Here is a 48,312-nt window from a genome sequence, read left to right on the forward strand (position 1 = left end):
TTCCGCTTCGCCGAGAACCGACCGCGCTCCGCCGTCCTGTCCTGCTTCTGTTGCTTCTTCACATCCACCTCGCGAGGGGGAGGTTATTCCCCCAGATAGGTGTCTCAAGAAATCCTGGGGCGGAGGACATCGCAGCTGGCGCCCGAGGACTTCGGCACGTAGGAACAGGTGCCGTTGGAGCAAGTGCCGGCGGACTGGTAGCACTGATTGGGCGGGCTGTTGCAGCTCAGCGCCGAGCCACCGCAGGTGCCGGAGCCATTGCACACATCACCGGTCGTGCACGCGTTGCCGTCATTACAGCTGGCACCCGAAGCCTTCGGCACGTAGCTGCAGGTGCCGTTGGAGCAGGTTCCCGCCGCCTCGTAGCACTGGCTGGGAGGGCTGTTGCAGCTCAGCGCCGAGCCACCGCAAGTGCCGGAGCCGTTGCACACGTCACCGGTCGTGCACGCGTTGCCGTCATTGCAGCTGGCCCCCGAGGCTTTCGGCACGTAGCTGCAGGTGCCGTTGGAGCAGGTGCCCGCGGCCTCGTAGCACTGGCTGGGCGGGCTGTTACAGCTCAGGGCCGAGCCGCCGCAGGTGCCGGCACCGTTGCAGACGTCTCCCGTCGTGCACGCGTTGCCGTCATCGCAGCTCGCACCCGAGGACTTCGGTGCATAGCTGCAGGCACCGTTGGAGCAGGTGCCGGCGGCCTGGTGGCACTGGCTGGGAGGGCTGTTGCAGCTCAGGGCCGCACCACCGCACGTGCCCGCACCGTTGCAGACATCGCCCGTCGTGCAGGCGTTGCCATCATCGCAGAGGGTGCCCGCGGCCTTCGGCGGGTAGGTGCACGCTCCGTTGGAGTAGGTGCCCGGTGAGGCGTGGCAGGCATCCGGCGGCGTCGTGCAGGCCGGGACGCCCGCGCAGACGCCCGCTCCGCTGCACACATCGTTGATGGTGCCGCCATTGCCGTCATCACAGGCCGTGCCCGCCGCCTTCGGCGCATAGGAGCACGCGCCCTCACTGCACGTCCCCGCCGCCTCGAAGCACTGGCTCGGAGGGCTGCTGCAAGTCACCGGCGTGCCCGCGCACCCGCCCGCTCCGTTGCACTTCTCATCCACCGTGCACGCATCCCCGTCATCACACGCGTCACCGGCTGCCTTGTACGAATAGGAGCACGTCCCGTCGCTGCATGCCCCCGCCGCCGCATAGCACTGCCCCGGAGGACTGTCGCACTGGGTGGCGCTTCCCGCGCACACGCCCGCGCCGTTGCATACGTCCGTCCCGGTGCACGCATCCCCGTCGTCGCAGGTGGCCCCAGCTGCCTTCAGCGCGTAGCTGCACACGCCATTGCTGCACGTCCCCGCCGCCTCGTAGCAGGCCCCCGGGGCGCTGTTGCACGTCACCCCAGCACAGGCGTCGTACCCGTACACCTCCGCCGTCTTCAGGCTCGCGCCGGTGGCGCCAATACCGCCCACCACCAACACCTTGGCCTGCGTCGCCAGCGACACCGCCACATACGAATACCGCGCACCGGTCATCGGCGTCGCCGCGCTCCACTGCCGGGTGACGGGGTCGTACACCTCCGAGCTCGCCAGTGCGGCTGTTGCTGCGCTGCCATACATGCCGCCCGTTACCAGCACCTTGCCGGTGCTCAGCAGGGTGGCCGAGTGCAGCTCCCTCGCCGAGCCCAGCGCGCCCGTCGCGCTCCACTGCCCGGTGCCCGGGTCGTATTCCTCCGCTGTCGCCAGCAGCCCGGTGCTGTTGCGGCCACCCACCACCAGCACCTTGCGCGAAGGCAGCAGCGTCGCCGTGTGGTTGTAGCGCGCCGTCGCCAGGCTTCCCGTCGCAGCCCACGTATTGCTTGACGGGTTGTACAACTCCGCCGTCGCCAGGCTCGCGCCCCCGACGCCGCCTGCCACCAGCACCTGCCCGGTCGTCAGCAGCGTCGCCGTATGGTCGCGCCGCGCCGCTCCCAGATTCGGACCGACACTCCAGGTTCCCGCCACCGGCTCATACACATCCACAGTGAACTTGGGGCCGCCGGAGTTGCCACCGCCCGCCACCAGCACCTTGCCCGAAGGCAACAGCGTCGCCGTCAGGGAAGCCCGTGCCACGCCCGAGGCAAAGCTCCCAGCGGAGGCCCAGGTATTGGTGTCCGGGGAATACACCACCGCGGAAGCCAGGCGGCCCGTCGCGTTCTCTCCGCCAACCACGAGCACCTTGCCCGAAGGCAGCGGCGTCATGGCGTGGATCTGCCGCGCCTCCGGCATGGAGGCGGCCGCTGTCCACGCGCCAGTAGCGGGGTCGAAGAGGGTGGAGGAGGACAGATACCCGCTGGCGTTGTAGCCGCCCGTCACCAGCACCTTGCCGGAAGGCAGCACCACGCCCGCGTGGTACTTGCGAGCCTCCGCCATGGGCGCGGCCTCGGTCCACCCCTCCACCACCAACGGCGAAGCGCTGTGGGCCAGCGTCTTCTCTTCCGGTGGCTTGCTGCTACAGCCTGCTGCGACGAAGACCAATCCCAGCAGCAGGACCCTGCTGGCTCTCATCACGTCCATGACAACTCCAGGGAATGGAGGCGCTCAGAGGGGGCCTCCATGAACTTTGGTGTAGCCAGCCAGCATGGCCGTCCCGCTCTGAAACACAAACATTTTGGCGACTGGTAAACACTTCATTTGGGTTCATACGTCGGCCCCTTTCATGGTCGATGCCTCCACCCGAGGTGGCCGGGTGCCAGGGGACTCATTCGCGCCGAGTTCGGGCGTGTCCAAAGGGACACCACGCAGGCCGATGCTCCAGCGGAAGGCCCGATTCCTCTCCAGGAGGAGGTAGAGGCCCAGGGGCCCCATCAGCCCTCCGAACACGCCCAGCGCCAGGTGCAGCGCGAGCGGCGCTCCTGGCAGCACCTTCCCCAAAGCCAGCCTCACCCCGGACACGAAATAGATGTGGAAGAGGTAGAGCGGCATGCTGATCGAGCCCAGGTAGACAATCCAGCTCGCCAACCCCTTCCACGTCGCGCCCAGGCTCCGGGCAACACCCAGGAGGAAGAAGGCCAGGGTGAATTGCAGGCAGAAGCCCAGCGGCCCCGTGAGCAGGCGCGGATCCAGATGCCCCTCCGCGAGCCCCGAGACATGGAAAGAGACCAGCAGCCCCAGGAACCCCGAGGGCACCAGTCCCTGGAGCGCCAGAGGCAACTGGGACAGCCGGGTGCGCGCCAGCGCCAGCCAGGGGGGCAGGCTCATTCCCAGACCGAAGAGGCAGTTCCAGAAGAGGATGAAGCGGAGGTATCTCATCTCAATGTCAGACATCGGAGATTCCAGGAACTCGACAGCGGCATACGACACCCAGGACAGTGCCAGGTAGCTCAGTCCGTTCCAATTGTACCGGGCGGGCACGATGCGCTGATACACCCACGCCAGACAGGTACAGCCCACCAGGGCGTGAATGAACCAGAAGATGGCGTACGGAGGGAACCAGGCGGCGGGGAACCGGCCCAGCAGCGCCAGCCATCCGCCAGGTGTTCGCGGGCGCGCCTGGGTGAGCTCATGGGCAAAGAGGAAGACGGGCGCCCACACCAACATCGGGACGACGAGCTTGCGCAGCTTCTTGTGCGCGAACTCCCGGAAGGACCTGTCCGGCGCGCCGAAGAGTGACACCGCCACGCCCGAACCGATGATCATCACCGCCATGTTGAAGCTGTGGATGAACTCCGAGGCGAACCGGAGCTCCGCTCGCTCCGGGGAGAAGAGCTTGCGCACCCCCTGGAAGGGCTCCACGCCGATCACATGGACCAGCACCACGAGCATCAGGCTCATGCCGCGGACGAAGAACAGTTCCTCGGAGAGTGTCTTGCGAATCACCGGCTTGCGCATTCACATGTGTCCCACGTGCTTCCTGCTGCCTGTGCCTCCATGCAGGTATCGTGCTCCATGCTTCACGGCCTCACCGCCGGCTGATTGTCCCTGCTGTCTCATGCTGGGACGTCAGGCTGTCTCGGATTGAGAGTCCATCGAGGATGGCTCGCTCCCTCGAGAGGACCGCCCGTCTCGGCTGTCCAGGGTCGAAATGAGGGGCCGTCCCCGAAACGGACGAGCAGGACTCGAAGGCCCGGATTGAGCTGCCGCTGGCTGGAACGGCAATTGCTCGGTCAGGCTCGTGCCTTCTTTCATGAGTCCCTTCAAGGATGGAGCGATGGAGCCCGTGAAGATGCGGGTCCTCTTCGCCGCCTGGTTTCCGCGCGAGGAGCGACGGTGGCTGGGCGAGTTCCTCTCATCGGAGCGCTTCGCGTGCGCCTACGTGAGCCTGGAGGAGCCGGTTGACGCGACCCGGAAGCGCACGCCCGCTCAGAAGACGCACCAGGACGAGTCGAAGGAGCCGCTGCTGCGGACGCTGAGGCTGCTCGGCAGGATTCTGAAGGCTCAACTCAGTCCGACCGCGAGGGTAGGGGGGGGCAAGGACTGGCTCCACGCTCGTGCCCACCTGCCCCGGGCCTGGCGGAAATGAGACTTCTCTGGCCAGGCTCGTGGTTTCCCCCCGTCCAGCCGCTTGGGCCGCGGCGTGATGACGACAATCGCCTGCGCTTCGTCGTCCGTGTGGTGGTCATTGCCTCCCTTGCCCTGGCCTTCGCGCGCGGCGTCGTCTTCAAGCGTATTGAAACAGGTGACGAGGGCGTCAATGGCACGATGGCCCTCAACATGTGCCGTTCGCTGGCGCTCGTGGTGCGGCCCTCGTACATCCCTGGCGGCTCGGAGGATTGGGTCGGCTTCGATCTGCCAGGCATCGGCAACACTCCAGTTCACTCGGTGCTCCTCGCACTCGGAGGCTGTCCCCTGGGCGGCCGGCCCGAAGCCATGGGGCTCGTCTCATTCGCGGCGCTGGCCGCCACCCTCTGCTTCACCTACCGGCTCGTCGCCCTGTGGGAGCGTCGTGCGGCGCTCCTGACGACGCTCCTGCTCGCGCTCTCTCCTGCCGTCCTGTGGCAATTCCGGCTGATGGAGGCCGAGCCTGTCCTCGTGGCGTGGGGCATGGCGGGCACGTACTGGATTGCGCGAGGAGAGCTCACCGGGAGGAATTGGCACTCCCTGCTGGGTGGCGCATGCCTCGGCCTTGGCTTCTTGACGAAGCTGTGGCTCGTCACCCCCTTCGTGCTGGCTTCGCTAGGGCTCCTTGCCAGCGTGCGTCTCCAGCGGCGTCAATGGGCGCTGGTTCCTGTCGCCTGCATCGCCGCCGGCTTTCTCGCCACGGCGTCCCTTCACATCGCCTTCGTCGCTCTGCGGTCACCCACGGATGTCGCCCTCTGGCTCACCCAGGTCTACTTCGCACCCTTCCTGGGGCAGAGCATCGGAGGGTCGAAGCTGGCTGGGGCGGGCGTGCCCACGGAATGGAGTCATCCCTTCTGGTACTACCCGGCGATCCTCTACCGGGAGCACTTCTTCCTCTGCCCCCTCCTTCTGGCTGCGCTCCCCGCCTTGAAGCGGCGTGCGCCGACCGCGGCCGGGCTCTTCGGCGCCATCGGCTTCGGGCTCGCAAGCCTGGTTCCCCTCTCGCACCCCGCCATCAAGGAGTCGCTCTACATCCTGGGCGTCTTGCCATTCCTCTATGGGCTGGCCGGGCTTGGTGCTTCGGCGCTCCTTGCCGGGGAGGGCACCCTCGAACCACGGGGGGCATCGGGCCGTCGAGCCCTCAGGGTCGCGGGCGTCTTCTCGGCCGCGGCGGTGCTCCTCATCGGGGCGGCTCATGCTCGGGGGCTGAAGCGCGATGACATCACGCCTGTCTATGTTGGCGCGCACACGCTCGGGGTGGGGGGCGCCTGGCTCCTGGCGTATGCGGCGGCTCGCCTCGAGCGCGCGCGAGCGACGGCGCTCATCGGTGGCCTCTCCGCGCTGTCACTGGCTGGTTTCGGGGCGTACGAGCTCACTGCGCCTCAACCACCGTACAAGGAGATCTCGGAGATCCTTCGCCCCTATCTGGAACCACTGCCGCCCGGGCATGAGAGCTTCATCTCGCCCCGGTACAAGGTTCTTCAGCTCTACCTGTTTCGCAATGGTCGCTACTGGCAGTCCTTCTACACGGAACTCCGGCCGGAGACGCTCGTGGCGAGCATCGCGTCCGGCGAGTACTGCGCCTTCGTCTTCGGCCCGGAGGAGCGTGAAGACCCCCGGCTCGTGCAAATGGAGCGGGACATCGCGCTGCAGGCCTTGGACTTGAGCGCGGAGTTGCCGGAGGGCGCACGCGGGGGATTCCGCGTCTTCGTGAACCGAGCATGCATGCAGGAGGGCGCGAAGGGTTCACGCCACGCGGAGGGATGACGCCAGCATTCAACGCCGGCTGTCTTCAACGCGCCTTTCCCACCCACACCACATGACCAGCGATCGCTATAGCTGCTCCATGACTGCTCCTGTTGAGTCATGACATGACGTCGAAGCACCACGGCCCGTTCTGGAAAGTCCAGAGCGGGCCGCGGTAGGTCAAGGGCTGGAAGGTGGCGGCGTGGTCGGCGCTCTGTCCAGCGTCGTCAACGTTCCGGCCGGACCTTCAGTCCGCGCGGGCCTCCGCGCTGCTCAGGCCCCGGTGCCTCACCCTGCTACAGGTGTTCGCCTTGCTCCGGAATTGGTGTTCGGCTTGTCCCGGAGCCGGTGTTCGGCTTGCTCCGGAATCGGTGATCGGGATCGTCCGGAGCACGCATCCACCCTGAAGGGATGACGTTGAACCCAGAGGTGTCGCGGGCGCGTGACAGGTGGGCAGCGCCAGGGCGCTTCCTGGGGCAGGGAGAATTTCATGCGAGGGTGGCCCGGATGCGCGTTAGCCTGGAGTTCGCTTTACCAGCCACATCCCGCGCAACCATCGTTGAGATCCCTGCGCCTGCTCGGCGCGGAGAGGGAGAACCATGCAGCGCTTTGTCCTCTTGGGTCTTGCACTGCTCACGGCCTGTGCAACGCCTGTCCATCAGGCCGCATCGCCGGTCCAGCCCAGCCCGGTCTACGTGTTCGAAGGCGTGGAGGTGTTCGGCTCACGCAAGGTGCCCAAGGGCAAGCTGCTGGAGGTCATTGGGATGCCTGCGCCCGGCGCGCGCTTCAACCTCGAGAAGGGGGAGTTCACGCCGTACCTCATGGAGAGCAAGCCGCGGCTCCTGGCGGCCTACAAGTTCGCGTTCTGCAGGTACTCGATGGTGGCCTACCCGCCGACGCGGACGTTCCGGGTGACGGTGGATCTGGTCGATGCCGGAGATGAGTGGCGTATGCCCTTTTCACCCGCGCCGCAGGGCGATATCCCGGAGCCGGAGGGCCTCCTCACGGCCTGGGATGAATACCAGACGGCCTACTGGAAGCTGAGCAGGGAAGGGGCTGTCCCCGAGTACGGCAAGAGCAAGTGCCATGCCCTCAACTGCCATGGAGGATTCGACCACCCCGAGCTCGCGCCGCTGGAGCAGCGCTTCATGGATGGTGTTCCCCGCAATCTCGACACGCTGGTGCGGGTGCTGCGTGAGGATCGCAACGACTCCAAGCGAATGGCCACGGTCATGCTCCTGCCCTACATCAACTCACGCGAGCAACTGGTGAAGCTCGTTCTCCCGTCGGTGCGCGACCCCTACGAGGGTGTGCGCAACGAGGCGCTGCGCCTGCTGGGAACGATGCAGGAGGGACAGCCGCGGGTCATCATCCCGCTGGAGCCCGTGCTCGAAGCGCTCTGGTACCCGCTCGAGACCGACCGCAACAAGGCAGCCTGGGCGCTCGTGCACATCGTGGAAACCGAAGGCGCCGCCCATCAGCGGCAGATTCTCGACAAGGCGGGCGCGGTGCTGGTGGAGATGGCTGGAATGCAGCAGAAGACCGATGCCGAGCCTGCTCGCAAGGTGCTCGCCATCCTGGCGGGGCGGGACCTGGGTGACGAGCCGGCGGCCTGGCACCGTTGGGTCGAGCAGACGCTCGGCTCGAACAGTGCCCATCGGTGACGAAGATGCTGCGAAGGCGGCAGTACGGGGGGCGTAACCCCTGGAACGCATTGGCGGTAGGGCACGGGAATCGAACTCGCCAGGGACTGCTCTCGTAGCCCCTCACCGGTTTTGAAGCCCCGCCACACCGATCCGCGAGGTGCCCGGGAGGATTGAGGGGTGGCCCGTTTCCCTCTGGCGCGGGGTGGACCGCGAGTCCGTAAAGGTCCACCCGCGTCCGTTCATCTTGGGTACAGCTTGGGTACGCGGGTGGGGACGGCAGGGGTTAGGGGGCATTGGCTGCACCGGGGCCGGTCACGTCCGTGAACTTCGTGCCGGTGATGACCGCGCGCTCCAGGGCCTCCTTGATCTCCTCGGACACGATCAAGGCCACGGTCCAGCCCCAGGTGCGGAGCACCTTGGCGCCTTCCACCTTCGCCGGGTCGATGCGCATCCCGGACACGGAGGAGTACGTACCCACCTTTTCGGGCATCCCGTCCTCCGGGGTCCAGTAACGCACCTCCTCGCACGCTGCATCGTCGATGCACTTCACCAGCCGGGTGGCGTTGAGGATGAAGTGCTGAGCGGGCTGGGAGTCGATCTCCACCGGGATGAGCTTCATGTCGTCGGGTGCCAGCTCGGTGAAGAAGGAGGCCGCCCGGGCGTGGACGACGGGGATGCTGAATGCCGCGTGGGAATAGTCGAGCGGTTTGCCGGAGATCTTGATGGGGATCCTGATGCGCTCGTCCGAGTGAGCCCGCTGCCCGATCCTGAACTGCCACGGGTCATAGAGCTTGCGCCCTTCCTGATCGAGAGGATGCCCCAGCTCCCACCGGCCGGAGAGGTACACATCATCGGTCAACTTGAAGAACCGCGTCGGCATGAGGTCGTCCATCCGAGGCGGGCTACTCTGGATCGAGCGCCCAGGTTCCTTCTTCCCAGCGCTTCAATGCCTGCCCGGCTTCAAAGGGAACGAGCCCCTTGCCCTTGGCGGCTTCCTCCAGAACCGCCTTCGCTTCGGCCGTCCGGTAGCGGAGCAGATGGGCGGCGGCCATGACACGCACATCCATGCGCTCATGCTTGAGCAGGACGAGGAGGGCATCACGTCCTGCGTTTCCATGGGCCAGGAGCTTATCGACGGCTGCACCGTACTTCCTGGCGTGCTTGTTTCCCGTCTTGGCATCTCCCCGGAAGATGGCCTCGGTCTGTGCCGCCACGTTCAGGGCGAACTGCTCGACCAATCTCTCCAACGTCATCACCAGACCCCCTTCGCCACGTTCTCCATGGCCAGCAGCCCGAAGTCACGCTGGGCCTCGTAGGACTGCGTGCTCAACCATTGCCTCACGGTCAATGGCGAGCCGGTGATACTACGCCGGATCGACGAGTAGAGCGCGCTGACGTCGGTGTGCAGGATCTTGTCCAGTGGGATGAGGTTCTCGGTGTTGTGGAGGGCCTGGGGGCCGAAGCGCTTCACGTTGCCCGGAGTTTGCTCGACGATGTGGTGCCACTCCTTGTTCTTGCCCGCCGGGCCCATGGCCTTCTTGAAACCACTGAACGAGCTCCAGGCCCTGTAGCCCAAGGGACGCGCCTTGGCGGAGGCGCTGCCGCCCGTGGCTTTGGCCCCCATGGCCACCGCGCCGGGCGCGAGGGCGATGGTGACGGTCTCGGCGCTCACGGCCACCGTTCCCACGTCCGCGACCGCCGCGAGCCTGATGCCCATTTGCGCTTCAGCCTGGACCGCCGCCTGCGCGGCGCCTGGGAGCATTGGCACCTTCGACCCCAGCCCCGCCGCCGTGTTCCCAAGGGCGGCCGTTGCCAACATGGCGAACGCGCGCGCCGCGTTGCGGCCCATGACCTTGCCGTAGCGCTCACCCGCCTCGCGGAGTTCGTCAAACGTGGTGGCCCGCTCCGCCTCCTCCACCAGCTGCTTGAAGCCCAAGATGAGGCTCCAGAACGTATCGACCCCCACGTAGGCAATGAGGGAGGCGGTCATCACGGCGGCCACGCCCTTCGAGAAAGGCTCGGGCACCGCGAGCAAGATGCAGTACGTGGTCCACGTCCAAAGAACCGCAGCCATCATGGCCTGGGGATCAGCCATCTCCTTGAAGGCGTCCATCATCTCGTCCCGCACGACGCCTTGGGCCAAGGCCATGGCCAGGGCGTAACGGCCATCTCCGGTGACAGTAGGGCTCTCCACCAGGAGGCGCAGGCAATCGCCGGGTTTGCTCGTTCGCTCGCACCAGCGCAGGTATGCGCGCGTCAGATCCACCTCTGTCGAGGGGAGATCACCGTCCAGGTGTTCGCCCGGTCCCAGCGGGATGACACGGTGGCTGCGCGGCTCGTACAGGTACGAACCGCTGCGCGGATCCATCTCGAAAAACCGCCGGGCCGTTTCCTGGGGATGAGTGGACGGCCGCACGTTCCGGGCGAGCACTGCTACGACTTCAACGAAGTCGTCTTCGTCCAACTCCACCGGCGCGGCATCGCCGCTGCGTGGGGTGAGGACGATGGGGTCGCCGTGGCCCGTGTGTAGGCGCACGGACTTCGTGGTGCCGCTGCATCCGGCCAGCATCACGATCAGTAGGGGAATCGACCATCGTGGCAGCATGCGGAGCCCTCCTGGCGCTGGCGCTCTTTGCTCGGGAGCGCATCGGTGGCGCAAGGTCGGGTAATACCAGGTAGAACTGACAAGCGCTCCGGGTGGTCACCGGCTGTCGTCGAGCGTGCGGGCCGACGGCGTGCCGGAAGTGTTCAGGTGCAGTGCGCCCAATGACTAGATTGCTTCCATGGGAGCATCCGGTCTGTCCAAACGCGCCTGCCAGCAGAGGTCCCACGATAGCCCACAGGACCAGCCGCCGTGCTGTTTTCCCGAGAGCCAAGCGACTCTCCATTGCCATGGGTTCACAGTGACTGGGGGCGATGCTGATCGTCAGGCCCAAGTCAGTCGTTCAAATCTAGTTCGGCATACTAGGGGAGCCGGACTGTCCCGATGTGAACTCCAAGTGAGAGGAACGCGTCTCGTCGTACGAGCCCATACTTTCCAGCGGATGAGCCGCGACCGGCCGACTCGCGGGTATGTTTGGAATAAATGCTGGACGGTAGTGACCAAATGTCAAAGCTGCCGTCGCTCTGTTGGAAAGCACCGAATACGCGGGACACGCGTGCAAGCATCTTGAAGGTGACACCGACGGTGTCGGTGTCAGGTTTGGCGCACTTGATCACAATCAATTCGTCGTCGAGTAGCGCCTCATTCGAGATGTTGCTGAGTGGCTTGGCTCCTAGCTTTTCGGCGAGCTGTCGAGCTGTATCACGGCCCCATTGAGCGGCAGTTGCGCCACTTTCCTTATCCTGTGGCATTTGTGCGTCGACCTCTTGGTAGCTGCTGGCTGGTGACGATGAATCGCTAACCGGATTGCAGAGGTGTGGCGGTAGGGCACGGGAATCGAACTCGCCAGGGACTGCTCTCGCAGCCCCTCACCGGTTTTGAAGGCGAGTTCTAGCCCAGCGGCCGTCAGAGGGAAAACGCCCCCATCTAGCCCTTGGAACGCACCGGTAACGCACCGGTAACGCACCGAGGGACAAATGGGAGCGAAGTGGGTCGGGAAGTGGCAGGGAGGCCGGGTTCGAGAGGTTGCAGGTCGCATGGTGTGGGTCATTGAGCGCCAATGGGCGGGCCGCCGATTCGGGGTGGCCCTGGACGCTAGGAGCGAACGGGAGGCGCTGGCGGAACTCGCGCTCTGGGAGCGGAACCCGGACGGCTACCGAACGCGGCGACAGGCGGCGGCCGACGATGCGCCAGTCCGGATCGACGAGGAGGTCCTGGCCGGCTTGATGGCTCACCTCACCGAAAAGGGACGAAGCCGAGACTACCGGCGCGACGTTCGGAACTACCTGGCAGCCTGGGCCGATGTTCTTGGCGGGCGGGACCTGCGCAAGGTTCAGCTCCGCGAGCTGCGCCGGCACCTCACCGAATGGGAGACGGCGCGGAAGAGTCGCATCATCGCACTGAAGACGCTCACCGCGTGGCTCCGCGAGGAAGACAGGCTCAAACCGGCCGAGGACCCAACGTTGGAACTCAGGGTTCCGCCTTCCGTAGCCGAGAAGGGACGGCGAACGAAGGGCTACCCCATGAAGTTGGTGGAGCGCTTCTATGCCGCCATCAAGAGCCAAGCCGTCCGGGACGTCCTTTGTCTTCGAGCGAAGACCGGGATGCACGACTCCGAGATTGGGCGGATTGCTTCTGGAGGTGGAGTGCTGCTGGAGGTGAAAGACCCTTGTGGCATTTGGGGGACCGTCAGCTTTCGCCACAAGAATGGCCGCGTGCACGTTGTCAGCTTGGACGCGCAGGGATTCGCAGCTGCACAGCGGCTCCAGGCTCGGAAGAGTTCTCCTCGCAGAAATACCGTCCGCGAAAGCATCGGCTATGCGGCGGCTCGGCTCCGGAAGGAGATGCCGGACGACGACGTGACGCCCATCAGTCCTGGCGAGCTACGTCACTGCTTCGCGACATGGTCCGCTGAGTGCGGGCAGGTCGTGAAGCCAACCTCGGGCGGCGTGCCGGTAGAGATGGTGGCCGCCGTCATGGGACACCTGAGCACTCGGACGACCAAGCTCTTCTACGAGGGCGTGCAGGTGCCTCCGATGATCGTCTTCCCGTTACGGCTGGAGCATCCTGACGACCCCGCCAACGTCAACGTGGAGTCCCGTCAGGTCGCTTGATGCCGCCGTCCAAGGGGACGGTGCGAAGGGCCGCCGCGCGACGCCTGGAGCGCGTCGCGCGGCGCTGGACGGGCTCGGCGGGCGCGGTGCCAACCCTCAGGACTGCCAGAACGGATGCGGTGACGAGCGTTGTCTCCCGCCCAAATCGCGGTGCACGAACGAGGTGCCCATCCTTCAACAGCGCGAAGACGCGAGCACGACTGCAATGCAGCAGCTCCGCCGCGCGCTCCACGGTCACGGCGGGGCCATCGAGCCCCGGGCCGGTCGTTGGCGTGGCCATGGTCACCTCGGGAAGACACGGCGAGGCGCGAGACGGCCGAGGGCGTGGAGCCCGATGCCGATGGCGTCCCAGACGTTGTGGTGGAGGTCCTGCGCGGCTGGCAGCTCGACGCGAAGGTGCTCGGCGGAGTCCAGGCGCTGTTTGATGCGCTCGATGAACGCGTCCGCGTCGAGGGTGCCCTTCCACTCCCGTGGGAAGACGCTCCGGCGCTCCGTGACGGGCGCCAGTGCTCCGCCGAGCGTGCCAACGAGGCCGGCAAGCTGGATGAGGTCGTTCTGGTCGCCTCGCTGGTGCGCGGCGGCGTAGACGCGGGGCAGCTCAATGACGAGTTGGAAGGGCTCCTCCTGGAGCCGTGGGCAAAGCCAGGCCTGCACCGCACCGGCCATGGCCGCCCAGGATGTCAGGGACAGCGCACCATGGGCGGGGTCGGGATTCTTCGGTAGCCCAGCGCAAAGAAGGGATGCGGAGGGAGCGTCGAAGAGGGCGACACCGCAATGCCGAAGCCCAGGGTCGATGGAGACGAGCTTCATGGCGTCGCCTCGTCGCAGCCCTGCTGCATGGCGTGCTCAAGGCGTGCCTTCGCGAGCGCCAGGTATTCAGGCTCCCGCTCGATGCCGACGAACTCGAAGCCCTCGGCGAGGGCCGCGATGCCCGTCGTACCGCTACCTGCGAAGAGGTCGAGCACCACGCCGCCCGGAGGAGTCACCAGTCGGCACAGCCACCGCATGAGCGCGATGGACTTCACGGTGGGATGGGTGTTGAGCCCGGCGCCCGCGTGTCGTTCCGAGCGCGAGGGCTTGGCCACGTAGAAGAACCGCGACACCTCGTCAGGCAGGCGCGTCGCGGCCTCCTCGTCGAATGTGACGTGGGCCGGCCAGCGCTCCTTCCCGTCACCGGAGACGCGGCACGCCTCGATGTTGAGGGCGCCGGTGCCGTGGCTCAGGACGTTCGCCGCCACGGTGCCGGTGAGGGGCTTGCGCACGAGAATCCAGTGCTCCGCAGCGGGCTTGAGGGCGGTGCCCCATCCCTGCCACTGGCGCGCGGCCTCCGTGGCCGGCTCGTCGCGGCGCTCCTTGGGCGCTAGGTTGGCGTTGAGGCCGTTCCTGGAGCGCCAGCGCTGGCCTGCGGACGCTTCCTGGTGCTGCCCGGTTACGGCGCGCTGGAACCAGTTGGGGCCTGGCTTCCCCTTCTCCGCGATGATGCGTTCGGCAATCGAGCGGATCGGCTCTGGCGGCTCGGCGACACCGAAGAGCTCGAGGAGCGCCAGCCAGTGCTTCCGGTGCGGCACGTAGGGCTGGGCGCCTTGGCTCGTCCAGTGGCCAGCCATCCCGCGAAGGCCGAGCGCCGCGTTGAGCTGGGCGTTCGTCAGGCCGGCCTTGTCCCGCATTTCGGCAATCCATCGGGTGACGACGAGCACCTCGTCCCGGTTGCCCTTCTGCTTGTCGATGGCCTGGGCGACGTCGAGCGACTTGGGAAACCCCGTGCCGAAGAGGTGCATGAGGATGTCGCGCACCTCGAAGCCCGCGTCCTCGAGCGCGGTGGCCGTCCAGTGCGACGTGCGCGGCAGTGCCCAGACGAGGGCGTGTCCCCCGGGCTTGAGCACGTGGAAGGCTTCGCGCATGACACCCGCGAGCCACGACACCCACTGGTCGCGGCCTCCCTTGTCACTGTCCCAATCCTTCTCCAGGAGCCCGATTCCAGCAGGCGGGTCGGTGACGATGGCGTCGATGCTGTTGGGAGAGAGCACCTGGGCGACGTGAGCTGCATCGCCCTGAAACAGTGCGATTCGTTCCGTGAGGAGTTCTGTCTTCACCCAACTGCAATGGGGGCAGGCCGCGTGAGCAATTTACGCAGCGGCCCTCACGTCTGGCTCCCACACCAGAAGACGCCCTGCAGTGTCGCGCATGGTAGCGGCGTCCTTCGACAGCACGCGCGACAGGGCGGGCTCGGCCTCGATGGCATCGGCGAGGTCCGGGGTCGTCTCGCGCATGGCCTGCCGCATGAGGTGCGCCATGCGTTCGGCGGCGTCGTGCAGCCGGTTGGGGCAGTCCGCCCGCAGCTCCGCCACCAACTCGTCGTGCACCATGAGGACGAGCCGCGAGCCCCAGAGTGGGGAGCGACGGGCCGTGTACATTTCCCGCGCGACGCGCCAGGTGGCCAGCTTCGCCCCCACGGCGCCGAGGGCCTGAAAGGGGGTGTTGAGCCACTGCGTGTAGCCGCACCCGCCCCGGAGGATGTTGGCCCCGGGAACGAGCACGTCCACGAGCTGCCCGCCGTATGTGAGGCGGCTGGCGCGGGAGAACAGCTCCCGCTGCTCGGGCCACGCGTCGAGCCACCTGTCGCCATAGCGCTGGGAGACTTCCACGCACGCGGCGCAGACCATCTTCACCTTGCCCTGGACGCGTACCGGCACGCGCTCGACGCCGCATGTCTTCGCCACCTTGGCCAGCAGGCAGAAGCGGACGTCGTCCTTCGCCCGCGCGTGGTAGGCCATGGCGCCCGCGCCCATGCCCCCGCCCTTGCCGAAGTTGAAGACCTTGGCGAGCGCACGGAAGGACGTGGCCGTGGCTTCCTTCGCCTTCACGCGCGGCAGGAGGGCTGCGTAGCTCTCCCCCAGGAAGGTCGCAGCGGCGGACGTGTGGACGTCTTCCTTCGCCAGCAGCGCCTCGGCCATCCGCGACCAGCCCACGTCCCAGATAGCCCGCTGGGCCATCGTGCGCAGTTCCAGGCCTGCATAGTCCACGGAGCAGTAGACGAAGCCGGGGCGGGCCTCGTGGCACTCGCGGACGCCGCCTTTCTGGGGGAGCTGCTGGTAGTCGCTGGAGACGCGCGTCGTGGAGACCAGGACGTTGAAGCGCGGGTTGAGCGGCACCGCGACGCCGGCTTCCAGCTTGCCCAGGTAGGTGGAGCGGTACTTGTCCACCTTGCCGGCCCTGCCCAGCTCCTCCAGTAGCGGGTCGCCCGAATCGAGGAGCGTGTCCCGGTCGGTGGCCACTTGGCCGTCCGGAAAGCGCTCCGAGGGCGAAGTGACGGGCGGCGTGCCGTTGTAGGCGGTGGAGACGAGCACGGAGAGCCGCTTCGCATCCTTGGAACCGTCGGGCCGGAAGATGCCCGCCGCGAGGAAGCGTGCGCGGTTGGCGCTCCACTCCGCCTCCACGCGCTGCCGCAGCTCCGCGACGCGCTTGCCGTGGGTACGTAGCCCCCAGATGGACGCGAAGTGCAGGGCCAGCGCGGCGCGGACCTGGTCGCCTTCCGCGTGGAGGTTGCCGCCGTTAGGGACGCTGGCCGCGACACGCTCCTGGGCGAGGTGGACGTCCAGGGTGAAGCGGGCGTCGCGCTTCGGGTAGGCCACGGCGGCGGCGGGCCACTGCTCCAACTGCACGCCATCGAGTTCCGCGTAGCGCAGGCGCCATGCATCCGGGGCCTTCTTCTCCGCGCTGATGTCCTGACCCAGGTGGCGCTTCACCAGGAGGGAGAGGGGATAGCGGGCTCCCTCCTCGTCCCCCAACTGGCGGCCCGTTTCAGGGTCCACGCCGTGCAGCCCCCTGGCGATGTCGATGAGCGCCTCGCGGATGGCGACGTCGTGCAGTCGCCCGGCCTCCGCTGCGTCGAAGACAGCATCCACGAACCGCGCGTCGTCCGCGCACATGACGCCCAGGTCGTAGGCGAGGTTGGCACCCGTCAGGTGGACGCCGGGCGAGGAGAGGGCGTCCCGGAACCAGTCGCGCGCCTGCGCTGCGGAGAGGAGTCGCTCACTGCCCTGTGCCGCGTGCGCGATGGATGCGCAGACGAGCGGCGGGGCGAGAAGGCCGGGTTGAATCAGGTGCGTCTCGGTATCGAAGCTGAAGAGGGAGGTGGGCACAACACGAAGAGGCCCGTGTCGTGGGCCAGCCGTGGCGGTAAGGGAGTCGCGCCAGGTACTCAGCAGCTTTGGGGGAGGGGGCTGCTCAGGCCAGGGCGTCGGCGAGGGCCGGCAGCTTCGCCTCGGCACGCTTCGCCTCGATGGCCGCCAGCTCGTCGTCCGTGGGGCTGACGGTGCTCCAGCGGTAGCCCTCGATGACCTTCCCAGGCTTGCCGTCCTGCTCGGGCAGCGTCTTGGGGAAGACCTCGCAGTCGATGAGGAGGAAGGCCCCGGCCTGCTTGTCGCCCGTGAACTTGGCGAGTTGCTCCAGGGACAGCTCCTGCTCCTCGGCGCCGGTCAGGGCCATGACGAAGGCCTTGAAGCGGCCGCCGCCGTTCTTCTTCGCCTCGGAGAGCTTCTCGACGTAGGAGGCCACCATGCCGATGCGGCTGGGCTCGCTGGCGGGCTGCGTCCGCTCGGCGGACACCACCTTCAGCTCAGCGATGGCGGACAGGCCCTTGAAGCCGTCCTTGGTGCGGATGGACTGCACCTCCAGCCGGTAGCGGCCAAACTTGAGATACTGCGCGCCGAGCGCCGCCTGGGCGCTGACGATTCGCGAAAGTGCTGCGTTGCTCATGTCCTGCAGCTCCCATTGAGGGGACGTCGAAGGACGTCCTCATCAGTTCAGATGGGGGCAGTTTCGAAGTGGCGTTTCGCAAGCTTACGTTGAGCTACAAGCGAATCCGTGCATATTCTGGGTGTTCTATGACCCATCTCTCCTCTCTCGTGCGGAGTCTGCACAATGGTCAGGAGGCACTCTTCCTAACTCCTGATCGATGTAAGATTCTCTGGCGTACGTAGAGGGGAGCGCTTGGTGCGTTGCATTATATCCAAGGGAGGACAGCTTGTTTTTTAAGAATAACAAAGAGCCTCATGAAGTGTTTACGCCAAGGCAATCCAAGGTTAATCCAAATATGTACGTGGCTCGACCGGATCTTGAGGCGCGTTTGCGCCAATCCTTGACTGGAACACAGCACGTCATCGTTCATGGTGAGAGTGGTACTGGAAAGTCCTGGCTCTATAAGAAGGTACTTGCCGACATGCAGGCTGTAGTCCTTCCAATCAATCTTGCTAATGCAAGTCGCTTTGGTGGGATTGCCGCTGAAATGAAAAATGCCCTTGAGCGACTTGGGACTGCAACTCAGACCGGCTATTCGGAAACCAAGTCGTCCGAAATGACAGCGGTATTGGCCACGGGCGGGCTGGAGCACGAGAAAACCTTTGCATTGGGCACGAAGGAGCCATTTGAGGCGTGCTGCGCGCACTTGCGGAAAGAAGCGGGCAAACACCCGGCGTGTATCGTTTTTGATAACCTGGAGACGATATTCGAGAGTGATGAAATGATGAACGAGTTGGCCAACCTTATTGTCCTGCTCGATGATGAAAGATATTCCGAGTATAGAATAAAAATGCTGATCGTTGGCGTGCCAACTGGCGTGCGTGATTACTTTAACCGCACGCGCAATCGCGCGACTGTTGCCAACAGGCTTCAGGAGATTCCGGAGGTTTCGAGACTGAGTCAGTCACAGACTGCCGAGCTTGTTAAAAAGGGTTTCGTCCAAGAGCTTGCGTACGATGTGCAGTCTGATGTTCTGTCGAGGGTTACAGAGCACGTTGCGTGGGTTTCCGATCGAATTCCACAGCGAATTCATGAATATTGTCTTGAGATTGCGCAATTGGCTCAGGAGCGCGACAAGTTGGTAGGCGTCGACTTGCTGGAGGTGGCCGATGCGCACTGGCTGAGTCGATCGCTCTCAAATACATATTCAGTTATTGAAAACCTCATGAACGAGAGGGACACTAAGATTGGAAGGAGAAATCAAGTTCTTTTTTGCCTTGGGCGGGTTGAGGGGGATGAGATTCGATTGAGTGAGATTGAGGCGCTTGTTCGTACTGAGTTTTCTAGGACTACGGAAAACAAGACGCTCGATATTAGCACTCTTCTGTCGAGACTGGCGCAAGGGGACGACGGAGTTGCTCCTGTGCTTCGGCGCTCGCCAAAGGGAGATACTTATCAATTTGCGGATCCAATGTTTCGCATGTGTATCCGTGCGATGTTGATTAAGGATTCAGAGCGGCAGGTGGTTTCGAAGAGGTCGATATCGACGATTGCGGCGGGCGGGGCTGTCTGATTTCCCTTGGCAGTGTGATGGATGTATTAAATGTCTCGCGGGGTCGTCTGTTGGCATAGTATTTTCTGAGGTTGTCCATCGGTTTGCTGGATAAACCGTGCGCGCTCTTGGGCGGTTGCAAAGGCTGTAACGTAGTCTTGCGTGTGCAAACACATCTCCACCTCAACGCACTTCGCTTGCTGCCCAGGGCGGTGCGTCCGAGCGAGTAGCTGCTCCCATAGAGCGCCGTTCGAGGGTGGCGTTACCACGAGGTTGCGGCAGAACTGCTGGAGGTTCTTCCCCGTCGCGTGCGCCTTGATGCTCGCGACGATGGAGCGCCGCCCGCTCTCCTGGAGGATTGCCTCGGACGCGGCACGTCCTCCGCCGTAGAAGGGCACGCCAGCGGCACGGGCAATGCGCTCGCCCAGCTCCGGGAACTCGACCCACACGATTCCTGCCTGGGTCCGCGCCCACTCCGCTGCGTCCTTCACAAGGAAATCTGACACCCATACGGCTTGAGGCTCAGGCTGCACCGCGTCGTGGATGCCCGCCCAGTCCGTCCACGTCTCCGCCTGCCACACCGGCTTGTTGCCCGTGTAGGGCGGAAACATGTGCGCGCGGATGGCGGCTTTGGTGAGCAGCCCCGGCGAGTCCATGTGCTCTTGTCGCTCGCCCTTTAGCTCCTCCCAGACCTCCTTGTTCCAGGCTTTCCGCTTCGCGAACCACTCATCGATCAGCTCCGATGGCTCGCCCCGGGGGTAGCGCCAGCGGTGATAGAAGCCGGCCGACAGCTGTCGCGCGCAGGCCATGGCCTGGAGCTGCTCCTGGAACTGCTCCCCGTCCGGCCGCTCTCCACCGTGCGCCAACTCGATGAGCGCCAGCAGCTCAGCAGGCACTGGCCCCGGGTAGCGAGGGCGGATGATGAGCGGCTTGTCCAAGGCGCTCTCGTCCGTGGCGACTACGCCGCGCGTGTCATTGCGGCGGCGACGGAAGCCCTCGCGGACGTGCTCCTCGGGCTCGCACAGCCGCTCCAGCGCGCCAGGTGGGGCAATCACCTTGCCTGGGTCCAGCGCCGTGCCCCATTCCTCCACGACGTGGTGGGCCAGCGGCAGGGGCGAACCCTCGCGCAGCGCCAGCCGCGACAGGTGCGCGTAGTCCTTGATGCTCTTGGACGCGAACGTGCCGGACAGGGCCACGAGCCGCGTCTCCGGACGCTTCTCGAAGTAGCGGAGGAAGCGCCCCGTGCGCGAGGCCTTCGGGTCCTTGAGATTGTGCGCCTCGTTGAGGATGACGAGGTCAGGGCGGATGCGCTCCAGCAGGTCCGTCGCTTCCTGGCTGGAGAGCTTGTTGTAGGTGATGACGTGCAGCACCGGCAGGCCTGGCCGAAACCAGCGTCCGCCCGCGAGGTTGGGCAAGCGCCAGTGCGCGCCGTAGTAGTCCCACTCCACCGTGAACTGGGGCAGCAGATTGGCCGGGATGAAGAGGCATGCCACGCGGCAAGCCGGCATCACCATGGGCATGAGGAAGGTGGTCAGCTCCTTGCCGTGCCCGGTGCCGATGGGCCCCAGCAACCCGCCCACGCGGGATGTCTCCAACAGCGCCATCGCCTGGACGCGCCGCAGCCGCGTGGGACACGGGCGGGCAGGGGACATGGCCGCGCAGCCACATGGACCTGCAGGGGCGCGCAACTGGGCCTCCAGCGCCTCGACATCCGCCGCCGTGTAGGACGCGGCCAGGTCGCGGCGGGGCAGAGCGAGGATGCGGGTCAGGTCCGAGGACCAGCCCACGGGTGAGCGGCCCGTGCGCGAGTAGTTCTCGGCAACCTGGGGCACGTCGCCCGGTGGAGGGGACGGCGGCAGGGGCACGCCAAGGCGCTGGAGGAGCTTCACGGGCGGCCCTCGCTACCGGACGCCCCGGACGAAGTGCCCCGAGCCGCAGAGCGGCTCCAGGGCCTCCACGGCCACCTGCATCAGCTCGCTGCCGGCCACGCCCAGGGCGGCGTAGGTGCCAGGCTCGGGCGGCTCGGCGCGGATGGTGGCGGCCAGGACGCCCTTCCACTTCCCATAGGCCAGAGGCGAGTCGTTGGGGGCGACGCGGATGTCCACGACGCCGCACTCCTGCTCAATCTTCGCCACCATGCGGCCGACGTAGCCGGCCAGCGGCTCAGCGGGGCAGTTGGGCACGCAGTCCACGAACAGGGACAGGCTGGCCTCGGCGGGCCGCGTGGACTCGGCGGCACGGGCGGCCTCCATCTCCGCCTTCGTCCGCCGCTTGCGGCGCGGGGCCTCGTCACTGGCCGCTAAGGCGGGCTGCTCGGGTGCGGGGGCGGATGCCAGCGCCGGGTTGCTCTTCGGCGCGTCCGGAGGCAGCACCGCCGCCAGCTCCAGCTCTGGAGCGGCCTGGGCGGGTACGCGCGTCGTGGGGGCCGGTGCAGGGGCGGGCTCGGCGGGCTGCGCGGGCAGAATCTGGGGCTTCAGGATGCGATCCATCAGGGCCATGGGCTTGCTTCCTTGCGACTGCGAGTTGAGGCACTGCGCCTGGAAGGAGCACCCGCCGTACTTCTGGCAGGCGCTCCAGGTGGGTTTGACCTGGCTGGGGGAAGTGGCCCTCGCGACGTCGCGCATGCGGCGCGCCATCGGCTCGACGTGCGTGTGCCACTCGTCGCGGACGTGCTCGATGCTGACGGTGGCGACGACAGAGCGGGCGAGCTTCGCTCCGTGGGTCTGGAAGTAGAGGTGCTCCAGCTCCAGCAGCTTCAGTCCTGGGAAGCGCCCAGCAGCGAGGACGGCCCAGTAGCCGTAGCCCACCATCTGGATGCCAGCGTCATGGGTGGCGGAGGCGAGTTGCTCTGGCGTGGCGGCGTAGCTGGCGATGGACTTCGTAGTCTTGTGGTCTGTGACGCGCAGCGCACCCTCGGCGAGGCGTCGCGGGTTGACGAGGTCGATGTAGCCGGTGAGCGGGATGCCGTCCGCGAAGAGCGGGGAGGGCTGACCGAAGTGCTCCTCTACAAGGAGGTCAGGACCTGGAGCGGGAAGCAGGTGCTTGCCGGCCGCCGCGAGGGGGCCCAACACGTCCTCGCCCGTGCGCAGGTAGTGCTCAAGCTGGGCGTGAACTGCGGTGCCAAGTTCCCGGGCCTTGAGGGGCCGCTCAGGCAGCCGGAGGACCTTGGCGAAGAACCACGCGCGCTCGCAGAGGGCGAACTTCCGCAGCTGCGAGACGGACAGGCTGCGGAGGATGCCACCCTCCATTGTGTGTTGCCGTACCGAGGCAGATTGTCTCACCCCTAATCAATGGGGATGACTTTTTGCCGGATTAAAGGCTTTGGCTGGCAGCGTCATGAGTCAGTCGATGCGGCTGTCAGTCGTCAAGTGGACTCGGAATCTCTTCTTCCAATTCCTTTCGGTCGACACTGGCAAGTACAAAAAATTGGCGAGTATCAACAACCTTGAGGCGCCGCGCATTGCCATCAAAATACAACAGAGGTGGCTGCATGTTCTCCTGAAGTGCCGGAAGGTGATTGAGTAGGTTGGTCACATCGCCATTTCGAATTGTCGATTTGTCCTCTCGGTGATGAGCAGTTCGGAGCAGTTCCAAAAGAGTTTTCTTGTCAATCCCATCACGGAGCTGCTGAAGATCGACCTGAAGAATCACTTTGACCAAGTAGTAGGGCAGAATCAGGGAATCGGTGTCGGTCCGGGTCCGACTCCTAGCAGCAATTCCTGTTAGGCTTTGTAGGAAAGTATTTCGCTGATCCCGCAACTTCTCGTCGAATGTGCTTCTGACGGCCGTCATGGCAGAAAGAGTCTGTTTGACATCCAAGGCCTCTTTGACGCCAGAGTGGAGGCAGAAAATCTTCAGGAACTCTTGAAACAAGCCCACATTTCCATAGGCGCTCTCGATTAACTTTTCGACGATTACTGGCGTTATCTCGATAGTGAGCTTCTGGCATCCCCGCTCGACAACGGTCTTGAGATCATCCGGAAGCCAAGGTTCAACTGGGATTTCTATAATCCTGTCTTGTAGATCGTTGTTGAACTGAAGGAGGAGATTTGCTTCGCGCCAGATGCCGAGGATGATAAAGCGGATGCCGATTTCGTGAAATGTCTTAAGATCGAATGCGAGTTGCTTCTGGGTTTCGACGGACAGGTAATGGAAGTTCTCTATTACAACATATTTCTTGAAGCCCACTCTTTGTAGTAGTTCGCCAATCGATTGGGCTTCGCCGAAATCATATCCAATGAACTCGTAGCGAAACTCCATTTGCTTTGAGCGCTTCGCCTCTCCCTCAACTGAGACATCTCCGCCACCAATAAAGGGAAGCAGTGCTTTGAATCCAGTTTTGGCCCTCCCTGTTGCCCCAGTCTCCGTTCGGGAGGTCTCGACTGTCTCGATCTTGATGTTGGCGCTGCGAATGATTGAGGAGTAAATGTTCTCGATTGTTGTCCTCGGCGACGGACGCACGATTGCGCAGTCTTTGCGGTCGTCGAGGTGCTTCTGGCGTAGGGCGGTCTTGCCCTGCTTGGACGAGCCGTAGACAACAATGTGGTGATCCGTTTTCAGTGCCTGCTCGAAAGCGCCGTCGACGTTGGATCGCTCTACGTAGCTAAGAACCGGTTCTGTTCGAATCCCAAAAACCTGCTCGGTCTTCACTTTGGAAGCCACGCGTATCGCCTTTCCTTGCACGCAGATGCAACTCGGTAGTACATTATGTCGACCTTACGCAATTTCCCAGGTGTGATGTCCAAGTAGATGGCCCACTGGGACAGGTCATCTGTGCGGAGGCATCGGCTTCAAGTCGAGTTTCGCAGGGTTTCAAGAGCCCCTCAAGGCCACGGTTTCGACCATCCCACTGAACCCCTCAGATAACCCACCTCAGTAGGACGGTAGTTAGCCTTGATGGTGATGGGCGGGAAATGACCCCCTCTGTGCGGTATTCTGCCTCTGGTCCTGGGCTGTGGAAAGCAAGTCATCCGGAGTCTGGTACATTCGAGGCCTGCGCCCATCTACGCGGCGCTGGTGCTTCTCGAATCCGAGCGTGACGAGGCAGGTGCCAATCTCCGTTGAGATGCGGTGGTCCACGTGCGCGGTGGGCATGCCAAGCGCCTCCGTTGCCACCTGAAGGATGGACACTTCAGCGGGACGCTTCCCCTTCGGCATCGCAAGGATCCACTGGACAATGGCTTCCTCTCGTCCATCGCCCGCCCCCTCGGCACGGAGCGCCGCCTGGGCCTCCGCCCGCCGAGCCTCCTCATCAGACAGCCACCAGGGCTCACTCTGCCTGAAGCGCAGCGTGGCCTCCGCCCACAGTTGGTCTCGGTCCCGGCGCAGCCCCTCGATGTCGATGTGCGTGCATCGCACCGGCCAGAAGCGACGATGTCCCGTCGGATCGCGCAGATAGGCGTCGTCGTTCGTTGTCCCAACGAAGACGCATCGCCGCGCCGTCTTCACGTTGGCGCGGCCGTAGGGCGGCCGGTACGTGTCCTCGGTGCGGCTGATGAAGCCCTTGAGGGCCTGGTTCTCCGCGCGCCGTAGCGTGGAGAGTTCCGCCAGCTCGATGAACCAGAACTGGGACGCCAGCATGGCCGAGTCCTTGTTGTGAACGTCGATGGGCGCGTCGCTGAACCACGGCGCGGCCAGTTCGCGAAACGCCGTGGACTTCCTCAAGCCCTGGGGCCCTTCGAGGATGAGGACGGTGTCCACCTTGCAGCCCGGCTTGAGCGCCCGCGCTACGGCGCCGATGGCGAACTTGGCGCCGATGGTGTGCAGGTGCGCTTCGTCACCTTGGGCGCCGAAGTAGCGCTGCAGCATGCCGTTGAGGCGCGGTGTCCCGTCCCACTCCAAGGCGTTCAGGTAGTCGGCGACCGGGTCGTAGCGGTTGCGCTTCGCCACCGCGAGGAGCTGCGGAGCGACGACGGACGCTTTCGGCTGGAGCCCGAGTCGCCCGTACTCGCTTTGCTGGAGCCAGTTGGTGATTTCGACGTCCAGCGTCTCCGGGTCGATGCCGGGCGGCAGCGGGCCTCCCTCAAACTCCAGGCGCTTGTTGACCTCGTTGAAGCGCAGCACGCCGCGCCATTCAGGCGACGACAGCAGCACCGTGAAGATGTTGGCCTCGCAGTTGCGGAGGCGGCTCTCGCCCTTGCTGCTGACGTCCACGACGAGGTTGCGCCCCCAGGCCTCCGGGTCCTCCTCTCCTTCCTCCAGTGGCAGGGCCGGGCCTTTTGGTGCGGGTGGACGCGTGCCGAGCGCACGCCAGATGGCCTCGTTCTCCGCGATGCGCTTCGCGTTCACGTCCACGCGGCGCGCCCGGTGCCGACGCAGCTTGATACGGGCCTGTTCCACCAGGTGCTCCGTGCCCTCGCCCCAGTCGGTGGCCGCGAAGCTGCCCCGGAACAGCTCCAGGACGGCCTCCTCCGGCGTCTCCTGGGGTAGGACAAAGGCGCAGCAGCTCATCAGCGAATTGAGCGTGGTGTCTTGCATGCCGCGAGCGGCCAGCGGCTCGCCTGCTAGCGTACGGCGGATGAGTTCGCGGTGCTCCGGCTTGCGGACGCGGCGGAGGAGGGCGCGCAGGTCGAAAAGGTCCGCAGCGTTCTCCAGGGCCGGCGCCACGGGCTGCATCGGCACGGCTGGCCTGGTCCTGGCGCGCGCCGTCGCGAGCAGCGCGTCCACGTCCACGGGCTTGCCCTCCGTGGCTTCGGCGCCCGCTTCGAATTCGCCCGAGTGGTTGGGCAGCAGGTAGAGGCGCGACAGGTTGCGGGTGGTGGGGTCCGCCGGCATGGCCAGCAGCCGCTCCGCTTCCTCGCGTACCGTCGGCCACTCCGCGCTGAGGATGGGGCGGCTCACCGGCAGGACGATGCGCAAGCTGGTGTGGCCCGGCCGGTGCCCGTGCGTGGTGTGGGCGATGGTTGCGTAGCCCTCCAGACGCTTTGCCGCTTCCTCCAGCTGCGCCTCCTGGACCGCGTCCACGTCGAAGACGAGGGCTGTGACGGCGCGCACCTCGCTGTCCAGGCGCCGGGCGCCAATGTCCACGGGCGACCAGCAGCGCTGCTTTCGCTTCGCTTGGCACCCATGGCCCACGCACGGTGTGCAGGGCGACACGGTGTGCGTGGTGAGAAGCTGCTTCAGTTCCTCCCAGGTGACGTCCTGGTGCTTGGGCTTCGTGTCGGTGACGTCATCGAAGTAGGCGATCAGCATGTCCAGGCCTCGCGGTGGAACCTGGGTGTGACGGGTGTGGCTGTGACAGCAGCGGACGCGCTCATGCTGATTGAATGGGGGTGGTTTTATGTGGTGGCTCAGATTTCTCGCGCTGGCACATCGCACGCGAGGGGTGTGCCACCTGTGACGTGTGACGTGCGAGGCACTTCCGCAGCACGTGGCGCCACCACCACCACCCCTTTTCCTAAACCCTTTAGAAAGATGAGGTAGGAATAGGGAGGAAAGATACACACGCGCGCGTAGGGAAGTCCTACATGATCGCGCGTAAGGGTTTAGGACGTCGTTCCAGGGCTGTGCACCACGCGCCAGCCTGCCGCGCAGCGTGATTGATCCGCCACGGCCTGCGTCCGCCCCCATCTACAGGGGAGAGGCTGGTGACCTGCCGGGTGATGGCGGCGCGGGACGCCGTGTCAGACGGCGATGCTACTCCCCAGGTCCTGGACGTTGGAGGCAACCATGCGGGTCCATCCGGACACAGCAAGTCGGCACGCCCTGTATCCCGCCATGTCACAAGTGCGTGGGTGTTTCACGCAAAGCGGAAGCTCGTCCTCCGTGCGTGACATGGCAGGTGTCTTGCTGGGCGCTGCGCACATTGTCGCATGGGGAACGGCGTGTTTCTCAACGCACGAGAGGGGCAAGGCGTGAAGAAGGGCAGTGCAGCGAAGCGGGAGTCTCATGTTTCACGTAGCGGAGCGTCGCGGCCGAGCCCGGATGAGCTGGTGAGCGAGATTCACAGGCGCCATGCGGCGGGCGAGTCCGGGCGGGCTCGGCAGCTGGTGGACGCGCTGCTGCGCCTGCTGGAGCCCCAGCTGCGACGGCAGGCCCGTGGCTACGAGAAGCTCAGTGGCTCGCTGCTGGAGGACGACCTCGTCCAGGTGGCGCTCCTCGAAGCGCTCAAGGCCGTGGAGACGTACAAGCCAGAGAAGCGCGGCCGGCAGACGTTCTCCACCTGGGTAGAGTGGCGGGCGCGCCGGGCCATCATGGAGCAGATCCGCCTGCACTACGCGGACGTCCGTCCCTCGGACGCAGCCCAGCGCGGACGCAAGGGGCAGCCGAAGACGCGGCCCATGCCGCTGGTGAGCCGTGATGACGCGACCGAGTCGCTGCCCGGGTCGCTGACGCAGATGCACGACGCGGCCTTGGCGCTGGAGGTGGCCACCGTCGAGGAGCTGTACGCGCTGCGCGAGGAGTGCGCTCGTCTCCGGCGTGAGGTGCTGCGGCTGGACCCCAAGCTGAGGGAGCTGGTGACTCGCGTCCATGGCCTGGGGCGGGAAGCGTGCGGCATTCGCGACGTTGCGGAGGACTGGAACGAGCCACGCAGCCGGCTGGACGTGCTGCTGGCCCGTGCCCATGAGCAGCTCCGCGAGCGCCTAGCGGACAGGGCCGACTGATGCCCGTCCTCGTCGCCCAGCGTGGCGGCCCCTGTGCCGCATGCGGCGCGCTCGTGCTGAAGGGCGAGCGCATCGATTACACGCTGGGGGCGGGGCCGCGTCACCTCGCGTGCGCCGACAAGGCTCCGGAGCTGCGTCGCAACCAGCACGCCGCGTCGTGCGTCCTGTGTGGCGTCCAGGTGCCGAAGGGCGCCGGAGCCCTGTCCGTCACGGAAACGTGCGAGGGCGGGGCGTATACGCGGCGCTGGGCGGTGTCCTGCGTGGACTTCCTGGCCTGCCACGAGCGCATCGTGGCGGGGCTGCCCGCATTGCAGTCACGTTGAACATGGCTTGAGGCCCCCCCGGGTCCAAATTTGGGACGGTCGTCCCGTTCCTGCCTTGCTCGGCGCTCACCCACGCTCGAAAAACTTCAACAAAAAATGGGCAGGGCCGCGATGTGTATGGCCCACCGCGAAGAAACTACGCGCATCCCGCCCCCATTGAGGGAGGGATGGCACCTCCCACGAAGCTAACCCCTGAACTTCAGGCCGAGATTTGTGGCCACCTGGAGCGCGGCCTCTTCCGGCGCGCCGTGGCTGGCCTCGTTGGCATCAACGAGCAGACCCTTTCGCGCTGGTTTCATCGCGGCGCGGGAGAGGAACGAGGGCGCTTCCATGAGTTTTTCCTCGCGGTGAGCGCTGCGGAAGCGCGCTTCATGCAGTCCGCCACGGACATGCTGATGGCGGCTGCCGCGCACAACCCGAAGCATGTGCAATGGCTTCTGTCGCGCCGTTTTCCGGAACTCTACGGCAGGAGGGACAACGTCTCGGAGGTGGCGCCCGAGGACAAGGCCGCCGACGAGCGCGCCCTGCGCGAGCTGCTGATGGACCGGCTGGGCCGCCTGCTGCCGGACGCTCCCGAAGCCACGGCGGGGGCCAGCATCAGTGGGGGCGACGATGCGCCGTGAGCGCATGCCCTTCGCGGGGATGCTGGAGCAACTCGCCCCGGACGAGTCCCCCGCCGCGTTCATGGTGCGCCAGGCCGGCACCCGCCAGGGCCTCGCGCGCCTCTTCGGGCGCATGACCCATCCCGAGGTGGAAACGCTCGTCCACGACCTGGACTTCTGGGCGCGGCGCGAACAGGTCCCCCCGGCGTCCTTCACCACCTGCGTCATCATGGCGGGCCGAGGCTTCGGGAAGACGTGGAGCGGGGCCCGGTGGATCATCCAGAAGGCTCGGGAAGCGAAGGCCATCGGCGCCCTCATCGGCCCCACGGCAGCCGACGTGCGCGACACGATGATCCGTGGCTCCAGCGGCATCCTGGCCTTGTCGCCGCCCTGGTTCATGCCCGTCTACGAGCCCAGCAAGCGCCGGGTGACGTGGCCCAACGGTGTCTACGCCATCTGCTACTCGGCGGATAAGCCAGACCGGCTGCGCGGCCCGAACTGTGGTTGGGCCTGGGGCGATGAGCCTGCCTCGTGGAAGCACGAGATGGCGGCCCTGGACCAGCTCCCCATGGTGCTGCGCATCGGCACAGCTGCGCATCCGCCGCAGCTGTTGCTCACGGGCACGCCCAGGCCGTTGCGGAAACTGGAGGAGCTTCTCTTCTCGGACGCGGAAGCGAAGACGCTGCGGCCAGGCGTGGTGCTCCGCACGGGCTCATCGCTGGCCAACCGCGCCAACCTGGCGCCCAGCGCTGTCGCCACCATGCGAGCCCTCATGCACACGCGCTGGGGGCAGCAGGAGGTGCTGGGCCGGCTGCTGATGGACGTGCCTGGCGCCATCTTCAGCTCGGCGAAGTGGGGCAGGGTGGAGGCGGATGCCCACGAGTACGCGCGAGGCCTGGATCGGCGCATCGTGTCCGTGGACCCAGCGCCTACCAGCGAGACGGGCTCAGACGAGACGGGCATCGTCGTCCAGGGCGTGAGAAGCAGTCCGCTTGTCGGGACGGATGGCGCGCCGCTCAAGCGCGTCTCGGTGCTCAAGGACGCGAGCCTCCGAGGTTCGCCGCGCGAGTGGGCCGCCGCTGCAATCCGCGAGTACCTAGCCTTCGGCTGTGACGCCCTGGTGGCGGAGGTGAACTCCGGAGGGGAGATGGTGGAGACGACCATCCAGACCGTGGCCTCTGAGATGGGCGTCCAGGTCAACGTGAAGCCGGTGCGTGCGCGGGAGGCGAAGTCGAAACGCGCCGAGCCAGTGAGTGCTCTGGCTGAGACGGGCCGCATCGAACTGGTGGGCACCTTCCCGAAGCTGGAGGCGCAGCTCTCCAAGTTTAGCGGCATCAACGGCCGCCGCGATGACCGCGTAGACGCACTTTTATGGGGCACACATGAGCTGGTCTTCGCGGATTCCTTCTTTTGTCTGTGAGGCGCACCTTGGGACTGTGGGACCGGATGAAGGCGGCGGTGGCACGTCCTCCGCGACAGGGGACGGGACTGGAGCTGGCGCGCTGGCAGCAGGCGCCGCCGCGCCGGGGCACCGCGCAACTACTGGCGGCGTATAGGGACCTCCCCTGGCTTCGAGCTGTTGTGGACGTGGTTGCGGACTCCGTGGCCGGGGTGAACTGGCGCGTGTACCGCCGCGTCTCCCGGGACGGCCATCCGGTGAAGGACTACTCGCTGCGCAGCGCAACGCGCGAGGTCCGCGCCATGCGACTGAAGTCCATGCTGGACGCGGGAGAGGTCCAGGAGGTGCCGGACCATCCCATTCTGCGGATGCTCGCGGACCCCAACGACTACCTGACGGGCCGCTCTGTGACGAAGCTGGTTCAGGTGTACCTGGACCTCGTCGGCGAGGCCTTCCTAGTGCTGGAGCGCGTGGCTGGATTCCCAGTGGGCTTCTGGCCGGTGCCTCCCAACCTCGTCACGCGTCTGCCGGCGCTGGATGTGCCGCGCGACCAGCGGACCTTCAGCGTCGCAGTGGGCGGCGTGATGCGGGAGATACCAGCGGTGGACGTGCTCCACCTTCGCAATCTGGACCCGGAGGATCCGCTTGGGCGCGGAGTCGGTCCCGCCTTCGCTCTTGGGGACGAACTGGACACGGACGAGTTTGTGGCGCGGTTCCTCCGGGCGAGCTTCTGGAACAACATGCTGCCGCCAGCCATCGCATCCATCGAGGGGCTGACGGATGCGAACAGCGCAGGGGCTAAGGCCTTCAAGGAGTCGCTGGCCCGCGAGCATCAGGGGCCGGACAAGGCGGGCAAGCTACTCCTCACCAGTGGCCGCGTGACGTTCGCGCGCCTCGATACGAGCTTCCGCGACATGCAGCTGGTGGAGTTGCGGAAGTTCCTCATGGGTTTCGTGCGGATGACATACCGCGTGCCGCCCGAAATCGTGGGTGACATCTCCAGTTCGAACAAGGCAACGGCCTTTGCTGCACGGGAGAATCTCGCCGAGCAGGCGACGTTTCCCCGCATGGAGTTCCTTCGCACGGAGTACCAGATGCGGCTGATGCCGCTGTTTGGCGATGCGGAGGCCATTCTCGACTACGACAGCCCCGTGCCTGCGGACCGCGAGCATCAGCTCCGAGTCATGAGCACAATGCCTGAGGCGTTCAGCTATGATGAATGGCGTGAGTTGGCGGGCTTTAAGCCGGATCCAAGCCGACAAGGATATCCGCTGCCCATGCCAGGGCAGTCTACCGGAATCCTTTGCTCCTCCGATTAGGAGATATTGATGATTCCGAGTTGCTGTGCAAGGCATGAGCGGGAATGCTGGTGGAGCCTGTCCGTCTGATTGTTGGCTGGCTTTTCTATGGATCTTCATCCTTGGAATACCAAGCCTCATAGAAGTCGGACGTCTTGGGAGGACCTCCTTTCTTGCTTAGATTGCAAGAACTGCAAAGGAGTTGAATGTTGCTCACGTCGTTCAGGCCTCCTCGTGCTAGCGGAACAACGTGATCGTAATGCTCAGCATCGCCGATATTAATCAGTCCAGACTGATCGCTTTGGCATAGACTGCATAGGCCTCGATCTCTGAAGAAGACGGCGCGCTTGACCCATTGGGGGATGCTTGCGCGCTTGAGCGTGCTTGAAGAGGCAAAATACTCTCGAAGCTCATTGTCGATGTATTCGAGGTCGGTTTCTCGGATATATTTTGCGACCATGTCGTTGAATTTTAGCAATAGCGCTCTGTTTTGGAAAAGAATGAAGAACACCTCGTCTGTGCACTTGCTTATGAGCGCTTGGTATGCTGCGTCCTGGTTCCAAGGGAGGTCGCTTTGATAATCGTCTAGGTCATCTTCAGTGGCGGTAGAGAAGGTTTTCCCGGACTCAGTAAGCCAGTCCTTGAAGGATTGGTGAGGTATGCCGTAGTGGTTTAGCGCTTCGTTGATTGGGAGTGCGGTCGGATCGAAGCCGAGTATTTCCTTGAATTCAGGGCTGTAGTGCTCGGCCATTTTCTGACGACGTTCTAGATCGATATTGTCTGAGTCTTCAGAGAGAAGTCTGCTGATGGTGTACTCAATGAACTGATGCAGGGCTGAGTGTTTTTTGAATGGTCTTGCTAGGTATGCGTGCTTGCTGTCGCCAAAAAATTCATCCAGGGTTACGAGGTAATCAAAGTCGTGATCGATGACGTTGTTTATTATGTTTGAATAATAGTAGGAGTCGCGGAATCTGAGCTGGACTAGAGGGCGCGTCATTTGTGGTGGTGCCGAGATCACGGCGTTGTTTTTGTTATGGGGGGAAGTGTAGAGGCGGTTTTCGAAGTCGCCGCTCTTGGGGGAGCGCTTGACCTGAATCTTACCCCCATTGAAGAGGTGAATGCGCAAGCCTCTTCCCAAAGCCCGCCACCTCGTAGTTCAGAAGGACGCTTCGTCTCCTGGTGTGGGCCAGCCGAAGGTCTACACCTTCCGCGCCAACGACGCCGACTTTGACCGCTACAACGACCGCTTGTCGGTCCAGGGCTGGCGCCTGGACGCCTACGCCGCGAATCCCGTCGTCCTGTACATGCACGACGATGGCTCCGGCGGGCTGTTCGGCGCTAGTCGCACGGACGTCCTGCCCATCGGCAAGGGGCGAGCCTACGTGCAGGGCGACGCCCTCCTGGTGGACATTGAATTCGACCAGGACGACGAGTTCGCCCGGCGCGTCGAGGCCAAGGTGGAGAAGGGCATCCTCAACGCGGTGAGCGTGCGTTACCGCATGCTGCGCTACCACGAGAACGAGCGCGGCGGTTACGACTGCGACGAGCAGGAGCTTCTCGAAATCTCCGTCGTCACAATTCCAGGCAACCAGCGCGCGGTTCGGCTGAAGAAGCACTCCGACGAGCGCGCCGCCCTCATTCGCGACATTGCGGACGCGGTGGTGAAGGCGCTGGGCCGCAAGCCACGGAAAATGCGAAAGGCTGCAACGCCCGCAGCACCTCCTTCCTTATCCGAGTCCGACACCCATGCCCTTGCCGCTCACACGGCGCGGGCCTTGTTGCAGCACCTCCAGGAGAAGGCATGACCCCCGAGCAGATGCAGGAGATGGCGAAGTCGTTGGGCCCGCTGGTGGCCGCGCAGTTGGTGGAGCAGTCCAAGGGACACCGTGACAGCTACGCGCCCCTGTTGGGCTCGAAGGCAAGCGATACCGCGCCCCAAGAGCCTCGCCGCGCGCCGATTACCGGCAAGCACATGACGGAAGGCACGGGCCTCAACCTCATTCGCTACGTGAAGGCGAAGGCCGTCGCGCGCATGGACGGGCGCAACGTGGTGGACGTGCTGAAGGGGTGGGGCGACGAGGTGGTGAGCAAGGCACTCTCCCAGGGCAACTACTCGGGCATGGGCTCCCTGGTGCATCCCCAGTTCGCATCCGAGTTCATCGAGCTGCTGCGCAATAAGGCCGTGGTCAGGCAGGCCGGCGCCCGCGTCATCCCTATCGGCGCCTCGCTCACCTTCGACCGGCAGTCCAGCACGGGCACGGCCTTCTACGGCGGTGAGACGAGCACCATCCAGGAGTCGGAGCCGGGCACGGACACGGTGTCCCTGTCCGAGAAGAAGCTCACGGCGCTGACGGCAGTGCCCAACGACCTCATCCGCAACGCGTCCATCAACGCAGAGGAGTTCATCCGCAACGACCTGCTCAACGTCATGGCGCTGCGGGAGGACATGGCCTTCCTGCGAGGCAGCGGCACGCAGCTGGAGCCGCGCGGCATCCGCAACCAGGTGGACGCAGCCCACGTCTACGCGGAGACGGTGGCCACGGCGGGCGCGCCCACGCTGAGCGAGATGAAGAAGGAGCTGAACAAGGCGAAGAAGAAGCTGAAGAAGGCCAACGTGCCCATGGTGCAGCCGGTATGGCTGATGTCCCCCAACGCGGAGACGGCCATTCTCGATGCCCCGGGGCCTGGCGGGGAGGGGACCAACGCCCTGGAGCGGGAGATGGTGGAGCGCGGCACGCTGCGCAACGTGCCCTTCTTCGTGACCAACCAGATTCCGGAGACGCTCGGCTCGGGCAAGAACTGCTCGGAGCTCTACCTCGTGGACATGGCCGAGGTGCTTATCGGCGAGTCCATGGCGCTGGAAATCGACGTCTTCCCCAACGGCTCGTTCACGCGCGGCGGCCAGGTGGTGTCCGGCATCTCTACGGACCAGACGGTGCTGCGCGCCATCACCAAGCACGACCTGGCCATGCGCCACCGGCAGTCCGGCGTGGTGGTGAAGGACCTGAGCTGGGGCAGCAACTGACGGGGCGACGCCCCACGAAAGGACACCATGAGCGCACCGCACATCAGTCAGATCGGCGCCTTCATTGCTGCTCGCCTGGGCATGCCGCCCGCCGCGATACCGGCCGGGACTCGCCAGGGGACAGGTTACGACCGGCTTGTCCTGGGCGAGAGCTGCGTCCTCGTCGCGGCCACGGGCGCGGTGACGGGCGGCCCCTCCGCGCAGGGCTACGAGGTGAAGCTTCAGCACTCCAGCGACAATGGAGCGGATGACGCCTGGACGGACTTCGTGCCGGCCGGGCCGGGTTCGGCCTCCGTGCAGCTGACGGCGCCGAACGCTTTCGCGGAAAAGGACGTGGACCTCGGCGCGGCGAAGCGGTTCATCCGCGTGGCGGAGGCCACAACGCTGACGGGTGGGACGTCGCCCAGCCTCCAGGCGTGCGCCTTCGTCGTCTTCGGCGGCGCCATGACGCTGCCGGTGTGACGCCATGGCGCATCCTGCTGACCTGTGCCTGGCTGCGACCGTGGCAGATGACCTGGGCGTAGCGGTGACGCCGCGCCTGGAGTCCCTCGTCACGGTGGCGAGCCGGGCCGTTGCTGGCTACTGCGGCCGGGTCTTCGAGCACGGCCAGGGGCTCGTGGAATACCCGGCTGGCTACGGGCGCCCATTGCTGCTGCTGGAGCGCCCGCCCGTTGTCCTGGTGGTGGGCGTCTGGGAGGGCGGTGCCTTCGTGCCGGCCGAGGAGTACGAGAGCCACGGGAAGCTGGCGGACGCCGGCATGCTGTACCGCAAGCGCGGCATGTGGCTGGAGACGGGGCGCTCGGGCGGACTGGTCGTGGAGGCGGTGGACAGCTTCCAGGGCAGCGAGGGCGGCATCCGTGTCATCTACGACGGCGGCTTCGTGACGCCGGGGCAGCGGGCCCTGGACGCATCGCGCGTGGTAACGCTGCCTGAGGACGTGCAGGAGGCCACCGTCCACACGGCGGTGCAGCTGTACCGCTCGCGCGGCGTGGACTCGATGGTCGCCAGCGAGTCCATCGGGGATTGGTCCGTCAGCTACTTCGCTGCGAAGGCAGAGGGCAAGAGTCCCATCCCCGGTGTCGCGCAGGCGTTGCTAGTTCCCTACGTCATTCACCGGGTGAGCTGATGGCCTCGCCCACGGACACCTTCCGTCAGTCGATCACCTATGCCGTGCTGACAGGGCGGGATGCCTACGGCAAGCCGACTCTCGGGCCCCTGACGACGGCTCGGGCGCGCGTTCAGCCGTCCCGACGCCTCATCCGCGACGCCAACGGGAACGAGCACCTGGCCGCGCACGTCGTCTACACGGACGCGCCTGTCACCTTGCAGCACCGCGTGTGGCTGCCGGGGGAGGACGTGGCGGACTTCAACCGCGCGAGGCGCCCGGTCGCAGTGGACGAATCCGTGGACGGCTCGGGCGCGGTGCGTTTCCGGAAAGTGTGGTTTTGATGCGCGACATCAGCTTAGAACTCGCGGCTGTGTTGGAGGCGTCTGGACTCGGGCTGATTCGACCTCCCGCCTCGGGTGCGAACCTCTTTACTGCTCCGCTACCAGAGGCGGAGGGCGATACGCGGGACAGGGCGGTGGCCTTGATTGTAACAGGCGGCGGGGGCCCGCTGCCTTATATAGGGCAGCGGCGAACGGCATATCTTTCTCTGAGTTGTCAGGTGCGGATCCGCTCTGGGCGCGAGGACTTCGAGGGTGGGTATCAGCTTGCCCTCAATGTCTTCGCGGTCCTCCACCTATCTGCGCTCATGCCGTATTCAGGGGTACATCTGGAGGAGAGCGCACCGACCTATGTCGGTGCGGACGGAGCGGATAGACACCGCTGGGTGTTCAGCCTTACGCTTGGTCTCTTGAGCGAAACACTCGGCACCCATGCTACTCTGCGATGAGGAATCTCTCGTTGCGAAGTTCTGCAACTGCTTTGATGTCCTCAAGCATCCTGTTGACGTTGCCTTCCTTGGTGAACAGTTTGATGCAAAAGCTTGCTATCAGCACGTAGTCCATGTCGACTAGGTCGTTGGTCACTTTTTCGCTTTGCACTCCCTCAATGCCTTGGCGTTTAAGCCATCGTAGCCCCAAGGCTGCATAGCAGAGGCAGACATGGGATGTGATTGAGCGTTCGGCTGCGAGCCGGCGCGCCGCGTCAGGAGGAAAGTCTGCGCCTTTTAGCCAGTCTTCGAAGAGATTGGTCAGGTTTTCGCTGGCGAGCAAGGCCTGGAAAAGATCGTCACTATTTTCTCTGCGTAGGGCCTTGATCGCCTCCGGCTTTAGAATCCCCTTCCATGCATCGACCATCCGGAGGATACGGTTTTTGTTGTGTTGGTGATTGAGGTGCTGGCGCTGGGCCATTGATTGCGCTCCAGGTATGTGTGGGCGCAGTTCGTCGAGGGCCGATTGGGGTTTTGTTCTGAGTTGCTCAAGCACTGCCCGGAACTGTTCGGTGACCTCATTGTCCACTAAGTCAATCTGAGGATGGCCAGCGGCAAGCTCGTTTCTTAGTAGCTCTCCCGTACCCCAGGCGATTGCGATTCGACTTGGTGTCTTGGCAAGAAGGGCCAGAGATCTCCTGGCGGTGCTTTCCCATTGCTCGTTCTTCATCATCTCCATTAGTGCGACGTCGGGAAGCAGGAGCGAAGTTTGGTATTTGGTCGCGAGTTCAAGCGCGGAACGAATCTGGACCTCATCTCGAAGCACGTTTTGGTCCAAGACGATATACGGCAGTTCGATGAGTGCCACTGTGCGCCTCCGTGTGTCTGATTTTGTTGTTTGGTGCGTTTATGTGCGCTGTTGATGTGGTTTGCAGCGTTGGACGTATAGTCGCCGCCAGTCCGACGGAGCGAAAACGACTGAGTTGAAGAAGCAGCTTTCAAGACGAGTTGTGCCTGGAAATCGCCCCCATTGAAGTGGGGAATGCCTGTTCGAGTCAAAGTCGATGCGGTGAAGTTGGAGCGCCTGCGCCGCTCCCCCGTCGAGGTTCTGCGTGCGTTAGATGCACCGTGCCGGGACATCGCCCGCATCGCCTTGGACTACTCCCTCTTCCTTGTGCCGGTTGGAGAGGGACACCTGCGCGACAGCGCCTTCCTTAGTGGCCCCCGCCACAACCTGAGCCAACGCCTCTCCACGACGTGGACGGCGGGTTACGCGCACCCGGCTGCCGGCCCCATTCATGAGGGCTGGCACTGGGGCGCGCAGCTCTTCAACCCGCCACCGCACTTCCTCCGCAAGTCCTTCCGTCGCGCCCGTGGCAGCGCTCGCCGCCGCGTGGCCGCCGTCCTGAAGGACTTCCTCGCGCAGCGCTTCCCCTCGCACTGACTGGAGCAACCACCATGCCCGAACCCCGAGAGGCCTTCTTCGACAAGCTCTACATCCGCGCTTCGGACACCGCGCCCGTGGAGGTTGACGCGCTGGACGGTGTCCTGGAGGCGCCTGTCAACCGGGCCAAGGACACGGTGGATGCCAATTACTTCGGCGGAGACGGGTACAAGCGCACGAAGGGCACCTGGAAGTCCTTCTCCATCCCGCTGTCCGGCCACGTCTTCAAGGGCAGCGCTCCGCAGCAGGTGCTGCGTGACGCCTTCGAGAGCGACGCCACCGTCTTCTTCACCATCGTGGAGGACGAGACGGCGCCCGTGGGCACGCAGGGCTTCCGCTACCCGGTGAAGGTGACGTCCTACGAGGAGGGCCGCAGCTCCACGGACGTCGTCACCTTCTCCGCCACCCTTGCCGGTCAGGGCGCGCCCGTCGCGGTGTAGCCGCCGTCTTCCCTTCCCCCGAGGCCTCACACCATGACCGCACCTACCTCGCTCCGAAAGCCCCTCGGCACCCGCCGCAAACTGCACAAGCGCGTCACCCTGGACGGCGCCGACTACGACATCTGCCAACCGCCCCTGGGCGAGAAGCTCGAACTGCTCGCCGCCGCGAAGACAGCCAATGAGCTGGGACCCGATAGGAAGCCCGTCGATGAGTTCGCGGGGATGGCGATGATCGCCCGCATCGCCGTCCTCTGCCTCTACCACCCGGACACCGCCATCCGCGTCTTCGATGAGACGGACGTGGACCAGGTGAAGCGCGAGCCCTGGCTGGAGGAGATTCAAGACGACCTGGCTCGGGCCTTCGCGGGCCCGACGCTGGAGGAAGCAAAGGGAAACTCCGGCACCACCCCGAGCTGAGGGCGCTGCACGCGGTGGTGAAGCTGACGGGCCAGTCGCCCGAGGAAGTGCGTAGCTGGGCGTGGGAGGACGTCGTCCACCTCCTGGCCCACTGCGCTCTGGAGTCCGAGGAGGTGCGTGGAATGCGCGCTCCAGGCCCCGCCTCTCATTCCGGCCCGATGACGACGACAACGGTTTTCAGGAAGCGTCCCAAGAGGTGAGGCATGTCTGGCGGGCTGAAAGTGGGGGATTTGTATGTGTCGATCTCCGCCTCCATTGGTGAGGCCCTGTCTAATCTTGGCAAGGTGGTGGATGCCGTCGAGAAGGCCGCCAAGCAGGTGAAGGAGAAGTCCAAGGGCCTGGGCGAGATTGGTGCAGCTGTGGCGGCTGGGATTGCCGGTGCTGTCGCGGCGGCGTCCAAGTCCAACGCGGCCATGGAGCGAGAGACGGAGCGGATGACGGCGCTCCTCTACACGCTGGCGGCGGACGTCGGCGACGCCTTCCTGCCGGTGGTGCAGCACGTCGCGGACGGCGTCGAGCGCGTGGTGGCGAGCTTCCAGTCCCTCTCTCCGGAGATGAAGGCCGCCGCCTCGGACGTGCTGGTGTGGGTGGCTGGTGCGGGCCTTGCTATTGGGGCGCTGGGGAAGTTGGCGAACGTCGTGGAAGGCGTGGCCACGGGCGCGGGCGGGTTGGTGAAGGTGCTGGGCCTGCTCAACAAGTCCGTCGCCCTGGCCTCCCTGGCCGCCTCGATGGACAAGGTGACGGCCTCCATGGGCGGCATGGTGGCGAGCACGCCGTCCGTCACCGGCAGCCTGGGGCGCCTGGCCCTGTCCACGGGAAGCCTGCTGGTGCCGCTCGCTGCGGTGGCTGCTGCTGTGGCGGCCCTGGTGCTGCTGGCGGGCAGCGTCTACGCGGCCTGGGAGGACAGCAGCACGGGCCTCGCGGACTTCTTCCGGGACATGGGTGACCAGCTGGCGAAATGGGCAGGCCGCATCGCGGATGGCTTCTCCCGTGCCTTCCTGGCGCTGGGCGACTTCGTGAAGGGAGCGGCACTGTCCGTCCTGGACGGCGTCGCGGCGCTGGTGCGCGGCGTCTCCCGCCTCCTGGAGCCTGTGGCGCGGCAGGCCGGCTTCCCGGAGCTGGCCGCCACCTTTCGGCAGGTGTCCACCGTCACAGGCCGAGAGCTGCTGGAGACGTTGGGGCAGGGCGCCCAGGTGCTTTGGGACGGCGCCCGGCAGACGGCGGTGGCGGTGGGCGACGCCGTGTCCAGCGCGGGACGCGAGCTGGAGGAGGGCGTCGCCTATGGCCTGCGTACCAGCGCGGCAGGCGCGAAGCGGCTCGGGGCAGACCTGGCCCGCGCCCTCAACCTGGAGGGCGTCACGTCGCAGATTCAAGCCCTCCTGGCGAAGCTGACAAGTGGGGGTGGGGCACAGGGCAAGGCGCGCATCCGCAAGCCCACGGATAAGGCAGCCCTGGAGGCCGCCCAGAAGCAGGAGGCGGCGGAGCAGGCCGCCATGGCGAAGCTCCAGGCCCAGGCCAACGAGGAGTCGCGCAAGGAGTACCTGGCCAGCATCCGCGCGGAGGAGGCCGCCGGCGCCGCTGCCTTCCACGAGATGCGCCTGGAAGCGGAGAGCCTCGCAGCTGAAGCGGAAGCGGCCATGGAGGCTGCCAGGGAGTCGCTGGTGGACCGCTTCATCGGCGGGTTGGGCCAGCTGGGCGACCTCATCAACGCGGGCGTCCAGGGCATGGAGGCGGGCGGTGTCTACGGCGCCATCATCGCCGTGGTGGGCGAGCTGCTCATGCAGTCCGAGGGCTTCAAGGGTGTCATCGAGTCCGTCAACACACTTATCCAGAAGGTGGCCAACTCGCTGGGCACGCTGCTGGAGCCGCTGCAGCCCCTGCTCAACGCCGTGACGATGGTGGTGGACGGCTTCCTCTCCGCGCTGACGCCCGTCTTCGAGATGCTGGGGGAGGCGATTGAACCTCTGGTGCCGCCGCTGGTGATTCTGGGCGACATCCTGAAGGGCCTGGCGCCCCTCTTCGAGGTGCTGGGCCGCACCTTCCTGCTGATTCAGCAACCGCTCAGCATCCTGGGCGGGCCCGTCATGAAGGCCCTCTTCACGGCGCTGAAGTTCGTCGGCAGCGTCGTCCTCATCATCGCGAAGGCCATCAGCGAAGTTTGGAATGCCGTCATCGGCGCGGTGCAGACCGTCATCCGGGCCATCTCCAGCCTCATCGACTGGACGGGCTTCGACGGGCTGAAGAAGTTCGCGCGCTCGCTCAACAAGCTGAAGGTGGACACCGACAGCATGGACGACTCCCTCCAGGTGCTGGAGGACACGACGTGGGACTCGGCGAAGGCGCGTGCCGAGGAAACCGCCCAGGTGGAGGAGCACACCGAAGCGGTGGCGCGCGCCACGGCGGCCCTCACCAACGTGCCGACCGCGTGGAAGGTGGCGCTGCGCCGCTTCGAGTCCGAAGACACGCAGGACGGCCCCACCGTGCAGCCCAAGCCGAAGCCCACGCCCGGTCCAAGTGACGACGACGACGCGGAGGCGCCTGACGGCTCCCCCGCGCCCAGCGGGCCGGTGCCGGGATGGCTCCTCGGCATGCTCCCGCCCGCCCTTCAGCAAATCCTCTTGGGGCAGGTGCCCGCGACGCCTGAGGTGCCGGGCTGGCTCGGTAGCTACCTGCCTCCTGGCTTCAGCGGAGGCGGGCAGGTGCGCGCGCCAGAGACAGGCAACGTCTCTGCCATGGCCGTGCCCGTCACCTACAACATCACGGGATACGACATCGACGCCGCCATGGAAGCGACTCGGCGGGACGAGTCGCTGCGCCAGCAACGCGCGAGCATCCGCGTGGCTGGTAGCCGCGTGCGCCTCACGGCGCGCTTCTCCGACTCTTGAGGACTCCCATGCCGGCTGCCCTGGCCCTTTCTGGAATCCCCTTGCCCGTTTCAGCGGAGCGGGGCCTGACGTACACGCCGACGCTGCTGGGCGAGCATCGCCGCGCCTTCTCCGGATGGCTGCGCAGCAGCGAGCGGCGCGAAGTCTTCACTCTGTCGGGCAACACCGGCCCGCTGACGCAAGAGGAGGCCCGCGCGTACCGAGGACTCCTCAAGGGTGAGGGCCAGGTGTGGAGCTTCGAGGACGGGCTGCGCAGCCAGGCCTTCCTCTCTCCAAGCGCCATGGTGGGCAACGTGTGGGCGGTGGAGGCCATGGGCCGCTTCGGTGGGTGCATGCTCATGGCGGCGGGCGCGAGCATCACCTTCCCCACGGGCCTCGGGGCGAAGTGGACGGTGGCCTACTGGTGGAAGCGCCAGGGGACGAAGGACAGGTGGCACCACCACGTCCACCGCGCGGGCGTCGGCCTCAGCGTCAACGGCTTGCCGGGCACCAAACCCCACGCGGACGGCTTCGTTGTCGTGGACGACGTTGGCCAGCTGCCCCTGGGCGCGGTGACGCTCAGCAATGCAGCAGGCGGCAGCGAGCTGCTGGTGGATGAGCTGGTGGTGCTGCCGTGGGTAGCACCCGCATCGTGGGTGGCCCCCTGGTTCGCCGCTGGCGAGTCCTTCGGCGCGCCGTACCCGTACCACCGGGCTTCGGGCCCCGCCCTCTACGAGCCGCTGCCCGTGCTGGGCCGGGTAGGGACGGGACGCGCGGTGCAGTGGTGGCAGGGCGGTGTCCTCGTCCTCGGGCAGGAGTTCGACTTCGAGTTGCAGGAGCGCTGACGCATGAGGCCCCTCTCTTCCTTCCAGGCGGCCCTGCTGGGCAATCCTTCCGGCTACTCCACCCACCCGCGCGTCTGGGTACGCGACGCGGCAGGGGAGTGGCGCGGCCTGCACACCCTCCTGGGCTTTGACTGGGTGCTGGGCATCCGCATCAACGACAAGCTGGACGCGCCCGTGGCCGAAGCGGAGGTGTCCCTGGTGCGCAGCGGTGCGGCCGGGGCGCGCCTCTCCCTTTCGCCCCTGGTGGTGCAGTCCCTCGCCAACACCTCCGACGCGGGCACCTTCGCGCCACTGCTGGTGGAGGGCGCCTACTTCCGCGTGGAGCTGGGCCTCGCGCCGCTCTCCACCGCGCCGACGGAGGAGGACTACTTCGAGGTCTTCCGGGGCCGCATCGATGAGGTGGATGCCGGGCCCGACGAACTGCGCGTCGTGGGCCGCGACCTGGGCGGGCTGCTGCAGGACACCTTCATCGAGGTGGAGCGCGAATACGGTAACGACACGGTAGGCGTGGCCGTGCAGACCATCATTCAGGCGCTGCTGGACGACAACGGCCTAGCCTCCTTCGCGCTCTTCACGCCTGTGGACCCCATGTCCCAGCGCGGCCGGTACGTGCAGAAGGTGGAGCCCGTGCTGGACGCGGCGCGCACCCTGGCGCAGCGGATTGGCTGGGACTGCCGCATGCGCTGGCAGCCTGCTGCCGGTGCCTACGCGCTGACGCTCTCCGCCCCCGACCGACTCCAGACGGATGAGGACTGGAGCTATGGCCCGGACGAATACGGCAACCTCGATGGGGTGACGCGGCAGTTGGCGGACATCCGCACGGACGTGGAGGTTGTCTACAGCGACAAGTTTGACTTGGACGCCTCGGGAACGCCGAAGCGAAAGACCGTGACGGCCAGCAACCCCACGGCTCGCGCGCAGGTGGGCCGCCGCTGGATGCAGGTGGCGGAGGAGTCCTCCAGCAACATCGACACGGAGCCCGAAGCGCAACGGCTCGCGGACGCGGCCATCGCGGACCTCTCCGTCTCTCCCCTGACTGTCACCATGACGGTGGATCCGCACCCCGGCCTGGAACTGGCGGACCTGGTGCTCGTGCTGCCGGACGACGTGCGCCTGGATACGGCGCAGCGGCTCGCGGTGCAGGAGCTGGAGCACCAGTGTGCGACGGACGGCACGGCGCGCATGAAGCTGGTGCTGCGCGGCCAGCCCTCCACGTCGCTGCGTGAGTGGCTGGAGCGCGACAGCAGGCCGGGCATTGCCCCCAGCGCTGCCTTTACGGGCCCAGCCGCGCCGCAGGAGGTGAGGGCGGTGCCGACCGTCAACGGGTGCGTGGTGACGTGGACCCCCGCGACTACCGGCCCTGCCTGGGACGAGTACGAGGTGCATGCCTCGCGGACGCCGGGCTTCCAGCCCTCGGAGGCCACCTTCCAGGGGCGAGCATCGGCGACGCGCTTCCCGCTCTCGGAGCTGCGTCCTGGAGCCACGTACTACTGCAGGGTGGTGGGCCGCGACGCCTCGGGCAACGTGGGCGCGCCATCCGCCGAGGTGTCCGTCACCACGGCCTACGTGACGCCCGCCACTTTGCAGCCCGCCGTGGCTTTCGGCGAGTCACCCCCTAATCCCGACTTCGAGGCGCACTCCTTCGAGGAATTGCCGCCAGACGCCTGGACGATGGGCGTGGGCCTCTGGGGGGCGCATGCCCAGGTGACGGCGGACGCGTACACGGGCGCGCGTGCTGTCCGCCTCATGGCGAGCGGGACGCGGCTGGACTCGCAGGCGATGATTTCGCGGCCAGGCGATAGATACAGCGTGGATGCCCTCGCGAGGGCGTCACAGGCTGGGACGGCCTTCTCCGTCCAACTCGTCTGGTACGGCGGCGCATTCAACGTGTTGGGTACGGTGAGCACGACGAAGGTGTTGCCGACGAGTGGCTGGGAGCCCCTCACAGGCTTCCACAATGCACCCGCCGGGACGCGCTACGTCCAGGTGCGCTTGCTGGCCCAGGCAACACAAGGCGCTCCGTGGGTGTATGTGGATTCGGTGCGTCTGGAGCGTATCGGCGGCCTTGTCGAGCCGTGGGCGGCCATCCGCACCGGGCAGATTAGCGACCTGGAGAATGGCTGGGTGGCGTGGGATGCCATCAACTGGCCCCTGGGATTCTACAAGAACAGCGACAACGAGGTGTCCGCACGCGGTCTCATCCGCCCAGGGGCGGTGGGCTACGTGAACGCGTACCGCTTCCCGGTGGGCTACCGGGCCAGCTCCAACCGCATCCTGTCATTGCCGACGAGCCACGGCTTCGCCATGGGGCAGCTCAACGTGGACGGTGGCCTCCAGGTTTTCAGCATGCCCACTGGCGCGGCCTGGGTAAGCCTCGACGGAGTGCGATTCCGCGCGGAAGGGTGACGCACGCCACACGTCGAAACCCGCCCCCATTCAGTGGGGGATGATTCCCAATCCTGAACTCTTCTCCCGTCTCGATTTGAAGCCCCTCTACCCGCCTTTCCAGGCGGTGATGGGGGAAGTCATCGCCCGTTGCCGAGCGCGCGGCGCGGACTACGTCGCAACGCGTGGTTACTCCACCTTCGCGGAGCAGCGCGTGCTGCACCTGCGCTACCTGAAGGGGGAGGGCGGACGCGCGGCGCCGGAGGGCCTCTCCGCGCACAACTACGGCCTGGCGAACGACTTCTGCCGCGATGGCGATGTGGACCGGCCTGGGCTCCAGCCGCGCTGGGATGGGCCGGCCTACGCGATTCTTGGCGAGGAGACGCGCCGCGCGGGCTTGGCCTGGGGCGGCTCCTTCGGGGATGCGCCGCACTGCCAGTGGCCGAGCCTCGTAAGTGGCAGCCAGTTGGAGCCCGTGCGCGGCCTCTTCCACTCGGAGCCAAAGGGCAGCACGGACGCGCAGCGGCTCGCCGCCGTCTGGCGCTTCCTCGACACGCTGCGCTCGATGCCGGAGTGGCGCGCCATGCACCCGGCGCTCGCCGCCTCGCTGGCGCGGCTCGGCTTCTGACTCCTCCGTGCGCCGCCCCCGGCGCACTTCACTCACGAAAGGCATGCCCATGCTGCGACGTCTCGCCGTCCTCTTCCTTTGCCTCGTCTTCCCCTCCGTCGCCTTCGCGCAGGCGAACAGCACGCCCGACCCGGGCAACGTGGAGTCCTTCGCGCGCCTCATCCTCGACGCGGTGACGGCCCGCAACTGGGCCCTCGTCGCGTCCCTGGCCGTCATCGCCCTCGTGTACGTGCTGCGCCGCTTCGTGGGCGCGTGGTGGCCGCTCTTGCGCACGGCTCGGGCTGGCGCGGTGCTGGCGCTGCTGCTGTCTGTCTCGGGCGCGATGGCCAACGCGCTCTTGGCGGGTGAGTCCTTCACCGTGGCCCTGCTGCTGAAGGCGCTCACCATCGGCCTGGGGGCGGCAGGCGGCTTCACGGTGGTGAAGACGCTCCTCTTCGGTGACGCCGTGGAGGACGCGGCGCGGGAGGCGGGAGAGGTAGCGGCCGGGGAGATTGCCGGCAAGGCGGCGGCGGTGGCCGCCCTCGACGCGCTCCAGCCGGGCAACAAGCGGTGAGGGGCCTGGTGCTGGCGCTGGCCCTACTGATGGCGGGGCGTGCGCGTGCCGAAGGCGAAGTGCTGGACGTGGCCCGTGCCACCGTGACGCTTCAGGACGGGCGCACGGTGGCCGTGTCGGAGGGCTGCTGGTTGTCCACGGAGCGCTGCATCCTCACGGCTCGTGAGCTGCGCCGTCTCCAGGCGGAGAACGAGGTGCTCCGTCAGCAGCCGCGCCCAGTCCCTGTCCTGGCTGTGGTGCTGGCCGTGGTACTCGGCGCCGGGGCAGGCTTCGCCCTCGCCCGGGTGCGGTGATGGCTCTTTAGAGTCCGTGATTGTGGACTTTAAAAGTTAACTGGGCTCAAACTCCTCGGGAGGCGCCGCCGCGCCCTTCTTCCGCCTCCCGAGGAGCCATGCCCGACACGACAACTGACGACCTGGCGTGCACCGAAGCCTCCGCGCGCCGCAGGCAGCTTCCGCCGACGCCTGAGAGGCCCCAGCACCTCTTCACGATTGACGGCATCCGCTACGAGGCCGTCCGCGAACTGGTGCTGATGGAGACGGGTGAGCTGCTGATGCTGGCCCAGCGCTTCTCAGAGCGAGGCAACAAGCTGGCCGGCCATTGCTTCGTGCGGCGGCTGGCAAACCCCTCCACCTTCATGCAGCGCACGCGACTGGGGGAGGAGATTCAGCTGGCCTTCCGCCTGCGCCACCCGGCCATCGCCACGGTTTTCCACCGTAAGGTGCACAAGGGCGCGCTGCACGCCGTCATGGAGTACGTGGACGGCCCCTCGCTGGAGACGCTGGTGAGTGCGGGTGTTGCGCGCGGCCGGCCCGTCTCCGAGGCCTTCGCCCTCTACGTCGGCGCGGAACTCGCGGAGGCCCTGCATCACGCGCACACGCTGACGGACGCGGACGGCAAGGCGCTGGGCGTCATCCACCGCGACGTCAACCCCCGGCACGTCTACGTGGGGACGCAGGGCGAGGTGAAGCTGACGAACTTCGGCGCGGCGTACTCGCTGGTGGTGGGGCGCGAGGAGTCGCCCGCGAGCCTCGTGCGTGGCGACGTGGCGTATGCCTCGCCGGAGTACCTGACGCGGCAGCCGCTTTCGCCTCGCTCGGACGTCTTCAGCCTGGGCGTGCTGCTGGTGGAACTCTTCACCGGCAAGCACCTTTTCGACGTGGAGGACGTGCCGCGCCCCCTCAAAGGCATGGTCCGCCTCCAGCCGGAAATCCTCCCTTCGCTGCCGCTGACGCAGATGCAGGTGCTGCTGGACAGCTTTGGGCCGCAGGACGTCGAGGAGGCTGTGGCCTCACTCTCCCCGGATGTGAAGGCGATGCTGCATGTCGCGCTGCGCGCCAATCCCAAGGAGCGATTCGCCACGGCGGCCGACATGCGCGACGCGATGCGCGTCGCCCTGGCGCGGCGGCACTCGGGCTACGGCCGGCAGGAAGCCGCAGCGGAATGGGCCCAGGTGCTGGCGGAGGGCAGCGCCCTTCGCGATGAGGTGGAGTTCGGCGAGGAGCGCTTCTTCCCCGAGGGGCTGGAGGCTCACGAGTTGGAGGGCTTGAAGCGGGAGTAGTGCTTCAGCGCGCCAGGGCCGAGGCGACGTGGAGGAGGGCCGCGAGGTCCTCCGCGTCCAGCTTGCGAGCGAGGTGGAGGAGGCGCCGCAGCTCCGGGGCGTCCTCTTCCTTGGGCTTGGGCTTCGTGGCCTTGCGCACGTCGCCCGTGGGCGTCAGGCCCATCAGCTTCTCGGGCGACACCCGCAGCTCCCGGCAGAGGCGGTAGAGGGAGGGGACGCTGGGAAGCATCTTCCCGCGCTCCAGGCGGTTGTAGACGGGGTGCACCAGCCCAATGCGCTCCGCGACTTCGGCCTGCGTCAGGCCCAGGTGCTGGCGGGCGGCGCGGGCCTCCGTGCCGATGGGTGATGCCGAGTTCCTCATTCATGGCGAGCGCAGCGTAGCCGAGGCCGCGCTACCGGGACTCGGGAAGCAGCAGGAGTAGAGCCCGCACCTGGGCCTCCTCCAGGTTGCGCACACGCAGGAGGAGTTGGTGCCGCGCAGGCAAGTCGTTGGAGACGGGCGTGTGGCCCATCAGCTCGTCTGGGGTGACGCCCAGCGCGCCGCACAGGCGTTGGAGCGTGGAGACGCGGGGAAGCATGCGGCCTCGCTCCAGGCGGCTGTAGACGGCGTGCGCGAGGCCCACGCGCTGGGCCATTTCGGCCTGGGTGAGTCCCAAGCGGGTGCGTGCCGCCCGCGCGGCATCACCAATGGTGATGGCGAGTGGCTGGGAATGGGCCGGCTGCGAGGGATGGCGCGCCATGTCGGAATCGTAACTGACAGCCGACCAAGAGTGAATGCTAGAGGTTGGATGATTTCGGATGGACTCCCTGAGTCCTTTCTGGCGAGCGCGCCCAGAGGGAGGGATTCCCGGGCTTCTCACGCTTCTGGTAGGGTCCGCGCCCCGCTGGGAGGACGCATGGAAGAGGCCAGGGAGCCCGAAGGACGGACGCGATGATGCGGGGGCCACCTCCGGCCGTGCTGTCTCCTGGGGCCCAGGTGCTGGGCTACACGGTGGAGCGCCAGCTGGGGCAGGGCGGCTTCGGCACGGTGTACCTCGCGCACTGCGAGGGCCAGCGCTTCGCTCTGAAGCTGCTGCACCTGCCGCGCGTAGGCGAGAGGGCGGAGCGCGAAGTTTCCATCCTCACTCGCCT

General features: G+C 65.9%; 42 protein-coding genes, 1 tRNA gene and 1 pseudogene. 26 read left to right on the forward strand and 18 right to left on the reverse strand.

Going from position 1 to position 48,312, the window contains the following annotated elements; genetic code table 11:
- Positions 1–104: 104 nt before the first annotated feature.
- Positions 105–2,537 carry a kelch repeat-containing protein gene (locus tag D7Y15_RS15265; protein WP_121753031.1) on the reverse strand — a complete coding sequence of 811 codons (2,433 nt, stop codon included), beginning with the start codon at positions 2,535–2,537 and terminating at the stop codon, positions 105–107.
- Between the two features lie 123 nt (positions 2,538–2,660).
- Positions 2,661–3,851: an acyltransferase gene (locus D7Y15_RS15270; RefSeq protein ID WP_121753032.1), complete on the reverse strand. Its 1,191-nt coding sequence runs from the start codon at positions 3,849–3,851 to the stop codon at positions 2,661–2,663.
- Between the two features lie 295 nt (positions 3,852–4,146).
- On the opposite strand from D7Y15_RS15270, the gene D7Y15_RS15275 reads away from it, so the two are divergent.
- The 3 genes from D7Y15_RS15275 (at position 4,147) to D7Y15_RS15285 (ending at position 7,930) form a co-directional block, all read left to right on the forward strand.
- The gene (locus tag D7Y15_RS15275) at positions 4,147–4,482 is read left to right on the forward strand and encodes a hypothetical protein (RefSeq protein WP_148712773.1); all 336 of its coding nucleotides are present in this window, start codon (positions 4,147–4,149) and stop codon (positions 4,480–4,482) included.
- Positions 4,479–6,287 (forward strand): glycosyltransferase family 39 protein, encoded by a 1,809-nt coding sequence (locus tag D7Y15_RS15280; RefSeq protein WP_121753034.1) that lies wholly within the window; start codon positions 4,479–4,481, stop codon positions 6,285–6,287. Before D7Y15_RS15275 ends, D7Y15_RS15280 begins: the two co-directional genes overlap by 4 nt.
- Before the next feature lie 578 nt (positions 6,288–6,865).
- On the forward strand, positions 6,866–7,930 hold the full coding sequence (locus D7Y15_RS15285) for a HEAT repeat domain-containing protein (RefSeq protein WP_126933325.1): 1,065 nt from the start codon (positions 6,866–6,868) through the stop codon (positions 7,928–7,930).
- 51 nt (positions 7,931–7,981) lie between these two features.
- Here D7Y15_RS15285 and D7Y15_RS44150 read toward each other — a convergent pair.
- The 4 genes from D7Y15_RS44150 to D7Y15_RS15300 all read right to left on the reverse strand — a co-directional run bounded on the left by D7Y15_RS44150 (position 7,982) and on the right by D7Y15_RS15300 (position 10,517).
- A tRNA-Sec gene (locus D7Y15_RS44150) sits at positions 7,982–8,075 on the reverse strand.
- A gap of 120 nt (positions 8,076–8,195) precedes the next feature.
- Positions 8,196–8,792, reverse strand: a complete 597-nt coding sequence (locus D7Y15_RS15290) for a DUF1629 domain-containing protein (RefSeq protein ID WP_121753062.1) — start codon at positions 8,790–8,792, stop codon at positions 8,196–8,198.
- Between the two features lie 22 nt (positions 8,793–8,814).
- Positions 8,815–9,165 (reverse strand): DUF2019 domain-containing protein, encoded by a 351-nt coding sequence (locus tag D7Y15_RS15295; protein ID WP_120576599.1) that lies wholly within the window; start codon positions 9,163–9,165, stop codon positions 8,815–8,817.
- Positions 9,165–10,517, reverse strand: a complete 1,353-nt coding sequence (locus D7Y15_RS15300) for a hypothetical protein (RefSeq protein ID WP_120576600.1) — start codon at positions 10,515–10,517, stop codon at positions 9,165–9,167. Before D7Y15_RS15300 ends, D7Y15_RS15295 begins: the two co-directional genes overlap by 1 nt.
- Positions 10,518–11,551: 1,034 nt before the next feature.
- Between D7Y15_RS15300 and D7Y15_RS15305 the strand changes: the two genes are divergently transcribed.
- Entirely contained in the window at positions 11,552–12,628 is a 1,077-nt protein-coding gene (locus D7Y15_RS15305) for a site-specific integrase (protein ID WP_233604963.1), read from the forward strand.
- 282 nt (positions 12,629–12,910) lie between these two features.
- Here D7Y15_RS15305 and D7Y15_RS15310 read toward each other — a convergent pair whose 3' ends face one another.
- The 4 genes from D7Y15_RS15310 to D7Y15_RS15325 form a co-directional block, all read right to left on the reverse strand.
- Positions 12,911–13,294, reverse strand: a complete 384-nt coding sequence (locus D7Y15_RS15310; protein WP_233604964.1) for a hypothetical protein — start codon at positions 13,292–13,294, stop codon at positions 12,911–12,913.
- Positions 13,295–13,434: 140 nt separating this feature from the next.
- Entirely contained in the window at positions 13,435–14,655 is a 1,221-nt protein-coding gene (locus D7Y15_RS15315) for a DNA methyltransferase (protein WP_158629057.1), read from the reverse strand.
- Positions 14,656–14,754: 99 nt separating this feature from the next.
- The gene (locus D7Y15_RS15320) at positions 14,755–16,770 is read right to left on the reverse strand and encodes a DNA polymerase (RefSeq protein ID WP_121753037.1); all 2,016 of its coding nucleotides are present in this window, start codon (positions 16,768–16,770) and stop codon (positions 14,755–14,757) included.
- 85 nt (positions 16,771–16,855) lie between these two features.
- The gene (locus D7Y15_RS15325) at positions 16,856–17,386 is read right to left on the reverse strand and encodes a hypothetical protein (protein WP_121753038.1); all 531 of its coding nucleotides are present in this window, start codon (positions 17,384–17,386) and stop codon (positions 16,856–16,858) included.
- A gap of 268 nt (positions 17,387–17,654) precedes the next feature.
- Here D7Y15_RS15325 and D7Y15_RS15330 point away from each other — a divergent pair, with 268 nt between their 5' ends.
- Positions 17,655–18,941 (forward strand): ATP-binding protein, encoded by a 1,287-nt coding sequence (locus tag D7Y15_RS15330; RefSeq protein ID WP_148712774.1) that lies wholly within the window; start codon positions 17,655–17,657, stop codon positions 18,939–18,941.
- 26 nt (positions 18,942–18,967) lie between these two features.
- On the opposite strand, the gene D7Y15_RS15335 is transcribed toward D7Y15_RS15330, so the two are convergent.
- From D7Y15_RS15335 to D7Y15_RS15345, 4 genes are all read right to left on the reverse strand, one after another.
- Positions 18,968–20,809, reverse strand: a complete 1,842-nt coding sequence (locus D7Y15_RS15335) for a helicase (protein ID WP_233604965.1) — start codon at positions 20,807–20,809, stop codon at positions 18,968–18,970.
- Between the two features lie 12 nt (positions 20,810–20,821).
- On the reverse strand, positions 20,822–22,168 hold the full coding sequence (locus D7Y15_RS15340; RefSeq protein WP_121753040.1) for a PD-(D/E)XK nuclease family protein: 1,347 nt from the start codon (positions 22,166–22,168) through the stop codon (positions 20,822–20,824).
- Positions 22,169–22,277: 109 nt separating this feature from the next.
- The gene (locus tag D7Y15_RS44155; protein WP_148712775.1) at positions 22,278–23,582 is read right to left on the reverse strand and encodes a hypothetical protein; all 1,305 of its coding nucleotides are present in this window, start codon (positions 23,580–23,582) and stop codon (positions 22,278–22,280) included.
- Between the two features lie 225 nt (positions 23,583–23,807).
- Complete coding sequence (locus D7Y15_RS15345; protein WP_121753041.1) at positions 23,808–26,111, reverse strand: virulence-associated E family protein; 2,304 nt, start codon at positions 26,109–26,111, stop codon at positions 23,808–23,810.
- A 740-nt stretch (positions 26,112–26,851) separates the two neighbouring features.
- On the opposite strand from D7Y15_RS15345, the gene D7Y15_RS15350 reads away from it, so the two are divergent.
- From D7Y15_RS15350 to D7Y15_RS15370, 5 genes are all read left to right on the forward strand, one after another.
- Positions 26,852–27,523: a sigma-70 family RNA polymerase sigma factor gene (locus D7Y15_RS15350; RefSeq protein WP_158629058.1), complete on the forward strand. Its 672-nt coding sequence runs from the start codon at positions 26,852–26,854 to the stop codon at positions 27,521–27,523.
- A complete protein-coding gene (locus D7Y15_RS15355) occupies positions 27,523–27,846 on the forward strand; it encodes a hypothetical protein (protein ID WP_121753043.1) in 324 nt (107 codons plus the stop codon). Before D7Y15_RS15350 ends, D7Y15_RS15355 begins: the two co-directional genes overlap by 1 nt.
- Before the next feature lie 167 nt (positions 27,847–28,013).
- The gene (locus tag D7Y15_RS15360; RefSeq protein ID WP_121753044.1) at positions 28,014–28,469 is read left to right on the forward strand and encodes a hypothetical protein; all 456 of its coding nucleotides are present in this window, start codon (positions 28,014–28,016) and stop codon (positions 28,467–28,469) included.
- Positions 28,459–29,868: a terminase family protein gene (locus D7Y15_RS15365; RefSeq protein WP_121753045.1), complete on the forward strand. Its 1,410-nt coding sequence runs from the start codon at positions 28,459–28,461 to the stop codon at positions 29,866–29,868. The genes D7Y15_RS15360 and D7Y15_RS15365 overlap by 11 nt, the downstream gene beginning before the upstream one ends.
- A gap of 26 nt (positions 29,869–29,894) precedes the next feature.
- Positions 29,895–31,166: a phage portal protein gene (locus tag D7Y15_RS15370; RefSeq protein ID WP_233604966.1), complete on the forward strand. Its 1,272-nt coding sequence runs from the start codon at positions 29,895–29,897 to the stop codon at positions 31,164–31,166.
- Between the two features lie 85 nt (positions 31,167–31,251).
- Here D7Y15_RS15370 and D7Y15_RS15375 read toward each other — a convergent pair whose 3' ends face one another.
- On the reverse strand, positions 31,252–32,271 hold the full coding sequence (locus tag D7Y15_RS15375; RefSeq protein WP_148712776.1) for an HNH endonuclease: 1,020 nt from the start codon (positions 32,269–32,271) through the stop codon (positions 31,252–31,254).
- On the opposite strand from D7Y15_RS15375, the gene D7Y15_RS15380 reads away from it, so the two are divergent.
- The 5 genes from D7Y15_RS15380 to D7Y15_RS15400 are packed head-to-tail and all read left to right on the forward strand — an operon-like array spanning position 32,264 to position 35,619.
- Complete coding sequence (locus D7Y15_RS15380) at positions 32,264–32,950, forward strand: HK97 family phage prohead protease (RefSeq protein ID WP_121753047.1); 687 nt, start codon at positions 32,264–32,266, stop codon at positions 32,948–32,950. The genes D7Y15_RS15375 and D7Y15_RS15380 overlap by 8 nt on opposite strands.
- Positions 32,947–34,170 carry a phage major capsid protein gene (locus D7Y15_RS15385; RefSeq protein ID WP_121753048.1) on the forward strand — a complete coding sequence of 408 codons (1,224 nt, stop codon included), beginning with the start codon at positions 32,947–32,949 and terminating at the stop codon, positions 34,168–34,170. Before D7Y15_RS15380 ends, D7Y15_RS15385 begins: the two co-directional genes overlap by 4 nt.
- Positions 34,171–34,197: 27 nt before the next feature.
- A complete protein-coding gene (locus tag D7Y15_RS15390; protein WP_121753049.1) occupies positions 34,198–34,632 on the forward strand; it encodes a hypothetical protein in 435 nt (144 codons plus the stop codon).
- A gap of 4 nt (positions 34,633–34,636) precedes the next feature.
- Positions 34,637–35,296: a hypothetical protein gene (locus D7Y15_RS15395; RefSeq protein ID WP_121753050.1), complete on the forward strand. Its 660-nt coding sequence runs from the start codon at positions 34,637–34,639 to the stop codon at positions 35,294–35,296.
- A complete protein-coding gene (locus D7Y15_RS15400; RefSeq protein ID WP_121753051.1) occupies positions 35,296–35,619 on the forward strand; it encodes a hypothetical protein in 324 nt (107 codons plus the stop codon). The genes D7Y15_RS15395 and D7Y15_RS15400 overlap by 1 nt, the downstream gene beginning before the upstream one ends.
- 432 nt (positions 35,620–36,051) lie before the next feature.
- Here the strand turns inward: D7Y15_RS15400 and D7Y15_RS44160 are convergent, their stop codons facing one another.
- Positions 36,052–36,912, reverse strand: a complete 861-nt coding sequence (locus D7Y15_RS44160) for a hypothetical protein (RefSeq protein ID WP_148712777.1) — start codon at positions 36,910–36,912, stop codon at positions 36,052–36,054.
- A 174-nt stretch (positions 36,913–37,086) separates the two neighbouring features.
- On the opposite strand from D7Y15_RS44160, the gene D7Y15_RS15405 reads away from it, so the two are divergent.
- From D7Y15_RS15405 to D7Y15_RS15450, 10 genes are all read left to right on the forward strand, one after another.
- On the forward strand, positions 37,087–37,488 hold the full coding sequence (locus tag D7Y15_RS15405) for a hypothetical protein (RefSeq protein ID WP_121753052.1): 402 nt from the start codon (positions 37,087–37,089) through the stop codon (positions 37,486–37,488).
- Between the two features lie 14 nt (positions 37,489–37,502).
- The gene (locus D7Y15_RS15410) at positions 37,503–37,928 is read left to right on the forward strand and encodes a phage tail tube protein (RefSeq protein ID WP_121753053.1); all 426 of its coding nucleotides are present in this window, start codon (positions 37,503–37,505) and stop codon (positions 37,926–37,928) included.
- Positions 37,929–37,961: 33 nt separating this feature from the next.
- The gene (locus D7Y15_RS15415; RefSeq protein ID WP_121753054.1) at positions 37,962–38,345 is read left to right on the forward strand and encodes a phage tail protein; all 384 of its coding nucleotides are present in this window, start codon (positions 37,962–37,964) and stop codon (positions 38,343–38,345) included.
- A 203-nt stretch (positions 38,346–38,548) separates the two neighbouring features.
- On the forward strand, positions 38,549–41,230 hold the full coding sequence (locus D7Y15_RS15420; protein ID WP_121753055.1) for a hypothetical protein: 2,682 nt from the start codon (positions 38,549–38,551) through the stop codon (positions 41,228–41,230).
- A 41-nt stretch (positions 41,231–41,271) separates the two neighbouring features.
- Positions 41,272–42,054, forward strand: coding sequence for a hypothetical protein (locus D7Y15_RS15425; protein WP_121753056.1), 783 nt, complete (start codon positions 41,272–41,274; stop codon positions 42,052–42,054).
- 3 nt (positions 42,055–42,057) lie between these two features.
- Positions 42,058–44,460 (forward strand): fibronectin type III domain-containing protein, encoded by a 2,403-nt coding sequence (locus D7Y15_RS15430; RefSeq protein WP_121753057.1) that lies wholly within the window; start codon positions 42,058–42,060, stop codon positions 44,458–44,460.
- 40 nt (positions 44,461–44,500) lie between these two features.
- Positions 44,501–45,067: a M15 family metallopeptidase gene (locus D7Y15_RS15435; protein WP_121753058.1), complete on the forward strand. Its 567-nt coding sequence runs from the start codon at positions 44,501–44,503 to the stop codon at positions 45,065–45,067.
- Between the two features lie 49 nt (positions 45,068–45,116).
- Positions 45,117–45,620, forward strand: a complete 504-nt coding sequence (locus D7Y15_RS15440) for a hypothetical protein (RefSeq protein ID WP_233604967.1) — start codon at positions 45,117–45,119, stop codon at positions 45,618–45,620.
- Positions 45,617–45,913, forward strand: coding sequence for a hypothetical protein (locus tag D7Y15_RS15445; protein ID WP_233604968.1), 297 nt, complete (start codon positions 45,617–45,619; stop codon positions 45,911–45,913). Before D7Y15_RS15440 ends, D7Y15_RS15445 begins: the two co-directional genes overlap by 4 nt.
- A gap of 98 nt (positions 45,914–46,011) precedes the next feature.
- Positions 46,012–47,181: a serine/threonine-protein kinase gene (locus D7Y15_RS15450; protein WP_121753059.1), complete on the forward strand. Its 1,170-nt coding sequence runs from the start codon at positions 46,012–46,014 to the stop codon at positions 47,179–47,181.
- 4 nt (positions 47,182–47,185) lie between these two features.
- On the opposite strand, the gene D7Y15_RS15455 is transcribed toward D7Y15_RS15450, so the two are convergent.
- Both D7Y15_RS15455 and D7Y15_RS15460 read right to left on the reverse strand, forming a co-directional pair.
- Positions 47,186–47,542, reverse strand: a complete 357-nt coding sequence (locus tag D7Y15_RS15455; protein ID WP_121753060.1) for a helix-turn-helix domain-containing protein — start codon at positions 47,540–47,542, stop codon at positions 47,186–47,188.
- Between the two features lie 31 nt (positions 47,543–47,573).
- Complete coding sequence (locus D7Y15_RS15460; RefSeq protein ID WP_121753061.1) at positions 47,574–47,921, reverse strand: helix-turn-helix domain-containing protein; 348 nt, start codon at positions 47,919–47,921, stop codon at positions 47,574–47,576.
- Positions 47,922–48,115: 194 nt separating this feature from the next.
- Here D7Y15_RS15460 and D7Y15_RS15465 point away from each other — a divergent pair.
- Positions 48,116–48,312: pseudogene (locus tag D7Y15_RS15465) on the forward strand (serine/threonine protein kinase); the annotation flags it as partial.

This window comes from Corallococcus sp. AB030, from assembly GCF_003668965.1.
GTDB lineage: Bacteria > Myxococcota > Myxococcia > Myxococcales > Myxococcaceae > Corallococcus > Corallococcus exiguus.

What these genes read in the sequence shown, in the direction of transcription:
- D7Y15_RS15265 (WP_121753031.1), bottom strand. Translation starts at nt 2,537, where the DNA reads ATGGACGTGATGAGAGCCAGCAGGGTCCTGCTGCTGGGATTGGTCTTC.
- D7Y15_RS15270 (WP_121753032.1), bottom strand. Translation starts at nt 3,851, where the DNA reads ATGCGCAAGCCGGTGATTCGCAAGACACTCTCCGAGGAACTGTTCTTC.
- D7Y15_RS15275 (WP_148712773.1), top strand. Translation starts at nt 4,147, where the DNA reads ATGAGTCCCTTCAAGGATGGAGCGATGGAGCCCGTGAAGATGCGGGTC.
- D7Y15_RS15280 (WP_121753034.1), top strand. Translation starts at nt 4,479, where the DNA reads ATGAGACTTCTCTGGCCAGGCTCGTGGTTTCCCCCCGTCCAGCCGCTT.
- D7Y15_RS15285 (WP_126933325.1), top strand. Translation starts at nt 6,866, where the DNA reads ATGCAGCGCTTTGTCCTCTTGGGTCTTGCACTGCTCACGGCCTGTGCA.
- D7Y15_RS15290 (WP_121753062.1), bottom strand. Translation starts at nt 8,792, where the DNA reads ATGCCGACGCGGTTCTTCAAGTTGACCGATGATGTGTACCTCTCCGGC.
- D7Y15_RS15295 (WP_120576599.1), bottom strand. Translation starts at nt 9,165, where the DNA reads ATGACGTTGGAGAGATTGGTCGAGCAGTTCGCCCTGAACGTGGCGGCA.
- D7Y15_RS15300 (WP_120576600.1), bottom strand. Translation starts at nt 10,517, where the DNA reads ATGCTGCCACGATGGTCGATTCCCCTACTGATCGTGATGCTGGCCGGA.
- D7Y15_RS15305 (WP_233604963.1), top strand. Translation starts at nt 11,552, where the DNA reads ATGGTGTGGGTCATTGAGCGCCAATGGGCGGGCCGCCGATTCGGGGTG.
- D7Y15_RS15310 (WP_233604964.1), bottom strand. Translation starts at nt 13,294, where the DNA reads ATGGCCGGTGCGGTGCAGGCCTGGCTTTGCCCACGGCTCCAGGAGGAG.
- D7Y15_RS15325 (WP_121753038.1), bottom strand. Translation starts at nt 17,386, where the DNA reads ATGAGCAACGCAGCACTTTCGCGAATCGTCAGCGCCCAGGCGGCGCTC.
- D7Y15_RS15340 (WP_121753040.1), bottom strand. Translation starts at nt 22,168, where the DNA reads ATGGAGGGTGGCATCCTCCGCAGCCTGTCCGTCTCGCAGCTGCGGAAG.
- D7Y15_RS15345 (WP_121753041.1), bottom strand. Translation starts at nt 26,111, where the DNA reads ATGCTGATCGCCTACTTCGATGACGTCACCGACACGAAGCCCAAGCAC.
- D7Y15_RS15355 (WP_121753043.1), top strand. Translation starts at nt 27,523, where the DNA reads ATGCCCGTCCTCGTCGCCCAGCGTGGCGGCCCCTGTGCCGCATGCGGC.
- D7Y15_RS15360 (WP_121753044.1), top strand. Translation starts at nt 28,014, where the DNA reads ATGGCACCTCCCACGAAGCTAACCCCTGAACTTCAGGCCGAGATTTGT.
- D7Y15_RS15365 (WP_121753045.1), top strand. Translation starts at nt 28,459, where the DNA reads ATGCGCCGTGAGCGCATGCCCTTCGCGGGGATGCTGGAGCAACTCGCC.
- D7Y15_RS15370 (WP_233604966.1), top strand. Translation starts at nt 29,895, where the DNA reads ATGAAGGCGGCGGTGGCACGTCCTCCGCGACAGGGGACGGGACTGGAG.
- D7Y15_RS15380 (WP_121753047.1), top strand. Translation starts at nt 32,264, where the DNA reads ATGCGCAAGCCTCTTCCCAAAGCCCGCCACCTCGTAGTTCAGAAGGAC.
- D7Y15_RS15385 (WP_121753048.1), top strand. Translation starts at nt 32,947, where the DNA reads ATGACCCCCGAGCAGATGCAGGAGATGGCGAAGTCGTTGGGCCCGCTG.
- D7Y15_RS15390 (WP_121753049.1), top strand. Translation starts at nt 34,198, where the DNA reads ATGAGCGCACCGCACATCAGTCAGATCGGCGCCTTCATTGCTGCTCGC.
- D7Y15_RS15395 (WP_121753050.1), top strand. Translation starts at nt 34,637, where the DNA reads ATGGCGCATCCTGCTGACCTGTGCCTGGCTGCGACCGTGGCAGATGAC.
- D7Y15_RS15400 (WP_121753051.1), top strand. Translation starts at nt 35,296, where the DNA reads ATGGCCTCGCCCACGGACACCTTCCGTCAGTCGATCACCTATGCCGTG.
- D7Y15_RS15405 (WP_121753052.1), top strand. Translation starts at nt 37,087, where the DNA reads ATGCCTGTTCGAGTCAAAGTCGATGCGGTGAAGTTGGAGCGCCTGCGC.
- D7Y15_RS15410 (WP_121753053.1), top strand. Translation starts at nt 37,503, where the DNA reads ATGCCCGAACCCCGAGAGGCCTTCTTCGACAAGCTCTACATCCGCGCT.
- D7Y15_RS15415 (WP_121753054.1), top strand. Translation starts at nt 37,962, where the DNA reads ATGACCGCACCTACCTCGCTCCGAAAGCCCCTCGGCACCCGCCGCAAA.
- D7Y15_RS15420 (WP_121753055.1), top strand. Translation starts at nt 38,549, where the DNA reads ATGTCTGGCGGGCTGAAAGTGGGGGATTTGTATGTGTCGATCTCCGCC.
- D7Y15_RS15430 (WP_121753057.1), top strand. Translation starts at nt 42,058, where the DNA reads ATGAGGCCCCTCTCTTCCTTCCAGGCGGCCCTGCTGGGCAATCCTTCC.
- D7Y15_RS15435 (WP_121753058.1), top strand. Translation starts at nt 44,501, where the DNA reads ATGATTCCCAATCCTGAACTCTTCTCCCGTCTCGATTTGAAGCCCCTC.
- D7Y15_RS15440 (WP_233604967.1), top strand. Translation starts at nt 45,117, where the DNA reads ATGCTGCGACGTCTCGCCGTCCTCTTCCTTTGCCTCGTCTTCCCCTCC.
- D7Y15_RS15450 (WP_121753059.1), top strand. Translation starts at nt 46,012, where the DNA reads ATGCCCGACACGACAACTGACGACCTGGCGTGCACCGAAGCCTCCGCG.
- D7Y15_RS15455 (WP_121753060.1), bottom strand. Translation starts at nt 47,542, where the DNA reads ATGAGGAACTCGGCATCACCCATCGGCACGGAGGCCCGCGCCGCCCGC.
- D7Y15_RS15460 (WP_121753061.1), bottom strand. Translation starts at nt 47,921, where the DNA reads ATGGCGCGCCATCCCTCGCAGCCGGCCCATTCCCAGCCACTCGCCATC.